At 63.6% G+C, this 57,671-nt stretch carries 41 protein-coding genes, 1 tRNA gene and 1 pseudogene (1 of these 43 running past the window's edge); 27 read left to right on the top strand and 16 right to left on the bottom strand.

The features are described 5' to 3' along the window. Positions 1-1,212: the 5' portion of an FdhF/YdeP family oxidoreductase gene (locus tag B0G75_RS20045; RefSeq protein WP_106309292.1), read on the bottom strand. 1,104 nt of this gene lie to the left of the window's left edge; only the first 1,212 of its 2,316 coding nucleotides appear in the window; its start codon is at positions 1,210-1,212; its stop codon lies beyond the left edge, outside the window. Between the two features lie 169 nt (positions 1,213-1,381). Between B0G75_RS20045 and B0G75_RS20040 the strand changes: the two genes are divergently transcribed. Beyond that, a complete protein-coding gene (locus B0G75_RS20040) occupies positions 1,382-2,815 on the top strand; it encodes a PLP-dependent aminotransferase family protein (RefSeq protein WP_106309289.1) in 1,434 nt (477 codons plus the stop codon). Between the two features lie 20 nt (positions 2,816-2,835). Next, positions 2,836-3,150 (top strand): helix-turn-helix domain-containing protein, encoded by a 315-nt coding sequence (locus tag B0G75_RS20035; RefSeq protein ID WP_106309287.1) that lies wholly within the window; start codon positions 2,836-2,838, stop codon positions 3,148-3,150. A 13-nt stretch (positions 3,151-3,163) separates the two neighbouring features. Here B0G75_RS20035 and B0G75_RS41395 read toward each other — a convergent pair whose 3' ends face one another. Together B0G75_RS41395 and B0G75_RS20025 are read right to left on the bottom strand one after the other, a co-directional pair. Continuing rightward, positions 3,164-3,472: an alpha/beta fold hydrolase gene (locus B0G75_RS41395; protein WP_258194584.1), complete on the bottom strand. Its 309-nt coding sequence runs from the start codon at positions 3,470-3,472 to the stop codon at positions 3,164-3,166. A 4-nt stretch (positions 3,473-3,476) separates the two neighbouring features. Continuing rightward, on the bottom strand, positions 3,477-4,226 hold the full coding sequence (locus tag B0G75_RS20025) for an SDR family oxidoreductase (RefSeq protein ID WP_106309284.1): 750 nt from the start codon (positions 4,224-4,226) through the stop codon (positions 3,477-3,479). Between the two features lie 268 nt (positions 4,227-4,494). On the opposite strand from B0G75_RS20025, the gene B0G75_RS20020 reads away from it, so the two are divergent. Together B0G75_RS20020 and B0G75_RS20015 are read left to right on the top strand one after the other, a co-directional pair. Next, positions 4,495-5,634 (top strand): BMP family ABC transporter substrate-binding protein, encoded by a 1,140-nt coding sequence (locus B0G75_RS20020; protein WP_106309281.1) that lies wholly within the window; start codon positions 4,495-4,497, stop codon positions 5,632-5,634. Between the two features lie 43 nt (positions 5,635-5,677). Beyond that, positions 5,678-6,220 (top strand): nucleoside deaminase, encoded by a 543-nt coding sequence (locus B0G75_RS20015; protein WP_181309307.1) that lies wholly within the window; start codon positions 5,678-5,680, stop codon positions 6,218-6,220. A gap of 114 nt (positions 6,221-6,334) precedes the next feature. On the opposite strand, the gene B0G75_RS20010 is transcribed toward B0G75_RS20015, so the two are convergent. Next, positions 6,335-6,913 (bottom strand): lysozyme inhibitor LprI family protein, encoded by a 579-nt coding sequence (locus B0G75_RS20010; RefSeq protein WP_106309278.1) that lies wholly within the window; start codon positions 6,911-6,913, stop codon positions 6,335-6,337. Positions 6,914-7,372: 459 nt separating this feature from the next. On the opposite strand from B0G75_RS20010, the gene B0G75_RS20000 reads away from it, so the two are divergent. The 7 genes from B0G75_RS20000 (at position 7,373) to B0G75_RS19970 (ending at position 14,108) form a co-directional block, all read left to right on the top strand. Beyond that, positions 7,373-9,679: a bifunctional diguanylate cyclase/phosphodiesterase gene (locus tag B0G75_RS20000; RefSeq protein WP_106309275.1), complete on the top strand. Its 2,307-nt coding sequence runs from the start codon at positions 7,373-7,375 to the stop codon at positions 9,677-9,679. 223 nt (positions 9,680-9,902) lie between these two features. Further along, the gene (locus tag B0G75_RS19995; RefSeq protein WP_012433618.1) at positions 9,903-10,091 is read left to right on the top strand and encodes a hypothetical protein; all 189 of its coding nucleotides are present in this window, start codon (positions 9,903-9,905) and stop codon (positions 10,089-10,091) included. 126 nt (positions 10,092-10,217) lie between these two features. Beyond that, positions 10,218-11,618: an FAD-containing oxidoreductase gene (locus tag B0G75_RS19990; RefSeq protein WP_106309272.1), complete on the top strand. Its 1,401-nt coding sequence runs from the start codon at positions 10,218-10,220 to the stop codon at positions 11,616-11,618. A gap of 27 nt (positions 11,619-11,645) precedes the next feature. Next, entirely contained in the window at positions 11,646-11,996 is a 351-nt protein-coding gene (locus B0G75_RS19985) for a cupin domain-containing protein (protein ID WP_106309269.1), read from the top strand. Between the two features lie 136 nt (positions 11,997-12,132). Continuing rightward, complete coding sequence (locus B0G75_RS19980; protein WP_106309266.1) at positions 12,133-12,708, top strand: TMEM175 family protein; 576 nt, start codon at positions 12,133-12,135, stop codon at positions 12,706-12,708. Between the two features lie 5 nt (positions 12,709-12,713). Beyond that, complete coding sequence (locus B0G75_RS19975; protein WP_106310004.1) at positions 12,714-13,505, top strand: hypothetical protein; 792 nt, start codon at positions 12,714-12,716, stop codon at positions 13,503-13,505. Positions 13,506-13,619: 114 nt separating this feature from the next. Next, on the top strand, positions 13,620-14,108 hold the full coding sequence (locus B0G75_RS19970; RefSeq protein ID WP_106310001.1) for a metallophosphoesterase family protein: 489 nt from the start codon (positions 13,620-13,622) through the stop codon (positions 14,106-14,108). Positions 14,109-14,188: 80 nt separating this feature from the next. Here B0G75_RS19970 and proP read toward each other — a convergent pair whose 3' ends face one another. From proP to argA, 3 genes are all read right to left on the bottom strand, one after another. Then, on the bottom strand, positions 14,189-15,691 hold the full coding sequence (gene proP, locus B0G75_RS19965) for a glycine betaine/L-proline transporter ProP (protein WP_258194613.1): 1,503 nt from the start codon (positions 15,689-15,691) through the stop codon (positions 14,189-14,191). A 701-nt stretch (positions 15,692-16,392) separates the two neighbouring features. Then, the gene (locus B0G75_RS19960; RefSeq protein WP_012433611.1) at positions 16,393-16,668 is read right to left on the bottom strand and encodes an oxidative damage protection protein; all 276 of its coding nucleotides are present in this window, start codon (positions 16,666-16,668) and stop codon (positions 16,393-16,395) included. A 54-nt stretch (positions 16,669-16,722) separates the two neighbouring features. Then, entirely contained in the window at positions 16,723-18,111 is a 1,389-nt protein-coding gene (argA, locus tag B0G75_RS19955) for an amino-acid N-acetyltransferase (RefSeq protein ID WP_106309263.1), read from the bottom strand. Positions 18,112-18,134: 23 nt separating this feature from the next. Between argA and hrpA the strand changes: the two genes are divergently transcribed. Continuing rightward, entirely contained in the window at positions 18,135-22,400 is a 4,266-nt protein-coding gene (gene hrpA, locus B0G75_RS19950; RefSeq protein WP_106309260.1) for an ATP-dependent RNA helicase HrpA, read from the top strand. A 234-nt stretch (positions 22,401-22,634) separates the two neighbouring features. Here the strand turns inward: hrpA and B0G75_RS19945 are convergent, their stop codons facing one another. Continuing rightward, positions 22,635-26,171, bottom strand: a complete 3,537-nt coding sequence (locus tag B0G75_RS19945; RefSeq protein WP_258194581.1) for a YadA-like family protein — start codon at positions 26,169-26,171, stop codon at positions 22,635-22,637. Between the two features lie 658 nt (positions 26,172-26,829). On the opposite strand from B0G75_RS19945, the gene B0G75_RS19940 reads away from it, so the two are divergent. The 4 genes from B0G75_RS19940 (at position 26,830) to B0G75_RS19925 (ending at position 30,753) form a co-directional block, all read left to right on the top strand. Continuing rightward, positions 26,830-27,849 (top strand): beta-propeller fold lactonase family protein, encoded by a 1,020-nt coding sequence (locus B0G75_RS19940; protein WP_106309254.1) that lies wholly within the window; start codon positions 26,830-26,832, stop codon positions 27,847-27,849. 58 nt (positions 27,850-27,907) lie between these two features. Continuing rightward, positions 27,908-28,906: a sterol desaturase family protein gene (locus tag B0G75_RS19935; RefSeq protein ID WP_106309250.1), complete on the top strand. Its 999-nt coding sequence runs from the start codon at positions 27,908-27,910 to the stop codon at positions 28,904-28,906. A 147-nt stretch (positions 28,907-29,053) separates the two neighbouring features. Continuing rightward, positions 29,054-29,887: an EI24 domain-containing protein gene (locus tag B0G75_RS19930; protein WP_106309247.1), complete on the top strand. Its 834-nt coding sequence runs from the start codon at positions 29,054-29,056 to the stop codon at positions 29,885-29,887. A gap of 32 nt (positions 29,888-29,919) precedes the next feature. After that, positions 29,920-30,753, top strand: a complete 834-nt coding sequence (locus B0G75_RS19925; RefSeq protein ID WP_106309244.1) for a molybdopterin-binding protein — start codon at positions 29,920-29,922, stop codon at positions 30,751-30,753. Positions 30,754-31,049: 296 nt separating this feature from the next. On the opposite strand, the gene B0G75_RS19920 is transcribed toward B0G75_RS19925, so the two are convergent. Then, complete coding sequence (locus tag B0G75_RS19920) at positions 31,050-31,514, bottom strand: rhodanese-like domain-containing protein (protein WP_106309241.1); 465 nt, start codon at positions 31,512-31,514, stop codon at positions 31,050-31,052. Between the two features lie 440 nt (positions 31,515-31,954). Between B0G75_RS19920 and glnA the strand changes: the two genes are divergently transcribed. The 4 genes and pseudogenes from glnA to B0G75_RS19895 all read left to right on the top strand — a co-directional run bounded on the left by glnA (position 31,955) and on the right by B0G75_RS19895 (position 38,487). Beyond that, positions 31,955-33,370, top strand: coding sequence for a type I glutamate--ammonia ligase (glnA, locus tag B0G75_RS19910; protein WP_073427532.1), 1,416 nt, complete (start codon positions 31,955-31,957; stop codon positions 33,368-33,370). A gap of 198 nt (positions 33,371-33,568) precedes the next feature. After that, complete coding sequence (gene glnL / locus B0G75_RS19905) at positions 33,569-34,711, top strand: nitrogen regulation protein NR(II) (protein ID WP_106309235.1); 1,143 nt, start codon at positions 33,569-33,571, stop codon at positions 34,709-34,711. A gap of 44 nt (positions 34,712-34,755) precedes the next feature. Next, positions 34,756-36,273, top strand: coding sequence for a nitrogen regulation protein NR(I) (ntrC, locus tag B0G75_RS19900; protein WP_106309232.1), 1,518 nt, complete (start codon positions 34,756-34,758; stop codon positions 36,271-36,273). Positions 36,274-36,385: 112 nt separating this feature from the next. Beyond that, positions 36,386-38,487: pseudogene (locus B0G75_RS19895) on the top strand (prolyl oligopeptidase family protein). 20 nt (positions 38,488-38,507) lie between these two features. On the opposite strand, the gene xth reads toward B0G75_RS19895, so the two are convergent. Next, the gene (gene xth, locus B0G75_RS19890) at positions 38,508-39,284 is read right to left on the bottom strand and encodes an exodeoxyribonuclease III (RefSeq protein WP_106309229.1); all 777 of its coding nucleotides are present in this window, start codon (positions 39,282-39,284) and stop codon (positions 38,508-38,510) included. A 170-nt stretch (positions 39,285-39,454) separates the two neighbouring features. Here xth and B0G75_RS19885 point away from each other — a divergent pair, with 170 nt between their 5' ends. Further along, a complete protein-coding gene (locus tag B0G75_RS19885) occupies positions 39,455-39,742 on the top strand; it encodes a hypothetical protein (RefSeq protein ID WP_012433597.1) in 288 nt (95 codons plus the stop codon). An 89-nt stretch (positions 39,743-39,831) separates the two neighbouring features. Continuing rightward, positions 39,832-39,908, top strand: a tRNA-Met gene (locus B0G75_RS19880). Positions 39,909-40,009: 101 nt separating this feature from the next. On the opposite strand, the gene B0G75_RS19875 is transcribed toward B0G75_RS19880, so the two are convergent. Next, a complete protein-coding gene (locus B0G75_RS19875) occupies positions 40,010-40,708 on the bottom strand; it encodes an aspartate/glutamate racemase family protein (protein ID WP_106309226.1) in 699 nt (232 codons plus the stop codon). Between the two features lie 205 nt (positions 40,709-40,913). On the opposite strand from B0G75_RS19875, the gene B0G75_RS19870 reads away from it, so the two are divergent. After that, complete coding sequence (locus B0G75_RS19870) at positions 40,914-42,206, top strand: amidohydrolase family protein (protein ID WP_106309223.1); 1,293 nt, start codon at positions 40,914-40,916, stop codon at positions 42,204-42,206. 110 nt (positions 42,207-42,316) lie between these two features. On the opposite strand, the gene B0G75_RS19865 is transcribed toward B0G75_RS19870, so the two are convergent. After that, on the bottom strand, positions 42,317-44,425 hold the full coding sequence (locus B0G75_RS19865) for a M3 family metallopeptidase (protein WP_106309221.1): 2,109 nt from the start codon (positions 44,423-44,425) through the stop codon (positions 42,317-42,319). A gap of 325 nt (positions 44,426-44,750) precedes the next feature. Between B0G75_RS19865 and B0G75_RS19860 the strand changes: the two genes are divergently transcribed. After that, positions 44,751-45,866, top strand: coding sequence for an acyltransferase (locus tag B0G75_RS19860; protein ID WP_106309218.1), 1,116 nt, complete (start codon positions 44,751-44,753; stop codon positions 45,864-45,866). Between the two features lie 236 nt (positions 45,867-46,102). On the opposite strand, the gene folD is transcribed toward B0G75_RS19860, so the two are convergent. From folD to fixL, 4 genes are all read right to left on the bottom strand, one after another. Continuing rightward, positions 46,103-46,963: a bifunctional methylenetetrahydrofolate dehydrogenase/methenyltetrahydrofolate cyclohydrolase FolD gene (gene folD, locus B0G75_RS19855; RefSeq protein ID WP_106309215.1), complete on the bottom strand. Its 861-nt coding sequence runs from the start codon at positions 46,961-46,963 to the stop codon at positions 46,103-46,105. Positions 46,964-47,337: 374 nt separating this feature from the next. Then, on the bottom strand, positions 47,338-48,279 hold the full coding sequence (locus B0G75_RS19850; protein WP_106309212.1) for a DUF2950 domain-containing protein: 942 nt from the start codon (positions 48,277-48,279) through the stop codon (positions 47,338-47,340). A 617-nt stretch (positions 48,280-48,896) separates the two neighbouring features. Next, positions 48,897-49,541 (bottom strand): oxygen response regulator transcription factor FixJ, encoded by a 645-nt coding sequence (gene fixJ / locus B0G75_RS19845; protein WP_006051254.1) that lies wholly within the window; start codon positions 49,539-49,541, stop codon positions 48,897-48,899. Then, on the bottom strand, positions 49,538-52,054 hold the full coding sequence (gene fixL / locus B0G75_RS19840; RefSeq protein WP_106309995.1) for an oxygen sensor histidine kinase FixL: 2,517 nt from the start codon (positions 52,052-52,054) through the stop codon (positions 49,538-49,540). Before fixL ends, fixJ begins: the two co-directional genes overlap by 4 nt. A gap of 275 nt (positions 52,055-52,329) precedes the next feature. On the opposite strand from fixL, the gene aceE reads away from it, so the two are divergent. From aceE to B0G75_RS19820, 3 genes are all read left to right on the top strand, one after another. Further along, entirely contained in the window at positions 52,330-55,026 is a 2,697-nt protein-coding gene (gene aceE / locus B0G75_RS19835) for a pyruvate dehydrogenase (acetyl-transferring), homodimeric type (protein WP_012433579.1), read from the top strand. 87 nt (positions 55,027-55,113) lie between these two features. Further along, positions 55,114-56,778: a dihydrolipoyllysine-residue acetyltransferase gene (gene aceF / locus B0G75_RS19830; protein WP_106309209.1), complete on the top strand. Its 1,665-nt coding sequence runs from the start codon at positions 55,114-55,116 to the stop codon at positions 56,776-56,778. Between the two features lie 264 nt (positions 56,779-57,042). Further along, the coding region (locus B0G75_RS19820; RefSeq protein ID WP_146142527.1) for a biotin/lipoyl-containing protein at positions 57,043-57,671 on the top strand (629 nt) is incomplete at its 3' end.

Below are 57,671 nucleotides of genomic sequence, written 5' to 3'. Positions count from 1 at the left end.
CGGGCACAGGCCCGCGCCGCGCCGGCCGATATTGCCGCGCATCATCATCAGGTTCGACAGGATCTGCACCGTCGGCACCGAGTTCTTGTGCTGCGTGAGGCCCATGCCCCATGTCGCAATCACGGCGCTCCCCTTCACGTAGATGTCGGCGAGTTGCAGCACGTCTTCGAACGGCACGCCGGCTTCGGCGACGATCGTGTCCCAGTTCTCGGCGCGCAAGTCATCGGCGAAGGCGTCGAAGCCGACGGTATGTTCGGCGATGAACGCGACATCCAGAACGCGTTCCAGGCCCGACGCCAACGCTTCGTCGTCGAGCTCGATTACGCGCTTGGCCACGCCCTTGATCAGCGCGAAATCGCCGCCGACTTTCGGGCGAATGAACACGGAGCTGATCTTCGTGCTGCCCATCGTCAGCATTTCCACCGGATGCTGCGGGCTCGCAAAGCGTTCGAGGCCGCGCTCCTTCAGCGGATTGATCGACACGATGGTCGCGCCGCGCTTGGCGCACTCGCGCAGTTCGCCGAGCATCCGCGGATGGTTGGTGGCCGGATTCTGGCCGAAGATCAGCAGCGTGTCGGCGTGTTCGAAGTCGTCGAGCGTGACCGTGCCTTTGCCGATGCCGACCGTATGCGGCAAACCGCGGCTGGTCGCCTCGTGGCACATGTTCGAGCAGTCGGGGAAGTTGTTGGTGCCGTACATGCGCACGAACAGCTGATACAGGAACGCGGCTTCGTTGCTCGCGCGGCCGGAGGTGTAGAAGGCGGCGCGGTCCGGATCGTCGAGCCGCTTCAGGTGATCGGCGATCAGGTCGAACGCTTCGTCCCAGCCGATCGGCACGTAACGGTCGCTCACGGCGTCGTAGACGAGCGGGTCGGTCAGGCGGCCGTGCTGTTCGAGTTCGAAATCCGACTGCGTCATCAGTTCGGCGATCGTATGTTTCTCGAAGAACGCCGGCGTCACGCGTTTGCTGGTCGCCTCGGCGGCCACGGCCTTCACGCCGTTTTCGCAGAACTCGAAGGTGGACGCATGCTCGCGATCCGGCCACGCGCAGCCGGGGCAGTCGAAGCCGTCCGGCTGATTCTGCTTGAACAGCATGCGGTAGTCGCCGCCCGTTACCTTTTCCTTGATCAGATTGATGGCGACGTACTTGAGCGCACCCCAGCCAGCGGCGGGGTGCGTATAGGGTTCGATGCGAGCTTCGGGTTTCTTCATGATGTTGCCGCCGGATCGGGCTTGAACGAGGCTGTTGAGCCGATAGGTGCAAGCCTACTGTGTTCCAAAAAAAGCGCAGCATACAGAAAATTGGAAAGGGAAGGGATACAGTTGATCGGTTTTGCCCTAGACTGGCGCTTCAGCCCACGCTTGCGCTCGACTGAAGTCCTTGAAACTGTACGAAAAACTCGCCGATGAAATGACCGAAGCCGTGCGCCGTGGCGTGTTCGCGGCGGGCGAGCGGATTCCGTCCGTGCGGCAGGCGAGCCAGCAGCATGGCGTGAGTATCAAGACCGTGTTGCACGCGTACGCGTTGCTGGAAAGTCGCGGGATTGTCGAAACGCGTCCGCAGTCGGGCTATTTCGTGCGCGACGCTGCCGCGCGAGCCGTGGCGCTCGACGAGCAACGGCCAGGTCGCCCGCACATGCCGCACACACCGCCGGTGGCCGCCGCGGTGGACGTGAGCCGCCTCGTGCTGTCGACTTTGCGCAGCATCCGCGCGCACGACGCCGTGCCGTTCGGCTCGCCGTATCCGGATCCGTCGCTGTTCCCATGGCGGCGCATCAACCAGTACGCGAACGCGATCGCGCGACGCCACGCGAGCTGGAATCTGATCGACGACCTGCCGCCGGGCAACCCCGAGCTGATCCGGCAGATCGCCCGGCGCTACGCCGAGAACGGCGTGCCGGTCGATCCCGACGAGATCGTAATTACGCTCGGCGCGACCGAAGCGATCAACCTGAGCCTGCAGGCGGTCGCCAAACCTGGTGATACGGTAGCCGTCGAATCGCCGACCTATTACGCGATGCTGCACGCCATCGAGCGCCTCGGCATGCGCGCGATCGAGGTGGCGACGCATCCGCTTCACGGCATCGATATCGAGGCGTTGGCCCAGGTGATCGCCGAACAGAAGATCGCGGCGTGCATGGTGATGCCGAACTTCCAGAATCCGCTTGGTTTCCAGATGCCCGACGCGCGCAAGCGGCAGCTGGTCGAACTGCTGGCGGCGCACGAGATACCGGTGATCGAGAACGACGTCTATCAGGAGCTTTACTTCGGCGAGACGCGGCCGTCGACCTTGAAGAACTTCGACACGAAAGGGCTGGTGCTGCACTGCGCGTCGTTTTCGAAGAGTCTGACCGCGTCGTACCGGATCGGCTGGGCGCTGCCGGGACGCTATCGCGCCCAGGTCGAAAAGCTGAAGTTTCTGAATACGCTGACCACGCCGTCGGTGCCGCAAGTCGCGGTCGCCGATTATTTGCGGCAGGACGGCTACGATCGGCATCTGCGGCACGTGCGCAAGGTTTATCGGCAGCAAGCCAGCATCATGATGGCGATGGTGCAGCGGTTTTTTCCGGCCGGCACACGCATGTCGACGCCGCAGGGCGGCTACGTGCTGTGGGTCGAACTGCCCGAGCGGGTCGATTCGATGCGGCTCTACCAGGCGGCGCTTGCGCGCAGCATCACGGTCGGGCCGGGCATGATGTTTTCGACGCGCAACGATTTTCGCCATTTCATCCGGCTCAACTACAGCTATCCGTGGACCGCACAGACCGAAGCGGCTTTGAAGACGCTCGGCGAACTGGTCATGCAGATGGCGTAAAAAAGGAGGAGACACTGACTATGGAAGACGACGAACTCGATCCGGTGCTGGTCGCCATCCTGACGCAATTGTGGCGCGCGCATCGGGAAACGCCGGGCGGCGCGTGGTCGCTCGCCAAGCTGTCGAAGCAGGCGGGCGTGCCGATGAGCGGCTTGCGGCGGCAGTTGACGGCGCTCGTCGACGGCGGCCTGGTGGACACGACGTTCAATGAGGAAGGCACGGGCACAGCGCGCCTGAGCGAAATAGGCCAAAGTCTGTGCGGCGAGTTGTTTGGCGGCGGCGACGGTGACGCGCCCGACGAGAATCAGACGGACGAGTCGCCGAAGCTTCACTGAATCGCGTGGCGCGTTAGCGGGCCGGCGGCAGGAATTTCAGCAGCGCGTCGGTGACGGCCTGCGGCTGCTCTTCGGCGACCCAATGGCCGGCGCCTTCGATCTGCACGGACTGGACGTCGAGCGCGACATGCCGCAACTCTTCGCCGACAATCGGTCCAAGACTGCCCGCTCCGCCGATGCCGAGCACCGGCATGCTGCGCGAAGACCTGGTTCTGTTGCCGGGCGCCTCTGTGAAGGGAGGCCCGGGTTTGCACAGCAGGGTGAAGCCTGAGTGCTCAGCCAGCCAGACGACGCGAGCCGCGAGCGCGGCTCGCCTGAGCATGGCTTTAAAGCTGGCTCATTCCGCCGTCAGCGATGATTTCCGTGCCGACGATAAACGCCGACTCCGGCGCCGACAGATGCAGTACGGTCGAGGCGATTTCTTCCGGCGTGCCGAAGCGGCCGACCGGCACCTGGCCGAGAATCTGCGCAGCGGTGGCTTCGAGCGCGGCGGCGTCGAGGCCGAGCTTGCCGTACAGCGGCGTCTGCACCGGGCCGGGACTGACCACATTGACGCGCACGCCTTGCGGCAGCAGTTCGGACGAAAGCGTCTTCGCCAGCGAAATCACCGCGGCCTTGCTCGCCGCATACACGGACGACGCCGGCATGCCGATATGCGCATTGATCGAGCCGTTGATCACGATCGACGCGCCGCGATTCAGCAACGGCAGCAGTGCCTGAATCTGAAAGTAGGCGCCCTTGACGTTGGTGTTGAACATCGCGTCCCAGAAGGCTTCGTCGACGTCAGGAAACGGCGCGAATTTCGCGGTGCCGGCGTTGACGAACACCGCGTCGAGGCGGATGCCGGCGGCGCTGATCGCAGCCGCCAGTTCGCGCGCAGACGCCACCGAGCCGGCGTCGTTGCGCACCGCGACGGCATCGGCGCCGAGGGCCTTTCTTGCCGTTTCGAGGGCGTCGGCATCGCGGCCGGTGATAACCACACGGGCGCCTTCATCGGCGAATGCCTTGGCGGCTGCGAAGCCGATGCCGCTGCTGCCGCCGGTGACGAGAACCGATTTACCTTGGAAGCGAGTCATTTTGAATCTCCGAAAGAGTGTTGCGGGTTGGTGAGAGTGATATTGCGCCTGTGCGACGGGCTTGCCGTACCACTTCTCCGACGCACTCGTTCGAAAACATCGAACATGTTTTGTGGAATGACCAAAATACTAGGCTGGTTATGGGCGGAATAACGGGAAATATTTTTTCCGCTGAAATTGGCCTTTGAATATGGCCCCCTATGCTGGAGCCTTGCCCGGGTTATCCCGAGCGCTGGGGCAGGCACCTTCAACCATCTTCGGAGAATCCATGAAAACAACGCTGGCGCGAGCGCTGCATCGTTCACTGCGCATCAAAACCGTCCGAACTGTCCGCACCGTCCTTGCTGCCGCGCTTGGCGCGACGCTGGCATTTAGCGCCGCGGGGGCGTCGGCCGCCGCCACGCAGCCGATCGGCATTGCCTTCGTCTATCTCGGCAATCCGGGCGACGCCGGCTGGACCTACGCGCACGAACAGGGTGTGAAAGCGCTCGAGGCGAAATACGGCGACAAGATCAAGGTGACGCGCGTCGAGAACGTGCCGGAGTCGGCCGATTCGGAGCGCGTGTTTCGAGATCTGGCCTCGAAGGGCAACAAGATCGTGGTGGGTTCGAGCTTCGGCTTTCAGGATTTCGAGCTGAAGGTCGCCAAGGACTTCCCCGACGCAGTGTTCGAACATGCCACCGGCTACAAGAAGGCCGCCAACTTCGCCACCTATGACGTGCGCACCTATCAAAGCGCCTACCTGGCGGGTCTCGTCGCGGGCTATACGACCAAGTCGAACACGCTCGGCTTTGTCGGCTCCGTGCCGGTGCCCGAGGTGGTGCGCAACATCAACGCGTTCACGATGGGCGCCCGCTCGGTCAATCCGAATGCGCGCGTGAAAGTGGTGTGGATCAATAGCTGGTTCGATCCGGGCCGCGAAAAGCAGGCCGCCGAAACGCTGATCGGCCAGGGCGCCGACGTGCTGATCCAGAACACCGATTCGACGGCGACGATGCAGACCGCCGAGCAGAAGAAGGTGCATGCGTTCGGCTGGGACTCGGATATGAAGAAGTTCGGGCCGAATGCGCAACTCGGCGCATGCGTGAGCAACTGGGGCGTGTACTACACGCACCTGGTCGATCAGGTGATGGCGGGCACCTGGAACAATTCGCCGGTGTGGTGGGGGCTGAAAGAGAAAGCGATCGACCTCGCCGACATCAACACCGACGCCGTTTCGCCGGCCGCGCAAAAGGCCTTGAGCCAGAAGCGCGATGACATCATCTCCGGCAAGTTCAATCCGTTTGCCGGTCCGATCATGGATCAATCCGGCGCGGTGAAGGTCGCCGCCGGCAAGTCGTTGAGCGATCCGGAACTGCTGCGTCTGAACTGGTTCGTGCAGGGCGTGGATGGCTCGCTGCCCAAGTAAGACTTTGCTTCGCTAATCTAACTATTATTCAAGGAGATCGCCCGTGAGTCTGACGGTTTCGACGGAGGCCGCCGCAGCGGCCGCCAACTATCCGCCGCAGGGTTTGACGCCCACGCACGAGCAGATCGTGCGGCATCTGCGGCATTCGAGCCGGGTGGCCGAGCGGGCGACGCTGCTGGGACATCATCCGTTCGGCGCAGTGCTGGTCGGACCCGACCAGGAGACGGTGCTGATGGAGCAGGGCAACGTCGACACGGTGAATCACGCCGAGTCGGTGCTGGCGCGCGTGGCGGCGTTGAACTTCACGCCTGGGTATTTGTGGAGTTGCACGTTGTACACGTCGGTCGAGCCTTGCTGCATGTGTGCCGGGACGATGTATTGGGCCAACATCGGCCGGGTGGTGTTCGGCATGACCGAGAAGCGCTTGCTGGAGGCAACCGGCGATCACGCCGAGAATCCGACCATGAGCGTGGACTGCCGGTATGTCTTCGACCATTGCCAGAAACCGGTCGAGGTGATCGGACCGGTGCCCGAAGTGGAAGCCGAGGTGATGGCGGTGCAGCGCGGATTCTGGAGCGGCCGCTAGCCGTGCCTGGTGCGCTTGGTGCGCTTGGTGCGCTTGCGCGAGAGAGAATCGCGACGTTTGCGCCCCTGCTTGCATGCACAGCCTCGCTGAGCCGGCATGCAAAGCATGCTTTGGTCATTGCGCGGCGTCGGCCTGCATTTGCGGCGGCGCCAGCATCGCGATGCCGCAGAACCAGTCGCCGCCGCGCGGCTGATGTTTCCACTGCCCGCTGGTCTCCTTGAGCACGCTGGAACACTGCTCGTTCACCACGATCCCGGGATTCGCCGCCGTGCACTGACGCATCGCCACCTCGGTGGGTTGCGCGGGGGCCATGAGCGGCCTGCGTGGCGTTTCGGGCTCAACCGGCGTGGTCGATGGCGGCGGCGTTCCGGTTTGCATCCCTTCGATCAGCGTTTGCAGTTCCTCGATACGCGTCGCGTACCACGTCCCCAGACACGCCGCATCGCGGCAGTTCGCTTCACGCCACGCCCACTTGCTGTCGCTGTCGGTGAGAAAGGCGCGCCGGTTGCTGACCCGCCGACGCGCTTTCCAGTACAGTTGCCCCAGCGTGTCGTCGAGCTTCGAGAGCGCGGGGTCGTTGCAAATCATCTTCTCGGTTAGCGAGCGTCCCCGGTTGCAGTCGAAGCTGGTGGCATGGGCGACTGGATGCGCGAGCATCAGCGCGGCGATCAGAAGTGGGCGGATGATGGTCATTGCGGTCCTGGCAGTGCATGGCTTTTTCATGCAATGGATGATCGGCCGAGATGCCGGTACGCGGACGCCCGAAAAACGCGTGACTTCAGGTGGGTGGTTACCAAATCTTGCCTCACGGGGACGGCGGGAATCGACGGGGGCGGTTGACTGAGCGCCTTCAGGCATGTGCCGTGCCACTCGCATGTAAGCGGATGCACCGCGCGGCGATACACCGGGGCGTGGCGGGGGAAGGCCGCCGGGTGGCGGCAACGGCGGTGAAGGACAGGGCGGCGGCGGAGGCGCCCGCCCAAGGCGCCATCACCCGCTCCAGCAAGGCCTTTGCGCCGTTTCCCCAAGGCATGAACCGGCCCAATTTGCCAAGCCGTCTCCCATCCGCGACGAATTAAATTCACCGGCCTCGCGTAAACCCCGGTGTGCCGCGTACACTAAGCTGCCGATGTCGGGTTAGGGGGCGCACATATGACTTGCGAAGCGACATCAGAAAACAAGCTGGAAGCAGCGCCTGAAAGCCGCTATGGATCGAATCTCGCCGAAGGAGTGGTGGCGTCGGAGCGCACGGTGTTGCGGTTGATCACCCGCAACACGCCGCTGCCGGAATTGCTTGACGAAGTATGCCGCCGCGCTGAAGCGCTGCTGGGCGAAGGCGCGTCCTGTTCAATCCTGCTGCTCGAAGCCGACGGCGTGCACGCCAGAGTGGGTGGCGCACCGTCGCTGCCGGCGCATTTCAGCGCGGCGATCGACGGCGCGGCGATCGGTCCACGGGTCGGCTCGTGCGGCACCGCGATGTACGAGCGGCGCCTCGTCGTCGTCGAGGATATCGAAACCGATCCGCTGTGGGCCGACTTCCGGCACCTCGCGTTGCCGATCGGGCTGCGGGCGTGCTGGTCGGTGCCCTTTGAAAACGATTCCGGCGTGGTGCTCGGCGCTTTCGCGGTCTACTACCGCGTGCCGCGACGTCCGGGCGCCGAGGAAGAAGCGATGCTGCGCGACATCGGCCACAGCGTCGGTCTCGCCGTGCATCAGGACACCATGGTCCAGCGCCTCGCGCACAGCGAGGAGCATCACCGGCTGGTGGTCGATCATCTGATCGAAGGAATCGTCGTGCAGTCGCGTGACGGCATCGTGCTCGCCTGCAATCCGAGCGCGCAGCGCATCTTGCGGGCGACCCCGCAGATCGTCGGCCGCAGTATTCATACGGTGATGGTGCGGGCGTATCACGAAGACGGCTCGCTTGTCGTCGACGCCGCCCGCCCGACCGCGCAGGTGTTGAGCACCGGCAAACCGGTGCTCGGCGTCACGATCGGCGTGGAGCTGATCGGCGGCGACATTGTCTGGATCACCCAGAACGTCGTGCCGATCATCAAGCCGGGCGAGAGCGAACCCGGTTCGGTGCTGATTTCGTTTACCGACATCGGACCCGTGCGCGAGGCGCAGCGTCAGCTCAAGTTCCTCGCCACCCGCGATTCACTCACCGGCCTCTACAACCGCGCCTATCTCACCGAGCGGATGCGCGACCTGTTCACGCCGGACATGTCGTCCGGCATGGGCGAGCTGGCGAGCGTCGCCGTGCTGTTCGTCGATCTGGACGGCTTCAAGAAGGTCAACGACACGGCAGGCCACGAGGCTGGCGACACCCTGCTTTGCAGCGTGGCGGAGCGCCTCTCGGCGTGCATTTCGCCCGAGGACACGCTTGCGCGCGTGGGCGGCGACGAATTCGTGATCGTGATCAGCGCATATGAAAATACTGCGCATCTGATCGGCCTCGCGCGCCGCATTCTCGACATGATCGCGGTGCCGTTCGCGGTGGCGGACAACGAGTACTACCTGGGCGCGTCGATCGGCATCAGCCGCTTTCCGGAAGACGGCCAGGACGTCGCCACGCTCATGCGCAACGCGGATTCGGCGATGTATCACGCCAAGCAGCGCGGCCGCAACAACTTCCAGTTCTTCACCGCCGAGCTGAATCAGCATCTGCAGCGCCGCTTCACGATCGAGCAATCGCTGCGGCGCGCGCTCGCCGGCAACGAACTGAGCCTCGTGTACCAGCCGATCGTCGACAGCCGCGACGGCCGCACGATCGGCGCCGAGGCGCTCCTGCGCTGGTACAACAGCGAGCTGGGCAACGTGTCGCCGGGGGAATTCATCCCCGTGGCCGAAGATGCCGGGCTGATCGTCGAAATCGGCGACTTCGTGCTGGCGCGGGCCTGCGAGCAGGTGGCGCAATGGCGGCGCACGCTGGCGCCGGAGCTGATCGTCGCGGTGAACCTGTCGCCGCGGCAGTTCAACGACGGTCTGGTGGAGCGGATCGAACGCTGTCTCGCGCAGTCCGGGCTCGAGCCGACGGCGCTGGAGCTGGAGATCACCGAACGGCTGCTGATGAGCGACAGCGAAACTGTCCTGCCGATGCTGAGCGCACTGAACGCCATGGGCGTGCGCATTTCCGTCGACGACTTCGGCACGGGCTATTCGTCGCTGTCGTATCTGAAGCGCTTCCCGCTGCATAACCTGAAAATCGACCGCTCGTTCGTCGCGGGTTTGCCAGATCATCGCGATTCGATTGCAATTACGCAGGCCGTGGTGGCGATGGCGCACTCGCTCGGCATGAACGTCACCGCCGAAGGCGTGGAAACCGCCGAACAGGCGGCGTTCCTGCGCGCGATCGATTGCGACAAGCAGCAAGGCTATCTTTACAGCCGTCCGGTCGGGGCCAGTGCATACGCCCGCGGTTTGTGGGACGCGCAGCTCAACGTCGCCGACGCCTCGTGAACCTGCCGGCCGTCCCGCACGCAAGCCCGGACCCGTTGCCGGGCTTGCGAAGGCGGGGTTGCACGGCGCGCGGCGCGGACATTCCGACGGGATTGTTCGGTTTGCTGGACAAGTGACTTCGCGTTCGCGGTATTTATCCGCGAGGCCTCTCTCCCTAAAATCCTCCCATCGAAAGGTAAATTTGAGCGCGATGCCGAAGCGGCGTCGTGCGATGGGAGTTGTCATGCCAGCTTTAATCAGAGACCAGCTTTACCGGCCGTCGGTGGTCTTACCGATGGTCGCCCTCATGCAGGTGATGGTGTCGCAAGATTTCAATCTCGGCCAGGTCGGCTGGGTGATGGCGTCCCGCGGCGCGCAGGCCGCGCTGCAACGTTCGCGCGAACTGATCTGCGCCGTGCATTGCCACGCCTGAGCACAACGGACGGAAACCAGCAGTCATCCGCAACAATCCGCGGCAGTAGTGAGCAGCACAACATGGTGATTCCAGGGGCGAAGCGTAAGATGCTACGACCAGCACCCCAGCCTCGGGAGAGTCGCCATGCCACAGCACTTCGACGCAGTTGTGATCGGTACGGGACAAGGCGGTTCACCGCTCGCCGTCCGTCTCGCTAAAAGCGGCCGCAAAACGGCGGTCATTGAACGGGCTGCGTTTGGCGGCACCTGCGTGAACGTCGGCTGCACGCCGACCAAATCCTATGTGGCGAGCGCCCGCGCGGCGCATGTCGCGCGTCATTGCGCGGAACTCGGTGTGCAGGTGGGCGGCGCGATCAGCGTCGATCTGGCCGCCGTCAAGGCACGCAAGGACAAAGTTATCGGGCAGTCGCGCGACGGCGTCGAAGCATGGCTGCGCGGCACGAAGAACATGAGCGTGTTCAAAGGCCACGCGCGTTTCACCGGACCGCATGCACTCGCTATCAGCGGACCGGACGGCAAGCTGCTCGACGAGATCAGCGCCGACGAAGTCTTCATCAATACCGGGACGCGCGCCGTCGTGCCGCCGCTCGACGGACTCGAGCGGATTCGCTACTACACCAACTCCAACCTGCTCGATCTGACGGAATTGCCGAGTCATCTGGTGATCGTCGGCGCGAGTTATATCGCGCTCGAATTCGCGCAGATCTTTCGCCGCTTCGGCAGCCAGGTGACCGTGCTGGTGCGCGGCGAACGCTTGCTCACGCGCGAAGACGCCGATTTCGCCGATTCCGTGCAGAAGGTGCTCGCGCGCGAAGGCGTGGAATTTCGCTTCAATGTGCAGCCTTCGCGGGTGGAACCGCATCCGCATCGCGAAAACGAAGTGTGCGTCGGCTTCGAGCAGAACATTCCCGCTCTCGAAGCGTCGCACCTGCTGTTCGCGACCGGCCGTGAACCGAACACCGACGACCTCGGCCTTGCTGCCGCCGGCATCACGGTGGACAAGCACGGCACGATTCCCGTCGACGGCCAGTTGCGCACCAACGTGCCGGGCATCTGGGCGATCGGCGACGTCAACGGACGCGGCGCCTTCACCCACACCTCCTACGACGACTATCAGATCGTCGCGGCCAATCTGCTCGACGGCGGCTCACGCAGCGTCGATACGCGGATCATGGCGTATGCCGTGTTCGTCGATCCGCCGCTCGCGCGGGTCGGCGCGTCGGAGGCCGAGGTACGCAAATCGGGCCGCGACGCGCTGTTCGCCACCATGCCGATGACACGCGTGGGCCGCGCGCGCGAACGCGGCGAGACCGACGGCTTCATGAAGGTGATGGTCGACAAGGAGAGCAAGCGGATTCTCGGGGCGGCGATTCACGGCATCGAAGGCGACGAGGCGATTCACACGTTCATCGACATCATGACGGCGGGCGCGCCGTATCCGACCTTGCAGTACGCGATGCATATTCACCCGACCATCAGCGAACTTATTCCGACCTTGCTCGATGGACTCAAGCCCATGAAGTGACCGGCGCACGCGAGCGGAGCACGTACGATGAAGCGCGCAATCCGAAGCGGCAATCTGTTCGACCACGACGCATCGGCGGGTGTGGACGAGCAGGTCCACACGTTGGTCGAGCAGGGCGGCGTGAACATCGAGCGGATCGTCTCGATGGGTCACGCCAGCCCGCCGGGCTTCTGGTACGACAGTCTGCGCGCCGAGTGGGTCGTGCTGCTGAGCGGTGCGGCGGCGCTCGAATTCGAAGGCGAGGCCGAGGCTCACCAGATGAAGGCCGGCGATCACGTGCTGATCGACGCCCATTGCCGGCATCGCGTGGCATGGACGAGCGAGCAGGAGCCCAGCGTGTGGCTCGCCGTCTATTACCCGGACGACGCTTCGACCTGACCGCGGCAAACTGCCGATCGATCAGGCGCATCGACAAAGCGCCGGGCCATCGCGGATAATCGGCAACGGCGTGGGTCGTCTGCGGAACGCGGGCGAACGGTGCGCGCAACCGCATTCATCATCAGGAATCCAACCGATGGGCAAGGGACGTGTCGAAGCCTTCAGCGATGGCGTGATCGCCATCATCATCACGATCATGGTGCTCGAGCTGAAGGTGCCGGAAGGCTTCGATCTCGCCGCGCTGCGGCCTGTGCTCCCCGTGTTCTGCGCGTACGTGCTGAGCTTTATCTACGTCGGCATCTACTGGAACAATCACCATCACATGTTCCATGCCGTGCAGAAGGTCAACGGCGCGGTGCTGTGGGCCAACCTCCATCTGCTGTTCTGGCTGTCGCTGCTGCCGGCCGTCACGCATTGGGTCGGCGAAAACCATCTGGCTTCCTGGCCGACCGCGATGTACGGCGTGGTGCTGTTCATGTCGTCGATCGCGTATTTCATTCTGATGGGCGTGCTGATCCGCGAGCACGGCAAGGACTCGACGCTCGCAAGAGCCGTCGGCAACGATTTCAAGGGCAAGGTTTCGGTCGTGATCTATCTGGCGGGCATTGCGCTGGCGTTTGTCGTGCCTTGGGTTTCGGCCGCGCTTTATACGCTCGCTGCCGCGTGGTGGCTGGTGCCGGACCGGCGCATCGAACATGTGCTGGAATCGTAAGCGTGCTGCTCGCGCTCAAGCTGGTGCTGGTGCCGGCGTTTCTCGCCGTGCTGACCGTGGCGGGACGCGTGTGGGGGCCCTCGGTGGCGGGCTGGCTCGCGGGGCTGCCGGTGGTCGCCGGGCCGATCGTGTTGCTGCTCGCGCTGGAGCGTGGGCCGTCGTTCGCGGCGCAGGCGTCGGCGGCTTCGATCGCGGCGATTGCCGCATCGGAAGCGTTTAATTTCGCGTATGCGTGGACTTGCCGGCGTGTGGCGTGGCCGCTCGCGCTGATCGTCGGTATGGCCGGTTGGGTCGGCGTTGCAATTGTGCTCACGCAGCTTCCCGCCGGACTTGCATGGGCGGTGGCGGCGGCCTGTGTAGCCGTGGCGGTGTCGCAAAGCGGCTTGCCGCGCGTGAACGGTCACGTGCCCGCGGCGCGACTCGGACTCGGCGATCTTGCCGTGCGCATGCTCGCCGGGGCGTTGCTGACGGTCGCGGTAACCACGCTTTCCGCATCGATGGGCGCGACGTGGAGCGGACTGCTGTCGGTTTTCCCCTTGCTCGGCATCGTGCTCGCGGTGTCCGCCCAGCGCGCACATGGTCCGGACTTCGTCGCCTTGCTGATGCGCGGCATGGTGATTGGCCGCGCCTCGTTCGCGGCGTTCTTTGCCGTGACGGCGACGATGCTGCCGCAGTACGGCGTGTGGATCAGCTTCGCGTGCGCCTCGGCGGTGTCGGTGATCGTGCAGGGCGCCACCAAACGGATGCTCGGCGCGAAACGGCCGGTGCAGGCCGTGTCGCGCGAACTCGCCGAGTAGCAGTCGGCGGATTGAGTGGGTGGGTTTGCCGCGCTTATGACCGCGAAGAGCGGAGATGCCCGCTCAGCGAAACGACCGCGCACGCAGTCCGCTCATTTGCCCGATACTTCCAACATGACTTCGCGCACTCGACAACCCACACGCACACGAATCGGCCTGATCTCCGACACGCACAATCTCGTGCGCCCGGAGGCGTTGCAATATCTGGCCGGTTGCGACGCGATCATTCACGCCGGCGATATCTGCAACGAAGCCGTGCTCGATGCACTCACGCGGATCGCGCCGGTCACGGCGGTGCGCGGCAATAACGATACCGGCGCCTGGGCCGCGTCGTTGCCGACGCGCACCACGCTGACCGTGCAGCAAGTGACGATTCTCGTCGTGCATGACATCGCCGACGTGGGCGCCGATCCGCGCAGCGAGGGGATCAACGTGGTGGTGACCGGCCATTCGCACAAGCCAATGATCAGCGAACGCGACGGCGTGCTGTTCGTCAATCCAGGCAGCGCGGGGCCACGGCGTTTCAAACTGCCGATTTCAGCCGGGATTCTGATCATCGAAGGTGCGCACGCAAGCGCGAGCTTCGATTCGCTGACGCCATAAAAAACGGGCCGGCAAAAGATTGCCGGCCCGCTCTCGGACTTCTCGCGGACAAGCCGCGCTAACCATCAAACAACCCGTGCTCAGGCACGCGCCGTAGCCGTAGCCGCATAACCTTCGTCCATCTCCTCGGCTTCACGCTCACCGCGCAACACCGCATGTGCTTCGGCACGCGTCGCGACGCACGGGCCCGAGCCCAGCAGCGGCTTGCGGGCGGTTTCGCGCAGCGCCATCACCGAGACGATACCGATCAGCGACGCGCCCATCAGGTAGTACGCGGGCATCATCAGATTGCCGGTGCGGTCGACCAGCCACGCCGTCACGAGCGGCGTCGTCCCGCCGAACAGCGACACCGAAATATTGAAGCCGATCGCCAGCGCGCCGTAGCGGATTTTGGTCGGGAACAGCGCCGGCAGCGCCGACGGCATCACACCGGTAAAGCACGACAGCAGCACGCCGAGAATCATCAGGCCGCCGAACACCGGCAGCACCGTGCCCATGCGGATCAGCAGCAGGGCGGGAATCGACAGCGCGAACAGACCCACGCAACCGAACAGCATCACCGGCTTGCGGCCGATCGTGTCGGACAGACGACCGGCGGCGAGCGTCATCGGCATCATCAGCACCATCACGAGCAGCACGAGGAACAGGCCGTGCGTTTCGTTAAAGTGCAGCGTGGCCGACAGATAGCTCGGCAGATACGAGAGCGCCATGTAGTCGGTGACGTTGAAGATCAGCACGAGGCCGACGCACAGCAGCAGCGGCTTCCATTGCTGCGCCAGCAACTGGCCGAACGACTGCTTCGGCACGGCTTTGTCCTCGGCTTCGCGTTGCTCGGCCTGCTTCTTGAACGCAGGCGTTTCTTCGAGCTTCATCCGGATGTACAGACCCACCAGACCCAGCGGGCCGGCGATCAGGAACGGCACACGCCAGCCCCACGAGAGCAGCGCGTCGTTCGAGAGCGTCGCGGTCAGCACGGCAACGGTGCCCGCGCCGAGCACGTAGCCGATCAGCGTGCCGAACTCGAGGAAGCTGCCCATGAAGCCGCGGCGCTTGTCGGTCGAGAATTCGGCGATGAAGGTGGCCGCGCCGCCGTACTCGCCGCCGGTCGAGAAGCCTTGCACCAGACGCGCGACCAGCAGCAGCATCGGCGCGAGAATGCCGATCGTCGTGTAGCTGGGAATCAGACCGATCGCGAAAGTGCCGAGCGCCATCATGATCATGGTCATGGCGAGCACACGCTGTCGGCCGATGCGGTCGCCGAGCGGCCCGAACACCATGCCGCCCACCGGCCGCACGAGGAACGCCGCGGCGAACGTGCCGAACGTGGCGATCAACTGCGCAGCCGGACTGGCCGACGGGAAGAACACTTTGCCGAGCGTGACGGCGATGTAGCTGTACACGCCGAAATCGAACCATTCCATGGCGTTGCCGAGCGCCATGGCGCCGACGGCCCGCTTGAGGAGAGATTTGTCGACGACAGTGATGTCGTCGAGAGAGAGGCGTTGTTCTTCTTTGTGGTGTCGCCAGAAGCCGTTGCTGGAAGCGGTCAAGGTGAAAACTCCAATGACTGCGACGAAACTCATGATGCGCATGAACGTTCCGCCACGGTTGCTGGGAAGTGCAGTTTCGCGAGCAAGGCGAAAGCGTCTCCGTCGCCGTTGAAGGGCGATGGAGCGGGGCGCGATGGAAAACACAACGCCCGTGCCTCGCGAGACAGGTCGCGAAAAAACACTCGTCTAGATTGTGCTGACGTTGCACCTGCGTGGCCGTGGAAGGGGGGCAGGTGCATGAGGACGCTGGGGTGGCTGAAAGCTGGCCCATGCGCCGCTGGAAGGCTTGAAACGAAAAAGGCCGGTGCTTTATTCGCCGCTCACGGGTGACGCGAAACGGGGAAACGACCGACAAGCCTTCTTGTATAAAAACTGTTCAATTCGGGATGGCACACGCACTGCGCGCCAGATTGAAGAGAACGTGAATGAAGGTGAAATGCTGTTGGAACGAGGCACATGATAGCACGATAACAGAGGATCGTGCAAACCCGGTGTCCGCCTGGCGAGTTGGCGGGCACGCTCAATCCCTTGCGGGACGGGGGATCGAGCGGATCCTGGCGGTCTGGAAAAGAGGCTTAAAAGCGCGCGGAAATGTACCGTTTGGAGAATCCTCGGCGATGTTGGAGGCGCGATCTGGTGGTCTCGATTCGGTGAATCCGGTCGCGCGTGCGGACGAAAAAAATCCGCGCACGCGGCGCGGATTTCGGTCATGCAGTTTAAAGGCGTGAAAGCCTTTACTCAGCCGACGGCGGCACGTAACCCTGCGCCGTATCCGCGCCTTCGCCGAAGAAAAACTTTTCGGTCTGCTTCATCAGATATTGGCGCGCGCGCGGATCAGCCATGTTCAGGCGGTTTTCGTTGATCAGCATGGTTTGCTGCTTCAACCAGGCCTGCCAGGCTTCCTTCGAGATGCCTTCGTAGATCCGCTTGCCGAGTTCGCCCGGCAGCGGCGGGAAATCGAGGCCTTCGGCTTCCTTGCCGAGCTTCGCGCATTGAACCATACGAGTCATGCTGTGCTTCTCCTAGAATCGGTGTGAGGGCGGACAGTCGCTATATAGGGCCGCTCAGAGCTGTTTCATCAGCACGAGCGACTTGCGCTGCCAGTTATAGAGTCGGCGGCGGTCTTCCGGCAGGTCGTCGACCGTAACCTTGACGAAGCCGCGCTTGAGAAACCAGTGTTCGGTACGCGTGGTGAGCACGAAAATGCGCGTCAGGCCGCGCGCCCGTGCGCGCTGCTCGATGCGCTTCAACAGCCGTTCGCCGTCGCCGGTGCCTTGCGCTTCGGGCGCGACCGTCAGGCACGCCATTTCGCCTATGCGCTCCTGCGTGTACGGATACAGCGCCGCGCAGCCGAACAGCACGCCATCGTGCTCGATCACCGAGAAATGGTCGATGTCGCGCTCGATCTGGTGACGCCCGCGCCGCACCAGCGTGCCGTCCGATTCGAGCGGCTCGATCAGCGCGAGAATGCCGCCGACGTCGTCCGGCGTGGCTTCGCGCAGGCTTTCGAGGTTCTCGTACGAGATCATCGTGCCCACGCCGTCGTGCAGGAACAGTTCGAGCAGCAGGCTGCCGTCGAGCGCGTAGGGGATGATGTGCGCCCGCGCCACGCCGCCGCGGCAGGCGCGAATCGAGTGCTTCAGATAGAAGCCCGCGTCGCCAGTGACTTCACCGCTTTCGTGCAGTTTGTAGGCGTCGTCGAGCGACAGTTCGCGCACCAGTACGGGGCCGTCTTCGCCGGCTTCCATCAGGCCCGGCGTTTCGGTCAGGAACACGATCTTGTCGGCGCGCAGCGCGATCGCCGCGGCGGACGCCACGTCTTCCATGGCCAGATTGAAGGCCTCGCCGGTGGGCGAGAAGCCGAGCGGCGAGAGCAGCACCAGCTTGCGGCTCGCCAGCGAGTGGCGGATCGAATCGGCGTCGATCTTACGCACCACGCCGGTGTGAGCGAAATCAACCCCGTCGAGAATCCCGACCGGCCGCGCCGTCACGAAGTTGCCCGACACCACGCTGATGTGCGCGTGCGCCATCGGCGTATTCGGCAAGCCCTGGCTGATCGCGGCCTCGATATCCAGGCGCACTTCGCCGGCCGCTTCTTTCGCGGATTCGAGCGCGCGTGCGTCCGTAATGCGCATGCCGTGCGAAAACTCGGACTCCACGCCGTGCAGGCTCATCTGCTCCTCGACCTGCGGGCGCGAGCCGTGCACCAGCACGATCTGGATGCCCATGGCCTGCAGCAGCGCGATATCGGAGACGAGCGCGTTCAGGAGCCCCTGATGCACCACCTCGCCGCCGAACCCGACGACGAACGTCTTGTTACGGAACGCATGGATGTAAGGGGCGACTGAGCGCATCCAGTCGACGAATTGCGCGTGCTGGGCGAGATCTTCCGTTGCGCCGGCGGGGGCCGGAGCGCTCGCGGGCGCGGGGACGAGGTCGGTTTGGGAATTCATGCCGGGGATTATAATGCGCCCCCATGTCGAATGTACCCAAAAGTCCCGCTGCGGCGAACGAGAATCCGGCGCCGGCCGCCGATCAACCGAAGGCCGGCGACGCGCAGCGCCGCGATGCGCAGGACGCCGAACGCAACACGCCGCACGCGGCGCGCAAGCCGCGGCGCGCCGCGGAAAATGCGCAGGCGCGGAAGCATGAGTCGGACCGCGGCGTGCGCGGTCAAGGAAATGACGCGGCGCAGAAACACGCTGCAAGTGATGAATCGCGGCGGGCGTCCGAACGCGGCGCGAACCGTCGCGAACCGCAGCAGCGCCGTGAACCCCGTGGACCCCGCGCGCCGCGTGTGGTCGAGCCCAATCCGATTCCGCCAATTACCTACCCGGAAGCGCTGCCGGTTTCAGGCCGCCGCGAGGAAATCGCCCAAGCCATCGCCCGGAATCAGGTCGTGATCGTCTGCGGTGAAACTGGCTCCGGTAAAACCACCCAGTTGCCGAAAATCTGCCTCGAACTCGGGCGCGGTCTCGGCGCGGGCGGCTCCGGTCTGATCGGCCATACGCAGCCGCGCCGGATCGCCGCGTCGGCGACCGGCCGCCGTATCGCCGAAGAACTCGGCACGCCGTTCGGCGAAGTGGTCGGCTACAAGGTGCGCTTCACCGACAATCTGTCGCCGGGCGCGTCCGTCAAGCTGATGACTGACGGTATTCTGCTCGCTGAAACGCAAACCGATCCGCTGCTGAAAGCGTACGACACGCTGATCATCGACGAGGCGCACGAGCGCAGCCTGAACATCGACTTTCTGCTCGGCTATCTGAAGGAAATTCTCGTCAAGCGTCCCGATCTGAAGCTGATCGTGACCTCGGCGACGATCGACGCGGATCGTTTCGCGCGCCACTTCGGCAGCGACGAGAAACCCGCGCCGGTGATCGAGGTGAGCGGGCGGCTGTATCCGGTGGAGGTGCGCTACCGGCCGGTCGCGGAAGATAGCCCCGCCGTGAAGGCCGCGCAAGGTGATGCGCCGTCGACGCCGCGCGGCGACCGGCCGAAATCGCAGCGCGAAACCGATCGCGATCTGATGGACGCGATCGTCGACGCGGTCGACGAACTCTGCCGCGAAGGCCCGGGCGACGTGCTCGTGTTCCTGCCCGGGGAGCGCGAAATCCGCGACGCCGCCGAGGCTCTGCGCAAGCATCATCCGCCGCATACGGAAATTCTGCCGCTGTTCGCGCGGCTTTCCGCGGCCGAACAGGAGCGCGTGTTCCGCACCTCGAACGCGCGCCGCATCGTGCTGGCCACCAACGTCGCCGAAACCTCGCTGACGGTGCCGGGTATTCGCTACGTGGTCGACACCGGCCTCGCGCGCGTGAAGCGCTACTCGTATCGCAACAAGGTCGAGCAGTTGCAGGTCGAGTCGATTTCGCAGGCCGCCGCGAACCAGCGGGCCGGGCGTTGCGGCCGCGTCGCTGACGGCATCTGCATTCGTCTCTATGAGGAAAGCGACTATCAGGGCCGCGTGCGGTTTACGGACCCGGAGATTCTGCGTTCGTCGCTGGCGTCGGTGATTCTGCGCATGAAGTCGCTCCATCTGACGGCGATCGAGACGTTCCCGTTCATCGAGCCGCCGCCGGGCCGCGCGATCGCCGACGGCTATCAGTTGCTCAACGAACTCGGCGCCGTCGACGACGACAATCAGCTCACGCCGCTCGGCCGCGAACTCGCGCGCCTGCCGCTCGATCCGCGCGTCGGGCGGATGATTCTGGCCGCGCGCGACCAGCAGGCGTTGAAGGAAGTGCTGATCATCGCGAGCGCCTTGTCCGTGCAGGATCCGCGCGACCGGCCGATCGAAGCGCAGGAGCAAGCCGATCAGGCACATCGCCGTTTCGCCGATGAGCGCTCCGAATTCCTGCAGTGGCTGAAGATCTGGAACTGGTTCGAAGAAGCCATCGCGCACAAGAAGTCGAACAAGCAGCTGCACGAGGAGTGCCGCAAGAACTTCCTGTCGCAACTGCGTCTGCGCGAATGGCGCGACGTGCACTCGCAACTGTTGACCGTGGTGCGCGAGCACGGCTGGCGTCTGAACGACGCGGAAGCGACCTTCGAGCAGATCCATCTCGCTCTGCTGACCGGCCTGCTCGGCAACATCGGTCTAAAAGCCGACGACGAGCCGTATTACCTCGGCGCGCGCGGCATCAAGTTCTATCTGTGGCCAGGCTCGGCACTGGTGAAGAAGGCTGGCAAGTGGGTGATGGCCGCCGAACTGGTCGAGACGAGCCGCCTGTACGCGCGTTGCATCGCGAAGATCGAGCCGGAGTGGATCGAGAGGATCGGCGCGCATCTGCTGAAGAAGTCGCTCTCCGAGCCGCATTGGGAAAAGCGCGCGGCACAGGTGTCGGCGTTCGAGCGCGCGGTGCTGTACGGCCTGCCGATCTATCACCGGCGGCGCGTGAGCTTCGGCAAGCAGGATCCGGCGCGTGCCCGCGAGCTCTTCATTCGCGGTGCGCTAGTGGAGGGCGAGTTCGATACGAAGCTCGCGTTCTTCGCGCACAACCGCAAGCTGCTTGCCGATATCGAGCAGCTCGAACACAAGTCGCGCCGCCAGGACGTGCTGGTCGACGACGAGCTGATTTTCGCCTACTACGATCAGGCGCTGCCGAAGGGCATTTACACCGGCGCGTCGTTCGAACGCTGGTATCGCGACGAAGTGAAAAAGAGCGGCCAGCCGGAAGACAAACTGCGCCTGCTGTATTTGTCGCGTGACGACTTGATGCGGCACGAAGCCGCCGGCGTGACCACCGATCTGTTCCCGAAACGGATGACGATGGCGGGCGTCGAGATGGCGCTCACCTACCACTTCGAGCCGGGTTCGCCGCGTGACGGCGTGACGCTCGCCGTGCCGCTGTATGCGCTGAATCAGGTCGACGCGCGGCGCTGCGAATGGCTCGTGCCCGGCATGCTGAAAGAGAAGGTGCAACTGCTGCTCAAGTCCTTGCCGCAGAAGCTGCGCCGTCATTGCGTGCCGTTACCCGAGTACGCGGCGGGTTTCGTCGACCGGCACAGTGGTCCGCGCTTCGGTGCGGGCGGTTTGCTCGAGTCGCTGATCGCCGATGTTCGCGAGCAGACGCAAGTCGCGATGAAGCAGTCGGACTTCAAGCTCGAGACCTTGCCGCCGCATCTGTTCATGAATTTCAAGGTCGTCGACGAGCATGGGCGCCAGCTGGCGATGGGCCGCAATATGTCGCAACTGCGCGCCGAACTCGGCGGCCAGGCGCAGCAGCATTTTCAGAAGATCGCGTCGAGCGCGGCCGGGGCGGCGTTGGCGGACGCGGGCGGCGGCGGTGTCGCGACGCCGTCGCAAACCACCGGTGCAGCTGGCGCGCCGCGGGGCAAGGGCGGTGCGGCCGCCGCGCCGGCTCCGCAGACCGCACCGCAGGGCACGGCGCTGTATGAAAAGCTGACGACATGGAATTTCGGCAAGCTTCCCGAGTTGCTCGAAATCCGTCGCGGCGGGCAGACGTTGTTCGGTTATCCGGCGCTGGTGGATCGCGGCACGCATTGCGACGTCGAAGTGTTCGATTCACCCGACGAAGCCGCGCGGATTCATCGCGCGGGATTGCGTCGGCTGTTCGCGTTGCAGTTGAAGGAGCCAATCAAGTATCTGGAAAAGAATCTGCCGGGTCTGCGCGAAATGGCGATGCAGTTCATGCCGCGCGGCACGCAGGAAGAGTTGCGCGATCAGCTGATCGACACCGCCCTCGACCGCGCCTGTCTGCAAGACCCGCTGCCCGATGACGACGGCAGTTTCCACGCGCGCCGCGACGAAGGCCGCAGCCGCCTGACCTTGCTCGCTCAGGAAATTGCCCGGCTGGTCGGGCAGATTCTGGGCGAATACACGACCGTCGCGAAGAAGCTGGTGCAGGCAAGGTCGTTCACGGCGGCGCATGCCGATTTGCAGAACCAGCTCGACGGACTGATCGGCAAGCGCTTCGTGGTCGACACGCCGTACGCGCAGCTGGCGCATTTCCCGCGCTATCTCAAGGGGATCGCGCTACGCATCGACAAGCTGAAGGCGGACCCCGCGCGCGACGCGCGGCAGTTCGCCGAATTCCAGCCGCTGCTGCAGAACTATCAGCGCGCGGTGGCGCAACGCGGCGGCGTGCTGGATCCGCGCTTGTCGGAGTTCCGCTGGCTGTTGGAAGAGCTGCGGATCTCGCTGTTTGCGCAGGAGTTGCGTACGCCGATGCCGATTTCGGTGAAGCGGCTTTATAAGGTGTGGGAGTCGATGCAGCGCTGATCGGGCGAGGAGGGGGCGCCTCGCGTGAGTGGTTTCGGTTACCGATCGGCGTAGTAGACCGGCAGCCTTTCGCGACGAGGTAAGGAAGCGCGCGACGCCATGCCTTGTGGGAATGGCGTCGCGCGCAAATCGGGCGTGGGGCTTGGGTCGAGCCCCGCGCTCGTCGCACATGAAAAGTCGATGGATCGGGCTTTTGCTGTACTCGCTTCGGCCTCGCCTGTCCTTCCAGCTCCGTTACCAGTGCATGCCGGCGCCGATTGCCGCGCCGAACTGGCCGCGCGAATCCGTGGTGCCTTGCAGTTTGTAGACCCACTTCCCCGTTTCCGAGATTTGCGATACGCCGAGGGCCAACGCCGACTGACCTGCGTAGGTGCCGCCGGCCATCGCGACCATGCCGCGACCGGGCAGAATTGCCTGCGGCAAGCCGGCCATTGCCATGGCGGATGCCGTGCCGCCGTAACCATCGCGACGGGCCGAGCGGATCTGGTCGTCGGTATAGCTGTTCGCCTGGCTGACCGCTCCACCCAAGCTTTGCTGCAACTGGTTGACGTTGACGGCGTCGGTGCCTTGCACGCCGGCTGCGACATTGGTGATCTGGCGTTCCTGGCCTGTAGCGCCCACGGAGACGGTGTTTGCGCGGTCCGCGATCGAACCTTGTCCCAACGCGACGGAGTTGCTGGCGGTGGCGTTTGCTGCTGTGCCGAGCGCAGTGGCGTTTGCGCCGCTGGCGATGGAGTTCGCGCCGAGCGAGGTAGCATTCGCGCCGCTCGCCAGCGAGTTGGCGCCGATGGCCACCGCGTTGGTGCCGGTTGCGTGAGCGTTGGCGCCCGCGGCCACGGACTGCGCACCGGACGACACGGCGCCTTGGGTATCGCGATTGCCTTCCGCGCTGAAGAACGGATTGCCCGAGTTGACCACGACGTTGTTGACCGCGCCCGCGATGGCCGCGTTCAACTGATCGACATTGACTGCATCGGTGCCGTCCACTCCCGCCGCGACGTTGTGGATAGCCGTGCCGCCGTTCGCGGCGTCGCCGCCGAGCGTCACGCTGTTCCGGTTGACGCTGCCGTCGGCGTTCTGGTCGTACATCACCGCGCCGTCGAGCTTGGCGGCATTGGCGGCGCCTTGATTGCTCACCGCTTTGAGCTGTGCGACGTTGACCGCGTCGGTGTCGGCAGTGCCGGCTGCGACGTTCGTGATCTGGCGTTCGTTGCCGACGGAGCCGACTGAGACGGTGCTCGCGCGGTTGGCGAGCGAGCCTTGGCCCAGGGCGACAGAGTTGTCTGCGGCGGCGCGGGCCTGATAGCCGAGAGCGGCGGAGTTCGCGCCCTCCGCACCGGCCTGGTAGCCTAGCGCTACGGAATTGTCGGCCGCTGCGCTGGCCTGGTAGCCGAGAGCAGTGGAGCTCGCGCCCGCTGCGCTGGCCTCGTAGCCTAGCGCAACGGAGTTGTCGACCAGGGCGCTTGCCCGAAAGCCCAGCGCGGTGGAGCCGTTGCCCTGCGCGTTGGCGAACCCGCCGACCGCCGTGGCGAAATCGCCGCTCGCCTGCGAGCTCGTGCCGATGGCCGATGCGGCTTGTCCCGCCGCAAGCGCCGAACTGCCGACGGCGACCGCGTTGTCACCGGTGGCCGCTGCGTCGTCGTTGCCGTCGTTCAGACCGTTCGCCTTGAAGTAGCGCGAGGCGGTCGCGCTGGCTGCCTGCAATTGGCTCAGGTTGACGGCGTCGGTTGCCTGGGTGCCGGCCGCGACGTTCGTGATCTGGCGCTCGTGGCCGGCGGAGCCGACGGAGACGGTGTTCGCGCGGTTGGCGACCGAACCTTGGCCCAAGGCGACGGAACCGTCGGCGGACGCGTCCGCGTCGTGGCCTATCGCAATTGAATCGACATTGCCGGCAACGGCGTTGTAACCCAATGCAATGCTGCCGGCCGACGTAGCCGAAGCATACGCGCCGAGCGCGGCAGCGCCTGTTCCCGCCGCGGCGGAGTTGGCGCCGAGCGCCGTGCCGTAGTCGCCCGATGCGGTTGCGAGCACCCCTGTTGCGACCGCATGCGTGCCGCTTGCGACGGCATCGTCGGTGCCGTTGGCGGCGCCATCGGCCTTGAAGTAGTGCTGCGTGCCGCTCTGCGCAAGCGCGCCGATCTTGCCATCGACCGCAGTCAACTGACTCAGGTTGACTGCATCGGTCGCCGCCGCGCCCGCTGCGACGTTAGTCAGGCGGCGCTCGTTGGCTGGCGAGCCAACGGACACCTCGCCGAGGGCCGCGGTCGCCTGGACCACCCCGCTCGTACCGAATTCCTGGCCGGGCTGGCTGAGATTCGCGGTGGTGGTCGAGTTCGCCCCGAGCCCGACACTGTTCACAGCGGTGACGCTGGCGTTGTAGCCAAGCGCCACGCCGTTGGCGGTCGAGACCTTCGCGTCGGCGCCGAGCGCTGTCGAGCCTTCGGCGTAAGCGAGCGAGTTATTGCCGAGCGCGGACGCGTAGGCGCCATAAGCAGTCGCGTTGCGTCCCAGCGCGGTGCCATTTTGCCAGGCGCGAGCACCCGCGCCGAGCGCCACGGCGTTCGTGCCGTTTGCCAGCGCCGCATTGCCGATGGCAACGCCGTTCAGGCTGTCCGCAGATGCTGCATAGCCGACCGCGATGGCATTCGCTGCCGATGCGCTTGCCTGATAGCCGGTAGCGACGGCACCAGTTGCCGCTGCGTCGGCGTTGTAGCCGATTGCAACGGCGCCAGCGCCGGCCATTTCCGAGTGAGCGCCGTGGCCGAGCGCGACCGAGTCGGCGCCGTCTGCCTGAGCGTTGTAGCCGACCGCCGAAGCGCCGGCGGCGGTTGCGTGAGCGTCGTCCGGCGTCAGCGTGTCATCGTTGGTCCGGACATACCTGACGCCGCTGCCGTTCTGACTGACGTAGGCAGCGCTGGTGTCGCCGGTTACTGCGTAGAGCTGGGCGCCGTTCACGGCGTCGGTGCTGCCGGCGGACACGGCACCTCGACGCACGTTGGTGATGGTCGTGCCGCCCGTGACGCCGCCGTCCGTGGAGGCGGGGCCCGCGAGCGCGATGCTGTTCGTGTTGATTGTGCCGTTCGCATTACTGCCGTAAGTGACAGCGTTGGCAGTAGCTGCGGTGATGGCGCCTCTGAGTTGGCTGACGTTGACGGCATCGGTGTCTGCCGCGCCAGCGGCGACGCCCGTAACGGACCGGTTGCCGACGTTGACTTCGCCAGCCGAGGTTTGTGGTGCCCCGAGGCCGTAAGCGGTGTACCCAGTCTGGGCGCCGACGGTCGTAAGGGAACCCGCGCCGAGTGCGACACTGTTGGCGACCGTGGTTGACGCCGCATAGCCGATAGCGACTGAGTTCAGGTTGCTGGCCCGCGCGGCTGAGCCAAACGCCGTGGCGCCCACCCCGCTGGCGAAAGCCTGATCGCCGATCGCGATTCCGTAGAGGGCGGCAGTTGCGGTTGTCGCCTGCACGCCCATTGCAACCGATTTGTCGCCGTACGCCTGCGCCTGAACGCCGGTTGAAATCGACATGTAGCCCTGCGCACCGGCCTGAAAGCCCGTCGCGATTGCGTAGGGGCCCCCTGCGATTGCTCCGATGCCGATCGCAATCGCGCCTGGGCCCACCGCAGAGGAAAAGGGATCGTTACCGGGCGAATTGACGCTGGTATCTACGAAGAGGGCGGCCTGCGCCGCCGGCGCGCCTCCCGCCAGTGCCGCCAGAATCAGCACTGCACGCGCGATGGCCTTTCTGCGCTTTGTTTTCGATCTTGCCATTACCGCCGCTGCCGGCGACATTGTCGTCGCTTCACACCAAACCAATGGGTTATTGCTATTCATTGTTTTAGAAACTCCGCGGTAGTGCAAGAGTGCACGGCACATGAACGCGGGTGTTCGTACAAGGATTAATCGTCCAGATAATTCGCGCAACAAAAAATCTTGAGACTTTGGGATTGCCCGATGCAGTCTTTGGTTCTTTCCTAACTTGCGCAACACCCGCGTAACGCCCGTGCATCCAGCTATGAGTGGATAGGGATGAAACGAGAGAGACGATTGTCATGTTTGGCGGCGACGCGGGGGATCAGTTATATCCGAACTGATTGCGGAAAAATCTCTTTGTCCCGGCGTGTCTTGATTAATTGATCTGTGAGAAATAATAAATAAAGAATCTTCAAGGTATATTCTGATAATTGTTTATTCAATATGAGCGTATTCTTGTGCCTATCCGCTCTAATTGAGATTCGTGGTTTCAGGCTTGACAATCCGTCACCGGCGCTTCCGGGAAGACCCGATCGCGTGTTGTGCCGACCTCGCTCGCCGTGCCGCGAGCCGAGGCATCCCGCCCTTGATTTCTCTAGGCCATACCCCGACCTGCGTCAACCGCTGGCCCCGGCAAACGTTCTACAATGATGGTTGTTCTCCGAAGTGAGTTTTCATGCGTAAATTTTTTCTTCCCGGCTTGACTGCCACGGTCGCCGCGGGCGCAGTGCTAGTCGCCGCCACGGGCTTTTTTTCTCCGGCGGCCCACGCCAACAACGTGATCGTGCTCAATTCCGGCGAAGCCACGCTGAGCCTGATCGACGAGGCGACCCGTCAGGTCGTCGGCACGGTGCCCACGGGTAAGGAACCGCATCACCTGATGGCCACGCCGGACAATTCTTCGTTGATCGTCGCGAATTCGGTGTCGAACAATCTGATGTTCGTGGATCCGAAATCCGGCCAGGTGCAGCGCTGGGTCGAAAATATCGAAGACCCTTACCAGATCGGGTTTTCGCCTGATCGCAAATGGCTGGTCACCACTGGCCTGCGGCTGGACCGTCTGGACATCTATCACTACGACGGCCTGAAAAACCAGATGACGCTCGCGTCGCGCCTGCCGCTCGCCGTCATGCCGAGCCATATGGCGTTCACGAATGACAGCAAGACGGTCTTCGTCACGCTGCAGGTGTCGGGCGAACTGGCCGCGATCGACCTGGCCACGCAAACCGTCAAGTGGAAGATGAAGGTCGGCAAGGTGCCGGCGGGCCTGTGGATGACGCCGGGCGAGAAATACCTGCTCATCGGCATGACCGGCGCGGATTACGTCGCGGTGGTGGATTGGCGCAACCAGAAGATCGTCAAGACGATCCACACCGGCAACGGCGCGCACAACTTCCGTTCGCTGGCCGACGGCAAGCACGTCGCGGTGTCGAACCGCGTGGCGAGCACCATCAGCATCATCGACGAGGACACGCTCACCAACGTCGGCGACATCACCGGTTTGATGCCCGGACCGGACGACATGGAACTTTCCGCCGACAAACGCTATCTGTGGGTTACGTTCCGCTTCGCGAAGCACGTCGGCATCATCGACCTGAACACGCGTAAGCTGATCCAGACGATTGCCGTCGGCCGTTCGCCGCACGGCATCTATTTCTTCAATCGCGCGCCGATCACGGCGCCGAACGGCGCCTGATGCGAGGGCTCATGCCGCACCAGGCGAACCGTCACGGATGAAGTAACCGGCCAGCACCATGTTCCATCTGATTTTTTCTTCCCTCGACAACTTCGTCTCCGCCGTGCAGACGTTGTTGTACGTCGACGTGGTGCAGCCGCTGCTGTTCCGCTTCAATCTGATGGATTACGACGAAGACACCTACGACAGCCTGTATTGGGTGATCGTGGGAATCGTCGAAGTGCTGGCCATGTACGCCGTTCTGCGTCCGCTCGAAGCGCTGCGTCCGGTGGAGCAGTGGCAGAGCCGCAAGGCGGTGCGCGTCGACGTGATCTATACGTGGATCGCCAAGCTCGGCATTCTCAACCTGTTTTTCTTCTTCGCGCTTCAGCCGTTCTTCGACACCGTGCAGGCGTGGCTGCGGCTGCATAACATTTCGAATATCGAGTTCGACAATCTGTGGCCCGGCGTCACCACACAGCCGCTCGTCACGTTCGTGATGTATTTGCTGGTGCTCGATTTCGCCGGCTACTGGTATCACCGCTGGGAACACCGGATCGGCGTGTGGTGGGAGCTGCACGCGGTGCACCACAGCCAGCAGCAGATGTCGCTGTGGTCCGACGACCGCAACCATCTGCTCGACGATCTGCTGCAAGCCTCGTTCTTTGCGATGATCGCGCTGGTGATCGGCGTGCCGCCGTCGCAGTTCGTCGTGCTGGTCGCCATCACGAATCTCGCGCAGAGCGTCCAGCACGCGAACATCCGCATGTACTTCGGCTGGCTGGGCGAGCGGCTGCTGGTCAGCCCGACGTTTCATCGGCGCCACCATGCGATCGGCTACGGCCACGAAGGGTTGAAATACGGCTGCAACTTCGGCGTGCTGTTTCCGTGGTGGGACATGCTGTTCCGCAGTGTGTCCTGGAGCCGCGAGATGGAGCCGACCGGCATCCGTGATCAACTCGAAGGACGCCGTTACGGCGACGGCTTCTGGGCTCAGCACTGGCTCGCCTTCGTGCGCATCGCCGGGCGTCTTTCGCCGAAGCGCCGCACCGAAAGCAACGACGCCGCCGCCGTTTGAGCGCGCTTCCTCCCACGCCGCCGGTTTCCCCGGCGGCGCGTCACGTGGTTTATCCTGTTCACGTTTGCGACCAGACGCGGGGCTGCCCGGCGGGTTCGTCGCGCGGTTCGCTCCCTTCCATCGTTTCGTTCACCGGCACTGGCTCGCATGAATGATCTGTTGCGCTCGTTCGGACGCGCGCTCGCAAGCGCGCTCCACCCGCGCATGCTCTGGCTGACCTTCATGCCGTTTCTGGCTGCGACGGTGGGGTGGGGCGTGATCCTGTGGTTTTCCTGGCAGACGCTGATCGGCGCGACCCGCAGCTGGCTCGAAGGCTGGTCGTTCACGATCACGCTTTATCATCTGTTCGACTGGCTCGGTTTTTCGGCGCTGCATACGGCGATCGCGCCGTTTATCGTGATCGCAATGGCGATTCCGCTAATCGTCGTCACGGTGCTGCTGCTGATCGCCACGCTGTCGATGCCCGCGGTGATCCGCTTCCTGTCGGCGCGGCAATTCCCTAGCCTGGAAATGCGTCGCGGCGGAACGTGGTACGGTAGCCTCGGTCAGGCGTTGTGGACCACGCTGGTGTGTCTGGTGCTGCTGATCGTGACGCTGCCGCTGTGGCTCGTGCCGCCGTTCTTCGCGCTGATTCCGCCGCTCCTGTGGGGCTGGCTGACGTATCGTGTAATGAGCTACGACGCGCTCGCGCTCCATGCCACGCGTGATGAGCGGCGCGCGCTGGTGCGGCGCTTCCGCTTGCCGCTGCTGCTGATCGGCATCGCGAGCGGCTTGCTGGGTTCGCTGCCGACGTTGTTGTGGGCGTCGTCGGTCTGGCTGATCGTGCTGTTCCCGGTGGTCACGGCTGTGACGATCTGGATCTATGCGTTCATCCTCATATTTTCGGCGCTATGGTTCGGCTACTACTGTCTGCGCGCGCTGCAGCGCATGCGCGCGGATGAGCACGGCGGCGTACGGCACGCGGCGCCGGTTCCCTACTGATGCATTTCTGACTAAGCGAAAAAGAGGCGGCAATGGCATTTGGCGTCATCATCATCGGCGATGAAATCCTGTCGGGCAGGCGTATCGACAAGCATCTGCCGAAGGTCATCGAATTGCTGGGCGCGCGTGGGCTGTCGCTCGGCTGGGCGGAGTACATCGGCGACGATCCGGAGCGCATTACCGCGACGCTGCGACGCACGTTCGCCTCGGGCGACATCGTGTTCTCCACGGGCGGCATCGGCGCCACGCCGGACGACCACACGCGCCAATGCGCGGCGGCGGCGCTCGGCGTGCCGCTCGAACTGCATCCGGAGGCCGCGAAGCTGATACAGGAGCGCATTCGTGACATGTACCCGGCGAACTCGCCCGCGCCGCTCGATCTGGAGTCGCCGGAAAATCGGCATCGGCTGAATATGGGCACGTATCCGCAGGGTGCGTCGATCATTCCGAACGGCTACAACAAGATCCCGGGCTTTTCGATCCATCATCATCACTTCGTGCCGGGTTTTCCGGTGATGGCGTGGCCGATGATCGAGTGGGTGCTGGATACGCAATACGCGCATCTGCATCACGCCATGCCGCACGCGGAGAAATCGCTATTGGTGTTCGAGTTGCCGGAGTCGCGCGTCACGCCGCTGATGGAAAAAATCGAACGCGATTTTCCGGGCGTGCGGGTGTTCAGTCTGCCAAGCGTGGGCGATGCGGAGCGCGGCGGCGTGTACGCGCGGCATCACATCGACCTGGGCGTGAAGGGCGAGCCGGAAGCGGTGGCGGCGGCGTTCGTCAAGCTGCGGGAAGGTGTGCACCTGCTGGGCGGCGATATCGTCGAACCCGAGGCGGCTGCGGCGGCGAAGCCGCGCGGTTGATCTCGCGTGACATACGTTTGACTTTGCTCGGGCGCTGCGGCGCCCGTTTTTCATTGCGCGCGTGGCCGATGCTGAGCGCGGCTTAGGCGGATCATCGGCGTGTCACATTGAGCGCGGAGGATGTGCTGGTCCTCACGTGCGGGCCTCAAGAAGCTGGCGTTGTGAACCGCTCCAGACAGTCCGCCATGACTGCTAGCGGGCAGTTATCACGCAGGCCGGCCACGAACGGTAGCGCGCGAGCGAGCGCTACACAGCCGCCATGCGGCCGCCACGCAGCAGTCACGCAATCGCCGTATTTACGCGCCGATCCACGGCAATCCACGAAAGCACCACCCCGACACCGTCTTCCGATGCCCCTGGCCGTCCTTGTCGCCTTCGAAGCCTTCCAGCAGGTCATACGCCTTGGTGAAGCCGGCTTGCGTGGCGGCGATCGCGGCGAGCTTCGAGCGCGCGGCGCTGCGGCACAGGAACAGCACGGGCGTATCGGGCGTGGCGACCTGTTTCAACTGCGCGAGAAATTCCTGGTTCGGCACCGCGCCCGGATAGCGGGTCCATTCCACGTGCGCGTATTGACCGTCGCCGATCACCGGCCGGCCGACCCAGTCGAGTTCGGCGCGGGTGCGCACATCGACGAGACGCATGCGCGGATCGAGTTGCAGCAGTTCGAACGCTTCGGCGGGCGATATCGCGCCCGCGTACGGCAACTGATTCTCGGTGCGGCGCTTGTCCGCGCTGGCGTACAACTGTTCGAGCGTGCTCATGAGCGCAAATCTCCTTCGGACCAAATGACCATTCTAGCGCGCAGCGTGCGGCGCGCGCGCATGGCGCGAGCGGCGGAGAACGGGCCAGCGTCGCGATCTGTCGGATGCGCAAAGATGGTGCAAATTCCGTGGAATGCACCAAAATAAAGATGACGGCCGTTGCACATCTGGCGAATGCACATATTTGGTGCGACGTTGGACCTGGAGATTTCGGGGCTGCATGCCGCGCGGTGCGTCCATTCCCCGCAAACGCGCGCGCAGTGTGGTTTTGCGCCGGGTTGGCGCATGCATGGCACAGAAGCTGCTTTATTGGTGCCGATCGATTTGTCCAGGCAGACTTTTATGCTCATCTTCAACGATTGAGGGTGGACGCGCCGGGACGGGTCAGCTAGATTGGGCGGCGGCTGAATCCGCCGAATTCGTTAATCAGGAGATAGGTTATGAGTAAATCCGTGGCCGACGTCGTGCAACTCGTCAAAGACGAAGACGTCAAGTTTGTCGACTTTCGTTTCACCGACACGCGCGGCAAGGAGCAACACGTTTCGGTGCCGGTGTCGGCATTCGATGAAGACAAGTTCGAAAGCGGCCATGCGTTTGACGGTTCTTCGATTGCCGGCTGGAAGGGCATCGAGGCATCGGACATGTTGCTGGTCCCGGACGCGAATACGGCTTTCATCGACCCGTTCTACGAAGAATCCACCCTCGTGCTGACCTGCGACGTCGTCGAACCGGCGGACGGCAAGGGCTACGAGCGCGACCCGCGCTCGCTGGCAAAGCGCGCTGAAGCCTACCTGAAGAGCACGGGCCTCGGCGACACGGCATTCTTCGGTCCGGAACCCGAATTCTTCATTTTTGATTCGGTCCAGTGGAACACGGATCAATCGGGTTGCTTCATCAAGATCGGTTCGGAAGAAGCACCGTGGTCGTCGGCGAAGGAATTCGAAGGCGGCAACACCGGCCACCGTCCGGGCACCAAGGGCGGCTACTTCCCGGTCGCTCCGGTCGACACCTTCCAGGACATCCGTTCGGAAATGTGTCTGCTGCTCGAACAGATCGGCATTCCGGTCGAAGTGCATCACCACGAAGTCGCGGGCCAAGGCCAGAACGAAATCGGCACCAAGTTCTCGACGCTGGTGCAACGCGCCGACTGGCTGCAGCAAATGAAGTACATCATCCACAACGTCGCGCACACGTACGGCAAGACGGCAACGTTCATGCCGAAGCCGGTGGTCGGCGATAACGGTTCGGGCATGCACGTTCACCAGTCGATCTGGAAAGACGGCACGAACCTGTTTGCGGGCAACGGCTACGCAGGTTTGTCGGAATTCGCGCTGTTCTACATTGGCGGCATCATCAAGCATGCTCGCGCGCTGAACGCGATCACGAACCCGTCGACGAACTCGTACAAGCGCCTCGTGCCGCACTTCGAAGCACCGGTCAAGCTGGCTTACTCGGCTCGCAACCGTTCGGCATCGATCCGCATTCCGCACGTGTCGAATCCGAAGGGCCGCCGTATCGAAACGCGTTTCCCGGATCCGATGGCGAATCCGTACCTGTGCTTCTCCGCGCTGATGATGGCGGGTCTGGACGGCGTGCAGAACAAGATTCACCCGGGCGAAGCCGCCGACAAGAACCTGTACGACCTGCCGCCGGAAGAGGATGCAAAGATCCCGACCGTGTGCGCCGGCCTCGACCAGGCTCTGGACGCGCTGGACGCGGACCGCGAATTCCTGACGCGCGGTGGCGTGTTCACGGATTCGATGCTCGACGCGTACATCGAACTGAAGACGGGCGAGCTGCAACGCTATCGTCAGTCGGTGCACCCGATCGAATTCGAAATGTACTACTCGCTGTAAGCGGCCATGGCGCTTCGCCCTTCACACGGCGAAGCGCTTGGCCCGACGCTCGCGATCGGTCACGAAGGGACGGCGGCGCCGTCCCTTTTTCGTTAGGCCGTGCACAACGTTGCCGCGTATGGGCGTTGTTGAGATATTGAGCAACACAGCAGGCGGACTACCTGATTTATCACCATCTCCTATCGGCCAGACTGCAAGATGGTTCTAAAGAATCTGATCAAGGCAAGGAAAGGGCACGAGCAAGCGCTCTCTGACGACGCTCAACTCGTCAGCTCGGGTTTGCTGCCGGGCTTCGAGGCGTTGCCGACTGTCGTGCTGGTGCTCGAAAAGCGCACGCTGCGCGTCGCGTTTGCGAATCCGTCGGCGGAGTCGATGCTGGAACTCTCGCGCCGGCAACTGACGCAGATGGCGTGGCCGGACATCTTCTCGAACGCCGACGAACTGGTCGCGACCATTTCCGCGATCGCCGCCCACCGTTTTCACGCGACGCATCTGGACGCCGTGCTCGAGCGTCCGGGCCACGAGCCGCTGCATGTGCATGCGATCGTCGGTTTCCTGGAAGGCGCGCAAGACTACGTGCTTCTCGAACTGTTCGAAAACGAGCGCCATATACGCACCGACCGCGAGGAGCGCATCAACGACCTCACGGCGGTCAACAAGCAACTGATCCGCAACCTCGCGCACGAAATCAAGAATCCGCTCGGCGGGATTCGCGGCGCGGCGCAACTGCTCGAGTTCGAACTCGGCGAGCGTCAGCGCGATGAATTGCGCGAGTACACCCAGGTCATCATCAAGGAATCGGACCGGCTGCAAACGCTGGTCGATCGACTGCTGGAGCCGCACCGTCATCCGCATATCGTCGGCGACGTGAATATTCACGAGGTGTGCGAGCGCGTGCGCCAGGTGATTCTCGCGGAGTTTCCGCGCGGCCTCACCATCGAACGCGATTACGACGTGAGCGTGCCGGACCTGCGCGGCGACAAGGAGCAATTGATCCAGGCGCTCCTGAACATCGTGCGCAATGCGGCTGAAGCGCTGCGCGAACGTATTTCGCAGGGCGATGCGCGAATCGAATTGCGCACCCGCGTTGCCCGCAAGATTACGGTGTCGAAACGCTTATGTAAGCTGGCACTGGACTTGCATATCACTGACAACGGCCCAGGCATTCCCGAAGAGATCCGTGACCGCATTTTCTATCCGCTCGTGTCGGGGCGCGAGGACGGCAGCGGTCTTGGACTGACGCTCGCGCAGACCTTCGTGCAACAGCACGACGGTTTGATCGAAGTGGATAGCCGCCCGGGCCACACCGAGTTTCAGATTCTGCTGCCGCTCGACTGCTAACACCATACGTACTCAAACGTACTCAAGACTTCTGACCGACCCATATGAAGCCGATCTGGATAGTAGACGACGATCAATCGATTCGCTGGGTGCTCGAAAAAGCACTGGCCCGCGAAAACTTCGCGACCCGCAGCTTCGCGAACGTGCGCGAGGCGTCGGCCGCGCTCGATCACGACAGCCCACAGGTGCTGGTGTCCGACATCAGGATGCCTGGCGGCTCCGGCCTCGAATTGCTGCAAACCGTACGCGACAAGGTGCCGGGCTTGCCCGTCATCATCATGACGGCGTTCTCGGATCTGGATAGCGCGGTCGCCGCATTCCAGGGCGGTGCGTTCGAATACCTCGCCAAGCCATTCGACGTCGACAAGGCGGTCGAATTGATTCGCCGTGCCGTGGACGAAAGCATGCGCGGCGAACAGACGTGGGACGAACGCGTCACCGAAGCACCGGAAATGCTCGGCCAGGCACCAGCGATGCAGGATATGTTCCGCGCGATCGGTCGCTTGTCCCATTCTGCTGCAACCGTGCTCATTACCGGCGAATCAGGCACCGGGAAGGAACTGGTCGCGCGTGCGTTGCACCGACATAGCCCGCGCGCGAACGGTCCCTTCATCGCGCTGAACACCGCCGCGATTCCGAAGGATCTGTTGGAATCCGAATTATTCGGTCACGAGCGGGGTGCCTTCACCGGCGCGCAGGCCATGCGTCAGGGCCGTTTCGAACAGGCCGAGAACGGCACGCTGTTTCTCGACGAAATCGGCGATATGCCGTTCGATCTGCAGACGCGTCTGTTGCGTGTGCTGTCGGATGGGCAGTTCTATCGCGTCGGCGGCCACAATCCATTGCGCGCCAACGTGCGTGTGATCGCGGCGACGCACCAGAATCTCGAATCGCGCGTGCGTCAGGGTCTGTTCCGCGAGGACTTGTATCACCGCCTCAATGTGATCCGCTTGCGCTTGCCGGCTTTGCGCGAGCGTAGTGAGGACATCCCGCTGCTCACACGGCACTTTCTGCAAAAGAGCGCGCGTGATCTCGGCGTCGAGCCGAAGCGCGTGTCCGAAGAGGCGCTGGCTCATCTCGCGTCTTTGCCGTTTCCAGGCAATGTGCGTCAATTGGAGAATCTCGCCAATTGGCTCACGGTGATGGCGCCGGCGCAGACCATCGAGGTCAAGGACTTGCCGCCCGATCTCGGCCCCGCGCAAGCGGGCGTGAGCGATCTGACCGGCGGTGGCGGCGGGGTGATCGGCGCGGGCGATGCGACTCTCGCGGGCGGCGTGCCGGTCAACGGCGCGAGTGCGGCAACGCATCCGGCCACGGTGGGCGGCATGCCGGTCGCGACTACCGTCAGCGCATGGGAAGGCGGGTTACGCACCGAAGTCGCGCGGATGTTGCGCGAGAATGCCGCGGACGTCATGGACGAACTCGCGCGCCGTTTCGAAGCGGCGGTGATTCGCGAGGCGCTCGACTTCACGCGTGGCCGCAAGGTCGAAGCGGCGGAGCGTCTCGGCATCGGCAGAAATACGATTACGCGCAAGATTCAGGAACTCAATCTCGAGCCCTGAGTGTCTGTTGTAGAGCGGGGCGGCGCGTGAGCCGCACCGCTCATTCGCTTGTCGAACGAGTCACGCGCTCCCTCAAGGCATAATCAACGCTGTTTTCATTCGACAGCCGACGATGCCCGCACCTCGCACTCTCACCGCTCCTTTCTCCTGGCCGCTTTCTCCCGATCCCTTTCTGTCGCTCGAAGCGCTCGACGACCCTGACGCGCTCGCGTGGGTCGAACAGCAGAACGCGCGCACGCGCGCCGCATGGTGCAGCAGCGCGGAGTTCGCCTCGCTCAGGCAGCGGCTCGCCGACGCCTATCTGCCCCGCGAACGTCCGGTGATTCCCGACCGCTGGAAGGATTCGGCTTACGACCTGTGGCAGGACGAGCGTAATCCCAAGGGCATCTGGCGGCGTACGACGTGGGCGGCATGGCGTGGCGGCAAACCGGAGTGGCAGAACCTGTGCTCGACTTCGACGCGCTCGGCGCCGCCGAAGGCACGCCGTGGGTGTGCGTGGAGCTGGACATTCTTTATCCCGATGGCGACCGCGCGCTGATCACGCTGTCGCCGGGCGGCTCGGACGCGCTCGTGGTGCGCGAATTCGACATCGACGCGCGACGCTTCGTCGACGACGGTTTCGTGATCGCGAAGGCCGGCAAGCACACGGCGTCGTGGATCGGTCGGGACACGCTTTACGTCGGCTGGGATAACGGCCGCAAGAGCTTGACGCGCTCCGGGTATCCGCGCGAAGTGCGGCGCTGGACGCGCGGCACGGCGCTCGCCGACGCGCCTGTGGTGTTCAAGGGCGCGTTCGGCGATATCGGCGTGGAAGCACACTACGATCCGGTCGAGCAGCGGCATACGGTGGTGAGCAGCGTCGATTTCTTCGATTCGCACACGTACTACCTCGATGACGCCTACGGCGCCGCCGACGCATGGCACCGCTACGAGGTGCCGTCGCATGTCGCGGTGAGCGGCTGGCAAGGCTGGCTGTTGCTCGAGCCGCGACTCGATTGGGACTGCAATGGCGCGCACTATCCGGGCGGCGCGTTGCTGGCGATTCGCGAAGATGTGTTCCTGCGCGGCGAGCGCGACGTCCTGCCGTTATTCACGCCGACGCCGCAAACCTCGGCCTGCGAATGGACGCATACGCGCAATCATCTGATCGTGTCGTATCTGGAGGATGTGCAGAACAAGACCTTGCTATTGACGCCGTCGCAAGCCGACAACCAGGCGTGGCATTGGCAGCAACGCGTCTTCCCGACGCGCGACGATGCGCAAGCCGACGTGTCGCCCGTCGAGCCGACGCTCGACGACGAAGTGTTCGTCGATACCGACGACTATTTGCAGCCGCCCGCGTACTGGCTCGCCGACCTTGCGCGCGACGACCTGAGCGAATGGGAATTGCTCGACCGCTGGCCGACGCAATTCGACGCGACGCAATTTACCGTCACGCGCGCTCACGCAGTTTCCGCGGACGGCACGCGCGTGCCGTACACCGTCGTCGGCCCACGCGATGCGCAACAACACGCGCGCCCGTGCCTGCTCAACGGTTACGGCGGCTTTGCGATTCCGTTGCTGCCGAGCTATCTAACCGGGCAAGGCGTCGGCTGGCTGGCGCGCGGCGCTGTGTACGTGGTCGCGCATATTCGCGGCGGCGGCGAGTTCGGCACGAGATGGCATACGGCCGCGCAAGGCAAGGATCGTCAGCGCTCGTTCGACGATTTCATCGCGGTGGCCGAGGCGTTGATCGACACGGGTGTGACGAGCGCCGCACAACTCGGCATACAGGGTGGCAGCAACGGCGGTTTGCTGGTGGCGGCGTGCATGGTGCAGCGCCCCGAGCTGTTCGGCGCCGTGGTGTGCGAGGTGCCCTTGCTCGACATGCGCCGCTATCACCTGCTGCACGCGGGTGCGTCATGGATAGACGAATACGGCGATCCCGACGAGCCCGATGAAGCGGGCATGCTGGCCGCTTATTCGCCGTATCACCGCGTGGCGGCGGACGTTGCGTATCCGCCGGTGCTGTTCACCACATCGACGGCCGACGACCGGGTGCATCCCGGCCACGCGCGCAAGATGGCCGCGCGCATGCAGGCGCTGGGCGCGCAGGACGTGTGGTATCGGGAAAATACGGAGGGCGGGCACGGCGGTTCCGATGAACTGGAGCAGGCCGAGCACGACGCGATGGTGTTCGAGTTCCTGTGGCGTACGTTGAACCCGTCAACGTAGCCTGACTTGATGACGAACGATCAGCCGAGTTGCGCCACGACCGGCGCGTGGTCCGACGGCTGATCCCATTTGCGTGGCACCTTGTCGATGTCGCAGGACGAGCACACGTCGGCCAGCGCCTTCGACAGCAGAATGTGGTCGATGCGCAGCCCCGCGTTGCGGCGGAACGCCATCATCCGGTAATCCCACCACGAGTAGATTTTCTCCGGCTGCTCGAACTGGCGGAATGCGTCGAGGAGACCGAGCTCGATGAACCGCACGAACGCAGCGCGTTCTTCCGGCGACACCAGATTCTGGCCTTCCCACGCTTTCGGATCGTGCACGTCGCGATCTTCCGGCGCGATGTTGTAGTCGCCGAGCAGCGCGAGCTTCGGATGCAGCGCCATCTCGCTCGCGATCCAGTCGTGCAGCGCAGCAAGCCAGCGCAGTTTGTACGCGAACTTGTCGGTGCCCGGCGCCTGGCCGTTGGGGAAATACGCGGAGATGATGCGCACGCCTTCGATGGTTGCGGCAATCACGCGTTGCTGCGGATCTTCAAAGCCCGGAATGTTCCGCACGATGCTGCCTTCGTCGACCGTCAGGCCGCCGCGCACCAGAATGCCGACGCCGTTATAGGTCTTCTGCCCGGCGAACCAGCTGCGGTAACCTTTCTCTTCGAGTTCGGCGCGCGGGAATTTTTCGTCCGGCAGCTTCAGTTCCTGAAGGCACAGCACGTCGGTGCCGCTGGTTTCGAGCCAGTCGATCACATGCTGCTGGCGGACTTTGAGGGAGTTGACGTTCCAGGTGGCGATTTTCATGACATTCTCTTTTTTTTTGCGTGATTCCGATAGTCCCGCATCTTATCGCGCGAACGGGGAGGCGGTGAAAATGGCCTGTCGCCGCATCGAAAATAAAAGCGCGAGCCGCTCATGCCACGGCGTATAGTGGGACGACTCACACTCGCGCTTTTGCGCACCGGGGAGGCATCATGGCCGAACTTTACCCAGCTCTTTATAAGGACTTCGAAGTGCATCCGCTGGTGTTTTCGCGGGCGTTCGACAAGTTCGACGGTCACAAGCGCCACTCGGAAGGATACGACGTCGCGGTGCGCGTCTGCCGTCCGGGCGCGATCAGCGGCTCGAAGGCGAGCCGCGTATTTCGTCTCGTGCTGCCGGTCACGTTCTCCGATTTCGGCGTGGCCAAACGCAGCGCGAGCCAGTACGGCGCGGATATCATCGACGGCAAGGTGGAAGGCGCGACGGTCCAGGATTTGTGAGTCGCGTGTGCGTCATTTCACGAGCGTGAAATAATTCGCGCGATTGTTTGACGTCTTGCGAACATCTCTATACAATCCGTTTTCTCTGACGCGGGGTGGAGCAGTCTGGCAGCTCGTCGGGCTCATAACCCGAAGGTCGTAGGTTCAAATCCTACCCCCGCAACCAAGCATTGTTGAAAGCCCGCTGGCGCAAGCCACGCGGGCTTTTTGACTTCTGGCGTGCATACGTTGAAGCGCATGCGTTGAAGCACACGCACGCATCCACCTTCACTCCGAATCAATCGCCCATTCCACCGCCGCTTGCGCATGCAACGCAGTCGTATCGAACACGGTCAACGCGGAATCTTCCGGCTTGATCAGCAACGTGATCTCCGTGCAGCCGAGAATCACCGCCTGCGCGCCACGCGCGGCGAGCGCTTCGATCACACGCTGATACACCGCGCGCGAAGCGTCGTTCACTTTGCCGTGGCATAGCTCGTCGTAAATGATGCGATGTACGTCCGCGCGTTCGGCTTCGTCGGGAACGAGTGTCTCGAGGCCGTAGCGCTCGCGCAGGCGTCCCGTGTAGAAAGTTTGCTCCATCGTATAGCGCGTGCCGAGCAAGCCCACCCGGCCGATGCCTGCCGCGCGCAGCGCGCTGCCGGTAGGATCGGCGATATGCAGGAAGGGCACGTCGATCGCCGCTTCGATCGATTCATACACGCGATGCATCGTATTGGTCGCCAGCATCACCAGATCGGCGCCGCCGCGTTCGAGTTGGCGCGCGGCGTCGGCCATCTGCTGGCCGAGCGCGGTCCAGTCGCCCGCGCGCTGGTTCGCTTCGATCGGCGCGAAGTCGACGGTGAGCATCAGACTGCGCGCGTTATGGTGGCCGCCGAGGCGCGCCTTCGCGTGGCGGTTGAGGAGCTTGTAGTACTCGGTGGACGATTCCCAGCTCATCCCGCCGATCACGCCGATCGTTTTCATGTGCTTGCTCCGTAAGTGGATGACGGCGCGGCATCGACCGTCTGTCCGGCGAGTATAGGCGGGCGGCGCGTGGCACTGCCGGTACGGATCGCGCGCCGCTCGCCGGTACGCCCGGATGAACAAACGTCGAACAAAATCGCCGCCACGCGCTTTCTGACGCCGATAGAATCGTAGTCAATCAGGACGGGGTCAAAGGGAGCGATAGATGGATCTGATCATCCGCCGCGCGATGCTGCCGCCGGGCGCCGCGCCGCAACATAAAGAGCCGGTCGATATCGGCATTGAAGCGGGCCGCATCGTTGCGGTCGAACCGAATCTGGCCGCCAACGCGCGCGAGGAAATCGACGCCGCGGGCTCACTCGTCACGCCGCCGTTCGTCGATCCGCATTTCCATATGGACGCAACGCTCTCGTACGGTCTGCCGCGCGTGAATGCGTCGGGCACGCTGCTCGAAGGCATCGCGTTGTGGGGCGAACTGAAGCCGGACCTGACGCAGGAGGCGCTGATCGAGCGCGCGCTGCAGTATTGCGACTGGGCCGTCGCGCGCGGATTGCTGGCCATCCGCAGCCACGTGGATGTGTGCGATCCGCGCCTGCTCGCGGTCGAGGCGCTGGTCGAAGTGAAACGCCGCGTCGCGCCGTATCTCGACCTGCAACTGGTGGCCTTTCCGCAAGACGGCGTGCTGCGCAGCCCGGGCGCTTTCGAGAACCTCAAGCGCTCGATCGCGATGGGTGTGGACGTGGTCGGCGGCATTCCGCATTTCGAGCGCACCATGGCCGACGGCGCGCAGTCCGTGCGCCTGTTGTGCGAGTACGCGGCGGAGCAGGGCTTGCGCGTCGACATGCATTGCGATGAATCGGACGATCCGATGTCGCGGCACATCGAGACGCTCGCGGCCGAAACGCACCGGCTCGGGTTGCACGGGCGCGTCACCGGTTCGCATTTGACCTCGATGCATTCCATGGACAACTACTACGTCAGCAAGCTGCTGCCGCTGATGCGCGAGTCGGGCGTCGCGGCGATCGCGAATCCGCTGATCAACATCACGCTGCAAGGACGCAGCGACACGTACCCGAAACGCCGCGGCATGACGCGCGTACCGGAGATGATGGCGGCCGGCATCAACGTCGCGTTTGGTCACGATTGCGTGATGGACCCCTGGTATAGCCTCGGTTCGGGCGACATGCTCGAAGTCGCGCACATGGGGTTGCATGTGGCGCAGATGACGGGCGTCGACGGTATGCGCGCCTGTTTCGACGCGGTAACGGTGAACGCCGCGCGCATTCTCGGTCTGGAAGACTACGGCATCGCGCCGGGATGCGCGGCCAATCTCGTACTGCTCGACGCGCGCGATCCGGTGGAAGCAATTCGTTTGCGCGCCGCGCGCCTTGCGGTGGTGAGCCGCGGCAAAGTGGTGAGCCGTGCGCCGGCCGCGCGCGCGACGCTGTCGCTCGAAGGCCGTCCTGCGCAAGTGGATTTCAAGCTGCATCGCGGCTGAAAGCAACGAGGCTCGGAGCTTCGCGCGAAACAAAAAAACCGGTGCCTGCATAACGCAGGTCACCGGTTTCTTATCGGCGCATGCAGAGCACCGACGTTTGCATCAACCGATCAATGCGGCGCGCACGGCGACATGCCGTTGTGGCGCAGCAAGGCGTCGATATTCGGCTCGCGGCCGCGGAACGCCTTGAACGATTCCATCGCCGGGCGGCTGCCGCCCACTTCCAGAATCTCCTTGCGATAGCGCAGGCCGGTCGCCTGATCGAGCACGCTGCCGCTTGCCGTTTGCGCCGCTTCTTCGAATGCCGCGTAGGCGTCGGCGGAGAGCACTTCAGCCCACTTGTAGCTGTAGTAGCCTGCCGCATAACCGCCCGCGAAAATATGGCTGAACGTGTTCGGCCAACGCGAGAACGGCGCCTGCGGCACGACATGGAAGCGCTCGTTGATTTCGCTCGCGAGTTCGGTGGCGTTCTTCGTGCCGGACGCGTCGAAGCCGGTATGCAGTTGCATGTCGAACATCGAGAACACGATCTGACGCAGAGTGCCGAGACCACTCTGGAAATTCTTCGCGGCGAGCATCTTGTCGAACAGATCGCGCGGCAACGGCTTGGCCGTTTCGACGTGCGAGGTCATGTCGCTCAACACGTCCCACTCCCAGCAGAAGTTCTCCATGAATTGCGACGGCAGTTCGACCGCGTCCCACTCGACGCCGTTGATACCCGACACGCCCAGTTCATCGACGCGCGTGAGCATGTGATGCAAACCGTGGCCGAACTCATGGAACAGCGTGATGACTTCGTCGTGCGTGAAGCAGGCGGGCTTGCCGCCGACCGGCGCCGAGAAGTTACAGGTCAGATAGGCGACCGGCGTTTGCACGCTGCCATGCGTATGTTTGTGACGGCCGCGCGCATCGTCCATCCAGGCGCCGCCGCGTTTGCCTTCGCGCGCATACAGATCGAGGTAGAACTGCGCGACGAGGCCGCCGTCCTGATTCTCGACGCGGAAAAAGCGCACGTCCGGATGCCACACGGCCGCTTCGTCGCGACGGATACGCACGCCGAAGAGTGTCTCCGTGACCTTGAAAAGACCCTTGAACACGGCGTCTTCCGGGAAGTACTGTTTGACTTCGTTCTCGGAGAACGAGTAGCGCTTTTGACGCAGCCGCTCAGCGGCGAACGTCATGTCCCACGGTTGCAGCTCAGTCATGCCGAGTTCGTTCGCAGCGAATTCGCGCAGTTCCTTCCAATCCTGCTCGGCGTGCGGGCGCGCACGCGTGGCGAGGTCTTCGAGGAAGCTCATCACCTGGGCGGGCGATTCGGCCATTTTCGGCGCGAGCGAGACTTCGGCGAAGTTGTTGAAGCCGAGCATGTGTGCTTCTTCGGCGCGCAGTTTCAGCTGTTCCGCGAGCACCGCGGTGTTGTCCCACTCGGGCTTGCCGTTGCCGTATTGCGGGCCGAGTTCGGAAGCACGCGTGACATAGGCGCGATACATCGCTTCGCGCATCGGACGATTTTCCGAGTACTGCATCACCGGAAAATAAGACGGGAAGTGCAGCGTGAACTTGTAGCCGGTTTTGCCTTCGCGTTCGGCCGCTTCCTTCGCGCCTTCGATCACGTCTTCGGGCAGGCCTGCCAGTTGCGCTTCGTTGCCGGCTTCGACGACATACGCGTAAGCGTTGGTCGCATCGAGCACGTGATCGGAAAACGCCTTCGAAAGCGCCGCCTGGCGTTCCTGCAATTCGGCGAAATGGGGCTTCTGGTCTTCCGGCAATTCCGCGCCGGACAGGCGGAAATCGCGCAGCGCATTGCCGAGGATTTTCTTGCGCTCGCCGGTCAGCGATTCGAACTCGACGCTGGCATTCAACGCCTTGTACTTCTCATACAGAGCGAGATTTTGCCCGACGCTCGACCAGAACTCGGTGACGCGCGGCAGATTCTCGCCATACACGGCGCGCAGCTCGGGCGTGTCGGCAACCGCGTTCAGATGGCCGACCACGCTCCAGGCGCGCGACAACGGTTCGGTGGCGCGCTCGACCGGCTCGACCACATCGGCCCATGAAGCGGGCGTGATCGGCTGGGCGGCGCGCTCGACGGCGGCGGCCGCATCGGCGAGCAGCACATCGAGGGCGGGCGTGACGTGTTCGGGGCGAATTTCGCCAAAGCGCGGCAGGTCGGAGAAATCGAGGAGCGGATTGTCGTGATTCGAGGCGGTAGTGGACATGAGGCTTCCTGTCTGACGCGGGTGAACGGGTAATCGGTGCATCGACGGGCGTCCCCCGAGGGGACTGCCTTTGGGGCGCGCGCTATGACGCCCCAAAACAGCCGATACAGACATTATTGGGGCAGGGCGCGTTGATTCCAATCCGTCGGCAGACAAATTATCAGATGTCGCGGCTCTGTGCGCGAGCGCGATATCGCGGCCGAGCGCCTCGCGCGCCAAAATTTCGCCGTTGTGCTCTGTGCGAAAGCGCACGGTTTCGATTGCTGCCATGCGGCAATGTGGAGCGTCGCTATCGGTCGGCGGCGTTTTCTGCAAAGAGGTATCGATGAATCCGCTTTCGGACGCACTCGCGCATAAGGGCAATAATTTCGATCTCGTGCGGCTGCTCGCCGCCATTGCCGTCGTGTATGGCCATTCGTACGTGCTTCAGGCGCCCGACGGCACTACGGATTGGGTCCAGAACGCGTTGGGCTTCGACGGATTCGGCGCGCTGGGCGTCTACGCCTTCTTCCTCCTGAGCGGCATGCTGGTGACCGCCAGCTTCGACCGGCAACGCTCGGTGCCGCGCTTCGCCGTGTTGCGCATCGCGCGGCTGTGGCCGGCGGTGGCGGCCGGGTCGCTGGTGACGGTGTTCATCGTCGGTCCGCTCTTTACGACGTTGACGCTGCGTGAGTATTTCGCCTCCGGGATGACGTGGGCCAATCTCGACAACTTCTCGACTATCGTGCGCAGCGCCGGCTGGGCGCTGCCCGGCGTGTTCGAGCACAACCGCTATCCGGTCGACATTTGCGGACCGCTGTGGACGCTGCCGGTTGAAGTGCGCTGCTATCTGCTCGTGCTCGTGACCGGCATGGTGGGTTTGCTGTCCAGCTCGCGCGGCGTGATGCTCGCGGCCGCGCTCGGCTGCGCCTTCTTCATGCTGCACGTGGATCACGCGCATTGGCAGATCGGCTTGCGCGATTTCAGCGAAACGCCGGACGGCTATTCGTTCTGGCCGGAGCCGTTTTTCATGCTGGGCATGCTGCTGTATGGCTGGCGCGAACGGATCGACATTAACGGTTTGACCGCGCTGGCGTTCACGATGGTGTTTCTGGTGTTCCGCGATACGGCCGGTGCGCAGCCGCTGTTCTATCTGGCGTTCGTGTACGGCGTGCTGTGGATCGGCACGACGCCGCTCCTGCGGCGCTTCGTGCCGCGTCACGACTACTCGTACGGCATCTATCTGTACGGCTTCATGGTGCAGCAATGCGTCGCGAACATCGCGCCGCAGTTGAACCATGTGACGGCGGTGTTGATCGCCGCGCCTGTCATTCTGCTGTGCGCGGCGCTGTCGTGGCACTTCGTGGAGCGGCCGGTGCTGAAGTGGTGCCGCGGACGTCTGGCGCGGTCGTCGACGCCGGTTGCGGCGGGTATGCCTGCTGGCGATCAAGCCGTGCGCTGAGATGCGCTGACGTGAGAGGTGCGCGTGGCGCCGATGGATGCGGATACTCTGGCAAGACGCCAAGGCCGTAAGCATCCGGATGCCGGCGAGGTGGCTTCGCCGGCGCTCAGGCAATCAATGCGCGCTAAGAAGCGTGGCGCGCGTTAGCGCCGATGGATGTCGATGCCTTGGCACAACGCCAAGGCCATAAAACCGCGAAGCCGGCGAAGACCCTCGCCGGCTCCTCTCCAGCCGCTTTACGCGTTCGCTGCCGCTTCGCGCTCGGCGGCTTCGATCGTGTTGACGAGCAGCATGGTGATCGTCATCGGGCCGACGCCGCCCGGCACCGGCGTGATGTAGCCGGCCACTTCCTTGACGCCCGCAAAATCCACGTCGCCGCACAGCTTGCCGGCTTCGTCGCGATTCATGCCGACGTCGATCACCGCCGCGCCCGGCTTCACCATCTCCGCCGTGAGAATGTTGCGCAAGCCGGTGGCGGCGACCACGACATCCGCGTTGCGCGTGTGAGCGGCCAGATCGCGCGTCTTGCTGTGGCAGATCGTGACGGTCGCGCCGGCTTCGAGCAGCAGCAGCGCCATCGGCTTGCCGACGATGTTCGAGCGGCCGATCACCACCGCGTTCGCGCCTTGCAACGGAATCTCGTAAGCGGCGAGCATTTTCATGACGCCGTACGGCGTGCACGGACGGAACAACGGCTGGCCGGTCATCAGCGCGCCGGCGTTGGCGACGTGAAAGCCGTCCACATCCTTTTCCGGCGCGATCGCCTCGATCACCTTGTGGCTGTCGATATGCGGCGGCAGCGGCAGTTGCACCAGAATGCCGTGAATCCGCGGGTCGCGGTTCAGTTCGTCGATGCGCGCGAGCAGTTCGGCTTCCGGCAGATCGGCCGGATAGCGGTCGAACGACGAGCCGAGTCCGTTGTCGTGGCACGCCTTCACTTTGTTGCGCACATACACTTCACTGGCCGGATTGTCGCCGACCAGCACCACCGCGAGGCCCGGCTGATGGCCGCGGGCGGTGAGGGCGGCGGCGCGCGCGGCGACGTCGGCGCGCAGGGTCTTGGAAAGGGCTAGGCCGTCGATCAGTTTGGCAGTCATGGTCGGGTCGAGATGGGCAGTTTGGAAAGCGGGGCGGGGCGCAGACGCTCGTGCGTGCCGCGCGCGATGGCGCTTTTCAACGGGAATGGGTCGGCACGTGAAAAGCGCGCGGCGCGAATCGGGGTTAAGCGGCGCTGCAAAGTGCGACATTATACCGGCCCTGCCAGGCATGCCGCGTACGGATTCCAGGCTGCGTGGCCGCAGTGGGGACGCGGGCCGCGCGTGCTTCACATGGTGGGCACGGATGCCCGCTTCGAGCGGCGGCGGCCACAGGTGCGCTGCCAGACGCCTGTTCGGCGCCGCGCGTGCCGGCCGGGAGCCTGGTGCCTGCCGCCTGGCGCAGCGGCCGCAGGCTCGGCTGTCAAACGCGACGGCTAAGGCTCGACCGCCTGCCAGCCGGAACCCGGATCGAATGCCGTGATGGCGGCAGCCGCGTGCGTGGTGCGCGGCCCGAGGTTCTTCTGATAGACCTGGCCGTCCTGGTTGACGATGAAACTCATCACGCCGGTCCTGCCATATTCGGCTGGCGATGCGATCAGTCCAAACCCTTTGCTCAGCACGCCGTTCTCGACGTAGTTGTCGGCGCCGCCCTTCGCGTGCGCTCCTTGGGCCGTGAGAATGCGGAAGCGATAGCCGTGATACGTCTCTTCCGGCCGCGTGCCGTCGGGCCTGGCGGCGGCAAGCGGTCCAAGTGGGCTTTCCACTTCGCCGGGCGCCGCCGTCCAGTACAGGCCGTCGTGCTGTCCCGGCGTACTGATGAAGCGCTGCGCGTAGTGCCGGGTCAGGTTGCGATAGTCGTATTGCGCATCGAGATACACGAGCGAGGTCAGGATCGCGCCGTGTTCGTTGCGGCCGATGCGGCGTGTCAGCATTTCATCGCGTCCCGCCGGCGGATCGAAACGCCAGCCTTTGGTCGACTGTACGAGCGGAATCGGCAAGGTCCAGCCGCTGTCGCCGACCATCAGATGCGCGGTGGCGCGGCCTTTGTCATTGACCGGATCCTCGACGATCTGATGGTTTTTCGACCATTCGCCCAGGAACTGATAGATGTCATCCTGGCCGATGCCTTCGGTCGGAATGAAGCGATGAAAATCGCCGCCGAGCACGCGCTTGAGCGCGTCCTCGTCGTTGCGGGCGAGGGCTTCGACGAAGGCGTTGGCGGCGTCGTCCGCGCTGGGATAAACCGCCTGGGCATGCGCGGGGATCGCGCTGATCAGCAGAACCGGTGCCAGCACCAGTGTGCCGGTGGTGGCGAGAGCGATCGCCGATGTCAGGACCTGGGCGCGCAGCTTGCGCTTTGAGAATAGATGCATCATCGGATTGCTTCCTTTTTTGTTCAACGGTTGCGGCCGGATTGGTGCTCGGCTGCGTCCTCCCGGTGGGGTTTATACGACGAGATGCCGATGCGCAGCACGGGCTGCGTCGCTTCGCCGCGATGGAAAATGGCGCGTCGGATCGGTGGCGGGTACGTGCTCGGAAGGCTCGAATGACACGCACTACGGCGCGGAAAACGCTTGAATCGCGCCCATTGTTTCGCATCACCAGGCGATGCCGGATGCGGCCTTTCGCAGCACGCGTCGCTCCCGCGTTGATCGCCGCGTCGGCGACGTTTGCTGAGGAATGCTGGGTAAATCAAGGAGGGCGCGTCCTGATCCGTCGACCTTGTCGGAGGAAAAGAACTTGTTGCGGATCGGGGTAAGCGACTGCTGACCGATGCGTATTATTTTGCGCGAGCCAGTTGCGCCGAAATCACGCGGTTAGTGTGATTGCCGTGCGATGGAGGAGATGAAAAAGCGCGGGGAAATATGAGGGAAAAGAGGGGCGAGACGGGCCGGACTCTTCAATAGCCCGGCCGTTGATGCGCAGTCACTTCTGATCCGGCGACGTCTCTCCCAAAGGCTCTTGCTTCGGGGTGCGTGCCGCCGGTTGCGGTTTATTGCGCCGGTTGCGGCTTGTTCGACAGCGCCAGTCGCAGCAGATCGGCGACCGTGTTGACGTTGAGCTTTTCCATGATGTTCGCGCGGTGCGCTTCGACTGTCTTGATGCTGATGCCGAGGTCGTCGGCGATCTGCTTGTTCAGGCGGCCGGCGATAATGCGTTCGAGCACCTGATGCTCACGTGCGGTCAGCTTGCCGAGACGCTCCGCTGCGGCGCGCTGCTGCTGCACGCTGGTGCTTTCGCTACGCGCCTTGTCGAGCATGCGCTCGACCAGCTTGCGCAACTCGGCTTCGTCGAACGGTTTTTCGATGAAGTCCATCGCGCCTTTTTTCATCGTGGACACGGCCATCGGCACGTCGCCGTGACCCGTCACGAAGATGATCGGCAGCGATGCGTTGTCGGCGATCAGGCGTTCCTGCAATTCGAGTCCGCTCATGCCGGACATCCGCACATCCAGAATCAGGCACGCGATCTGGCCCGGATGCTGATGCGGCTGCCATGCGTCGATGAACTGCTCGGCGCTGGAGAAGCATTGCACGCGGTAGCCGTTCGCCTCCAGCAGCCAGCGCAGCGAATCTCGCACGGCCTCGTCGTCATCGACGACAAAGACAGTTTCCTGTGTGGTGACTGGGCTATTCATAGCTCTCCCGTAACGGTTTGTGGTGTCGGCGCCTGTGTCCCGCCGTTGCTCGGGCCATCAGGCTCTCCAATAGGCAGACTGCAATGGAACGTGGCGCCTGTGATGTGGCCGTCAGATTCGACGTTATTCACCACCCACAGACGGCCCCGGTGCGATTCGATAATCGAACGGCAAATGTTCAGCCCCATGCCCATGCCATCGGACTTGGTGCTGTAAAACGGTTCGAACAGCCGCTCGGCTGTCGCTTCGTCGACGCCCGGCCCCTGGTCGACGACGCTGATGCAGACAAACCCGCTCTCCAGCCGCACGACGACGCGGATCACCGGATCGACCGCATTCGGACGGGCCTCGGCCATTGCTTCGGCGGCGTTCTTCAGCAGGTTCACCAGCACCTGCTCGATCAGCACCGGGTCGACGTAGATCACCGGCAGGCGCGAGCGCAGATCCGTGACGATGCGGATGCGGCGCTTCCTCGCCTCGATTTCGGCGAGGCCCACGGCGTCGGCGACGATATCGGCGACGCGCGTCGCCTGGCGCTTCGGCTCGCTGCGCTTCACGAACTCGCGAATGCGCTTGATGATCATGCCGGCCCGCACCGCTTGCTGGGCGGTTTTTTCGAGCACGGGCAGCAGATTGTCAGGCGTCGTCCGTCCGGATTTAACCAGCGCCACTGTTCCGGAGCAATAGTTATTGATCGCGGCGAGCGGTTGATTCAGTTCGTGCGCGAGCGACGAAGCCATTTCCCCCATCGTCATGAGGCGGCTGGTGAACTGCAGCTTCTCGTCCTGCTGGCGCGACAGTTCCTGCGCCTGCTTGCGTGTGGTGATGTCGGTCGCAATCTGCATCTGCGCGAGGTGGCCGTCCACCCACTGAATGTACTGGCGGCGCACTTCGAACCACTTTTGAATGCTCTGCACGTAAATTTCCTGCGCATCCGCGGTGCTTTCGGTCAACGCGGCGGCGGGCAGGCCAGCGTATGTGTCCACCATATCGATCGAATCGGACGACGCCTGTGCGCTATCGAACCCGCCGCCCGCCAATTCCAGATGGCCGTCCGGGCGAATGCCGAACAGATGCCGGTAATAGCGGTTGGCGAACAGCAGCTCGGCTTCGTCGGCGGCCAGCACGGAGACGGCGGCGTCGAGACTTTCGAGCACCGTGGTGAAGCGCTCGTGCGCCGCGGCGAGTTCTTCGCGCGCGCGCTTCGGCTCGGTGATGTCGGTCATCGACGACATCCAGCCGGTCTGGCGGCCCGAGCTGTCGATCAGCGGCGACACGTAGAGACGAGCGTGGAACAGCGATCCGTCCTTGCGGCGCACCCGCAATTCGAAGCCGGACGAGGGCGCCTTGCCGCGCAGCGTCATGTCGAGCTGCCGCTGCATTTCGGGGTAAGCGTCGCGCGGCCAGTAGGCGAACGGCGCGTTCTTGCCGACCAGGTCGCTTTCGTCCCAGCCGGTCATGCGGCAAAAGGCCGGATTGACGTGGGTGATGCGCCCATGCATGTCGAGCACCCGCATGCCGATCAGCACCGAGTTCTCCATCGCGCGGCGGAAGAACGCTTCGGCGTACAGCGCCTGCTGCGCCTCGAAGCGTTGCCGCGTGTGTTTCCACAAGCTCCACAGGCTCCACAGCACGAAACAGGACAGACCCGCCACCAGCCACACCAGCGTGTTGTTGGTGAAGTTGGTCATCTGCGGGAACGCGTAGACGCGCACCGAGACGCCCTGGCCCGGCGGATCGAGCGGCAGGTCGTAGAACATGTCGCGCGGCAGGCGCGGGCGGGTCGACGTGGTGGTCAACTCGCGGTTGTTCACGTCGATGATCGAGATTTTGTATTTGGCGGACAGCTCAGGCGGAATGTCGTGCTTGAGGATTCCTTCCACCGAGAACACGGCGGCGATCGTGCCGAGAAAGTCGCGGTCGCGGAATACCGGCGTTTGCAGCGTGATGTAGCCGTTGCCGACGTCGTCGTAGATGAGCGGCGAATACACCTGGCGGCGCGTGTTGCGCGCCTCGGTGAAGGCGGCTTTGACGGCTTCGTCCATCTGCGCGTCGTTCGGCTTGGCCAGACGCTGGCCGAACACGGGCAACGCGGTATTGGGCCAGCGCGGTTGCTGCGCGCTGGTGTACCAGTTCATGTAGAGGATCTCGGGATGTCCCTGCATGATGTCCGTGGTGGACACCTGGAACGAATGCGGATCGGCGCGGCCGGCGACCAGATCGCGCGCGAGCGCCTGGATCTGTTCCTGCGCGCCGGTCATGGACAGGCGGATCTGCTGCTGCGCCCATGCGACGTTACGGTAAAGCGTGTCTTCCTGCTGTTGCTGTTCGCGCCGGTTCAGGCTCCACAAAATCAGACTCATGACGACCAGGAAGACCAGGATCGACAGAAGCGGCGTGAGCAAATAGGAATTGGACCACCATGGTCCATGGTGCCAGCGGGAGGACGGCGTCGAATCCGCGGGCGAACCGGCGGTGCGCGCCGAGCGTGCGAAAAGCCGTTCGGTCAACATGCGTGGCATTGTAGCGCAGCGTGAAGCTAGCAAATGGCGCAAAAAAGCGCGGAAAGGACCATTAATCGGCGCAAACTAGCCAGCGTATCCGTCGATCGGCAGTCAAATCAGGTTGCGCCGCAACAATTTTCCGCATTATGAGATTCAATCTCGTAATTCGAAAATTTTGTTGCGTTGACGTCGGGACCCTTATTACAATCGGCCGAAGCTGCCGCGGCCGTGCTTCGTCCGCGTCGTCTGTTCAAAGAGCGTTCCTCTACATCCAGGAGACGAGCATGTCCGCTGTACCCGACGAAGTCATGAAATATGTCGCTGCTGAAAAAGACGACGATCCCCAGGAAACCGGCGAATGGCTTGAAGCGCTGGATGGCGTGATTTCTGCTGTGGGCCCAGATCGCGCTCACTACCTGATCGAGAAACAGATCGAATTCGCCCGTGTGCATGGCGAACATCTGCCGTTCTCGGCCAACACGCCGTACATCAACACGATCCCGGTTTCGCGTCAGGCGAAGATCCCCGGCGATCAGGACATCGAACACCGCATTCGCTCGTACACGCGCTGGAACGCCATCGCGATGGTGCTGCGCGCCGGCAAGGACACCAACGTCGGCGGCCACATCGCCTCGTTCGCCTCCGCCGCCACGCTGTACGACGTCGGCTACAACCACTTCTGGCATGCGCCCTCCGCTGAACATGGCGGCGATCTCGTGTTCGTGCAGGGCCACTCGTCGCCGGGCGTCTACTCGCGCGCGTTCCTGTTGGGCCGCCTGACCGAGAACCAGCTCGACAACTTCCGTCAGGAAGTAGGCGGCGAGGGCATCTCGTCGTACCCGCACCCGTGGCTGATGCCGGACTTCTGGCAATTCCCGACCGTCTCGATGGGCCTCGGCCCGATCATGGCGATCTATCAGGCGCGCTTCATGAAGTACATGCAGGCGCGCGGTATTGCGAAGACCGATGGCCGCAAGGTCTGGGCCTTCCTCGGCGACGGCGAAACGGACGAGCCGGAATCGCTCGGCGCGATCGGCATGGCCGGCCGCGAACGCCTCGACAACCTCGTGTTCGTGATCAACTGCAACCTGCAGCGACTCGATGGTCCGGTGCGCGGCAACGGCAAGATCATCCAGGAACTGGAAAGCGAATTCCGCGGCGCCGGCTGGAACGTCATCAAGGTCATCTGGGGCAGCCGCTGGGATGCGCTGTTCCAACGCGACAAGTCCGGCGCGCTGATGCGCCGCATGATGGATGTGGTCGACGGCGAATACCAGACGTACAAGTCGGAGTCGGGCGCGTATGTGCGCGAACACTTCTTCAATACGCCGGAACTGAAAGCGCTGGTCGCCGAATGGTCCGACGAGGAAATCTGGAACCTGAATCGCGGCGGCCACGATCCGCACAAGATCTACGCGGCGTTCCAGGAAGCGTCGAATTCGAAGGGCCAGCCGACCGTCATCCTCGCGAAGACGATCAAGGGCTACGGCATGGGCGAAGCCGGCCAGGCAATGAACATCACCCACCAGCAGAAGAAGCTGCACGTGGATCAGTTGAAGAAATTCCGCGATCAGTTCCGCCTGCCGATCGCCGACGACGACCTCGTCAACGTGCCGTATCTCAAGTTCGAAGAGGGTTCGAAAGAACTCGAGTACATGCGCCAGAAGCGTATGGACCTCGGCGGTTATCTCCCGGCGCGTCGCCAGAAGGCCGAGTCGCTGCCGGTGCCGGAACTGTCGGTATTCGAGCCGCTGCTCAAGGGCACGGGCGAAGGCCGCGAGATCTCCACGACCATGGCGTTCGTGCGGATCCTGAACATCCTGCTGAAAGACAAGGCGCTCGGCAAACGCATCGTGCCGATCGTGCCGGACGAGTCGCGTACCTTCGGTATGGAAGGCCTGTTCCGTCAGATCGGTATCTGGAATCAGGAAGGCCAGAAGTACGTGCCGGAAGATTCCGACCAGCTGATGTTCTACCGTGAGTCGGAAACCGGTCAGATTCTGCAGGAAGGCATCAACGAAGCCGGTGGTATGTGTGACTGGATCGCGGCCGCGACGTCGTACTCGACGCACGGCGAGATCATGATCCCGTTCTACATCTTCTACTCGATGTTCGGCTTCCAGCGTATCGGCGACCTCGCATGGGCAGCTGGCGACATGCGTTCGCGCGGCTTCCTGCTGGGTGGTACGGCCGGCCGCACGACGCTGAACGGCGAAGGTCTGCAACACGAAGACGGCCACTCGCTGCTGTGGGCGGCTTCGGTGCCGAACTGCATCAGCTACGACCCGACCTTCGGTTACGAACTCGCGGTCATCATGCGGGACGGCCTGCGCCGCATGGTCGCGGATCAGGAAGACGTGTACTACTACATCACGGTGATGAACGAGAACTACGAGCACCCGGCGATTCCGCAGGGCGACTCGGTGGAAGCCGACATCATCAAGGGCATGTATGCGTTCCGTAAGGCCGAAGCGGACAAGAAGGCGCCGCGCGTGCAACTGATGGGCGCGGGCACGATCTTCAATGAAGTGATCGCCGCCGCCGACCTGCTGAAGAACGACTGGGGCGTCGCCGCCGATCTGTGGAGCGTGCCGAGCTTCACCGAACTCGCGCGCGAAGGCCACGAAGTGCAGCGCTGGAACCTGCTGCACCCCACCGAAGAAAAGAAGCTCTCGCACGTCGAGAAGCTGCTGAAGGACGCACAAGGTCCGGTCATCGCATCGACCGATTACGTGCGCGCGCTGACCGAGCAGATCCGCGCGTTCGTGCCGCAGAAGTTCGTCGTGCTGGGCACGGATGGCTACGGCCGTTCGGACACGCGCGAAAAGCTGCGCCACTTCTTCGAAGTCGACCGCTACTGGGTTACGGTTGCCGCGTTGAATGCACTCGCAGATGAAGGCACGATCGAACGCAAGGTAGTCGCCGAGGCGCTCAAGAAGTACAACCTTGATCCCGCCAAACCCAACCCGATGACCGTCTAAGGCATCATTCCCCGTGTGCCATGGCGTGCGCGCCCGCTCCCGCATTTGCGGGAGCAGGCCGCGTGCGCGGCCCAGGAGACACTAACAATGAGTCAAGCGATCGAAGTCAAGGTGCCGGACATCGGCGATTACAAGGACATTCCTGTGATCGAGGTGCTGGTGAAGGCGGGTGACACCGTCGAAAAAGAGCAATCGCTCGTTACGCTGGAATCCGACAAGGCGACCATGGACGTGCCGAGCTCGGCCGCCGGCGTCGTCAAGGAAGTGAAGGTCAAGGTCGGCGACAACGTGTCGGAAGGTTCGCTGATTGTCGTGCTGGAAGGTGCGGAAGGTGGTGCGGCTGCACCAGCTCCGGCTCCGGCGCCTGCTGCTGCTCCGGCTCCGTCGGCGGCGCCGGCTGCGGCCCCCGCGGCTGCACCCGCGCCCGCTGCGAGCGGCGGCGGTCTGCAGGAAGTCAAAGTGCCCGATATCGGCGACTACAAAGACATTCCCGTGATCGAAGTCGCGGTGAAGGTCGGCGATCGCGTCGAGAAAGAGCAGTCGCTGGTAACGCTCGAGTCCGACAAGGCGACCATGGACGTGCCGAGCTCGGCTGCCGGCGTCGTCAAGGAAGTGAAGGTCAAGGTCGGCGATACCGTGTCGGAAGGCTCGGTGATCGTGATCGTGGAAGCGGAAGGCGGCGCGGCTGCGGCCCCCGCTCCGGCTCCGAAGCAAGCGGTCGAGAAGCCGTCGGATGCGCCGGCCGTTCCGTCGCCGGCTCCTGCGGCTCCGTCGGCGCTCGCTCAGGCGCCGGTGATTCCGGCTGGCGAAGGTGGCGCGCGGCACGCGAGCCATGCGTCGCCGTCCGTGCGTAAATTCGCGCGTGAGCTCGGTGTCGATGTGACGCAGGTGCAGGGCACGGGTCCGAAGAACCGTATCACGCAAGCCGACGTGACCGCCTTCATCAAGGGCGTCATGACCGGTCAGCGCGCTGCGCCGGCTGGTGCGGCTGCACCAGCGGCCGCGGGCGGTGGCGGCGAGTTGAACCTGCTGCCGTGGCCGAAGGTCGACTTCACGAAGTTCGGTCCGGTCGATCCGAAACCGCTGTCGCGCATCAAGAAGATTTCGGGCGCGAATCTGCATCGCAACTGGGTCATGATTCCGCACGTCACCAATAACGACGAAGCGGATATCACCGAACTCGAAGCACTGCGCGTGAAGTTGAACAAGGAATACGAAAAGTCGGGTGTGAAGATCACCATGCTGGCTTTCGTGATCAAGGCCGTGGTCTCGGCTTTGAAGCAGTTCCCGACGTTCAATGCCAGCCTCGATGGCGATAACCTGGTGTTCAAGCAGTATTTCCATATCGGTTTTGCGGCCGATACGCCGAACGGTCTCGTCGTTCCAGTCATTCGCGATGCGGACAAGAAGGGGCTGATCGATATCGCCAAGGAAATGGCCGAGTTGTCCAAGCTCGCGCGCGACGGCAAGCTCAAGCCGGATCAGATGCAAGGTGGGTGCTTCTCGATTTCTTCTTTGGGTGGTATCGGTGGCACGAACTTCACGCCGATTATCAATGCGCCTGAGGTCGCCATTCTTGGTCTGTCGCGTGGCGCGATGAAGCCGGTTTGGGATGGCAAGCAATTCGTGCCTCGGCTGACTCTGCCGCTTTCGTTGTCGTATGACCATCGGGTGATCGATGGTGCCGCGGCGGCCAGGTTCAATGCGTATCTTGGGGCGCTTCTTGCCGATTTCCGGCGTGTGATTCTTTGATCGTGTAGTTGCGTGGGACGCGGGTTCCTTTCTGTTTCTGTTATCCGCGTCTCTCTGTAGAACCTGATTTCTTGTCGGTCTATTAGCGTCGCCCCTGTGCGGGGCGGCACCTACTTTTCTTTGTCTTCCAAAGAAAAGTAGGCAAAAGAAAGGCGCGTCCTTCGGCGGACAGCAAAGGATGATTCTGTTCGCCGCGTTGCCAGCTTGTAGGCTGCTTTTTTTCGGTTCTTCCTTCATCACGATCAATACGAGAAGGGGACACTAATGAGTCTCGTCGAAGTAAAAGTGCCGGATATCGGTGACTTCAAAGACGTCGATGTCATCGAAGTCAATATCAAAGCGGGCGATGTCATCGAGAACGAACAGGCTCTCATGACGCTCGAGTCCGATAAGGCCTCCATCGAAGTGCCGAGCGATACCGCCGGCACGGTCAAGGAAGTTCGCGTCAAAGCCGGCGATAAAGTCTCGCAAGGCACGGTGATCGCGCTCGTCGAAACGTCGGCGGATGCAGCGCCCGCGAAAGACGCACCGAAGGCTCCGGCCAGGGAGCCTGAAAAGGCGCCCGCTCAAGCGGAAGCCAAACCGCAAGCGGCGCAGGCGGCTCCGGCTAAAGCTGCCGCGCCCGCTCCGCAGGCGGGTAGCTTCTCCGGCAACGCGGATATCGAATGCGACATGCTCGTGCTCGGTTCGGGCCCCGGCGGCTATTCGGCGGCGTTCCGTTCGGCTGACCTGGGTATGAAGACGGTGCTGGTCGAGCGCTACTCGACGCTCGGCGGCGTGTGTCTGAACGTGGGCTGCATTCCGTCGAAGGCGCTGTTGCATACCGCGCTCGTGATCGACGAAGCCGAAGCGCTCGGCTCGCACGGCATCACGTTCGGCAAGCCGCAAATCGA

The organism is Paraburkholderia sp. BL18I3N2, from assembly GCF_003001875.1.
Taxonomy (GTDB): Bacteria; Pseudomonadota; Gammaproteobacteria; order Burkholderiales; family Burkholderiaceae; genus Paraburkholderia; species Paraburkholderia phytofirmans.
This window is presented reverse-complemented; position numbering and strand designations above follow the sequence as displayed.

Excerpts from the sequence above, each read along its gene's own strand:
- B0G75_RS20035 (WP_106309287.1), top strand. The coding sequence starts at position 2,836 with ATGGAAGACGACGAACTCGATCCGGTGCTGGTCGCCATCCTGACGCAA.
- B0G75_RS41395 (WP_258194584.1), bottom strand. The coding sequence starts at position 3,472 with ATGCTCAGGCGAGCCGCGCTCGCGGCTCGCGTCGTCTGGCTGGCTGAG.
- B0G75_RS20025 (WP_106309284.1), bottom strand. The coding sequence starts at position 4,226 with ATGACTCGCTTCCAAGGTAAATCGGTTCTCGTCACCGGCGGCAGCAGC.
- B0G75_RS20020 (WP_106309281.1), top strand. The coding sequence starts at position 4,495 with ATGAAAACAACGCTGGCGCGAGCGCTGCATCGTTCACTGCGCATCAAA.
- B0G75_RS20010 (WP_106309278.1), bottom strand. The coding sequence starts at position 6,913 with ATGACCATCATCCGCCCACTTCTGATCGCCGCGCTGATGCTCGCGCAT.
- B0G75_RS20000 (WP_106309275.1), top strand. The coding sequence starts at position 7,373 with ATGACTTGCGAAGCGACATCAGAAAACAAGCTGGAAGCAGCGCCTGAA.
- B0G75_RS19995 (WP_012433618.1), top strand. The coding sequence starts at position 9,903 with ATGCCAGCTTTAATCAGAGACCAGCTTTACCGGCCGTCGGTGGTCTTA.
- B0G75_RS19990 (WP_106309272.1), top strand. The coding sequence starts at position 10,218 with ATGCCACAGCACTTCGACGCAGTTGTGATCGGTACGGGACAAGGCGGT.
- B0G75_RS19985 (WP_106309269.1), top strand. The coding sequence starts at position 11,646 with ATGAAGCGCGCAATCCGAAGCGGCAATCTGTTCGACCACGACGCATCG.
- B0G75_RS19980 (WP_106309266.1), top strand. The coding sequence starts at position 12,133 with ATGGGCAAGGGACGTGTCGAAGCCTTCAGCGATGGCGTGATCGCCATC.
- B0G75_RS19970 (WP_106310001.1), top strand. The coding sequence starts at position 13,620 with ATGACTTCGCGCACTCGACAACCCACACGCACACGAATCGGCCTGATC.
- proP (WP_258194613.1), bottom strand. The coding sequence starts at position 15,691 with ATGAGTTTCGTCGCAGTCATTGGAGTTTTCACCTTGACCGCTTCCAGC.
- B0G75_RS19960 (WP_012433611.1), bottom strand. The coding sequence starts at position 16,668 with ATGACTCGTATGGTTCAATGCGCGAAGCTCGGCAAGGAAGCCGAAGGC.
- argA (WP_106309263.1), bottom strand. The coding sequence starts at position 18,111 with ATGAATTCCCAAACCGACCTCGTCCCCGCGCCCGCGAGCGCTCCGGCC.
- hrpA (WP_106309260.1), top strand. The coding sequence starts at position 18,135 with ATGTCGAATGTACCCAAAAGTCCCGCTGCGGCGAACGAGAATCCGGCG.
- B0G75_RS19945 (WP_258194581.1), bottom strand. The coding sequence starts at position 26,171 with ATGGCAAGATCGAAAACAAAGCGCAGAAAGGCCATCGCGCGTGCAGTG.
- B0G75_RS19940 (WP_106309254.1), top strand. The coding sequence starts at position 26,830 with ATGCGTAAATTTTTTCTTCCCGGCTTGACTGCCACGGTCGCCGCGGGC.
- B0G75_RS19935 (WP_106309250.1), top strand. The coding sequence starts at position 27,908 with ATGTTCCATCTGATTTTTTCTTCCCTCGACAACTTCGTCTCCGCCGTG.
- B0G75_RS19930 (WP_106309247.1), top strand. The coding sequence starts at position 29,054 with ATGAATGATCTGTTGCGCTCGTTCGGACGCGCGCTCGCAAGCGCGCTC.
- B0G75_RS19925 (WP_106309244.1), top strand. The coding sequence starts at position 29,920 with ATGGCATTTGGCGTCATCATCATCGGCGATGAAATCCTGTCGGGCAGG.
- B0G75_RS19920 (WP_106309241.1), bottom strand. The coding sequence starts at position 31,514 with ATGAGCACGCTCGAACAGTTGTACGCCAGCGCGGACAAGCGCCGCACC.
- glnA (WP_073427532.1), top strand. The coding sequence starts at position 31,955 with ATGAGTAAATCCGTGGCCGACGTCGTGCAACTCGTCAAAGACGAAGAC.
- glnL (WP_106309235.1), top strand. The coding sequence starts at position 33,569 with ATGGTTCTAAAGAATCTGATCAAGGCAAGGAAAGGGCACGAGCAAGCG.
- ntrC (WP_106309232.1), top strand. The coding sequence starts at position 34,756 with ATGAAGCCGATCTGGATAGTAGACGACGATCAATCGATTCGCTGGGTG.
- xth (WP_106309229.1), bottom strand. The coding sequence starts at position 39,284 with ATGAAAATCGCCACCTGGAACGTCAACTCCCTCAAAGTCCGCCAGCAG.
- B0G75_RS19885 (WP_012433597.1), top strand. The coding sequence starts at position 39,455 with ATGGCCGAACTTTACCCAGCTCTTTATAAGGACTTCGAAGTGCATCCG.
- B0G75_RS19875 (WP_106309226.1), bottom strand. The coding sequence starts at position 40,708 with ATGAAAACGATCGGCGTGATCGGCGGGATGAGCTGGGAATCGTCCACC.
- B0G75_RS19870 (WP_106309223.1), top strand. The coding sequence starts at position 40,914 with ATGGATCTGATCATCCGCCGCGCGATGCTGCCGCCGGGCGCCGCGCCG.
- B0G75_RS19865 (WP_106309221.1), bottom strand. The coding sequence starts at position 44,425 with ATGTCCACTACCGCCTCGAATCACGACAATCCGCTCCTCGATTTCTCC.
- B0G75_RS19860 (WP_106309218.1), top strand. The coding sequence starts at position 44,751 with ATGAATCCGCTTTCGGACGCACTCGCGCATAAGGGCAATAATTTCGAT.
- folD (WP_106309215.1), bottom strand. The coding sequence starts at position 46,963 with ATGACTGCCAAACTGATCGACGGCCTAGCCCTTTCCAAGACCCTGCGC.
- B0G75_RS19850 (WP_106309212.1), bottom strand. The coding sequence starts at position 48,279 with ATGATGCATCTATTCTCAAAGCGCAAGCTGCGCGCCCAGGTCCTGACA.
- fixJ (WP_006051254.1), bottom strand. The coding sequence starts at position 49,541 with ATGAATAGCCCAGTCACCACACAGGAAACTGTCTTTGTCGTCGATGAC.
- fixL (WP_106309995.1), bottom strand. The coding sequence starts at position 52,054 with ATGTTGACCGAACGGCTTTTCGCACGCTCGGCGCGCACCGCCGGTTCG.
- aceE (WP_012433579.1), top strand. The coding sequence starts at position 52,330 with ATGTCCGCTGTACCCGACGAAGTCATGAAATATGTCGCTGCTGAAAAA.
- aceF (WP_106309209.1), top strand. The coding sequence starts at position 55,114 with ATGAGTCAAGCGATCGAAGTCAAGGTGCCGGACATCGGCGATTACAAG.